Source organism: Actinoplanes italicus (assembly GCF_003001815.1).
Classification (GTDB): Bacteria; Actinomycetota; Actinomycetes; order Mycobacteriales; family Micromonosporaceae; genus Actinoplanes; species Actinoplanes italicus.
The window spans coordinates 336,910-390,551 of the sequence record NZ_PVMZ01000003.1 but is presented as its reverse complement, the minus strand read 5'-3'; the positions used below and the strand labels follow the sequence as shown (position 1 = coordinate 390,551).

The 53,642-nt window shown below is 70.9% G+C and carries 67 protein-coding genes (2 of these 67 only partly in view); 16 read left to right on the top strand and 51 right to left on the bottom strand.

The window, feature by feature from the left end; all coding sequences use genetic code 11:
* The 44 genes from CLV67_RS09655 to CLV67_RS09440 form a co-directional block, all read right to left on the bottom strand.
* On the bottom strand, window positions 1–458 hold the 5' end (the start) of the coding sequence (locus CLV67_RS09655) for a phage major capsid protein (RefSeq protein ID WP_106316828.1). 493 nt of this gene lie to the left of the window's left edge; 458 of the gene's 951 nt are visible here — the first part of the coding sequence; the start codon lies at window positions 456–458; its stop codon lies beyond the left edge, outside the window.
* Between the two features lie 58 nt (window positions 459–516).
* Window positions 517–1,023: a hypothetical protein gene (locus CLV67_RS09650; protein ID WP_106316827.1), complete on the bottom strand. Its 507-nt coding sequence runs from the start codon at window positions 1,021–1,023 to the stop codon at window positions 517–519.
* A 45-nt stretch (window positions 1,024–1,068) separates the two neighbouring features.
* Window positions 1,069–1,962 (bottom strand): VG15 protein, encoded by an 894-nt coding sequence (locus tag CLV67_RS09645; RefSeq protein ID WP_106316826.1) that lies wholly within the window; start codon window positions 1,960–1,962, stop codon window positions 1,069–1,071.
* A 3-nt stretch (window positions 1,963–1,965) separates the two neighbouring features.
* Window positions 1,966–3,363, bottom strand: coding sequence for a phage portal protein (locus CLV67_RS09640; protein WP_106316825.1), 1,398 nt, complete (start codon window positions 3,361–3,363; stop codon window positions 1,966–1,968).
* Between the two features lie 15 nt (window positions 3,364–3,378).
* Window positions 3,379–5,067: a hypothetical protein gene (locus tag CLV67_RS09635; protein ID WP_203737053.1), complete on the bottom strand. Its 1,689-nt coding sequence runs from the start codon at window positions 5,065–5,067 to the stop codon at window positions 3,379–3,381.
* Complete coding sequence (locus tag CLV67_RS09630) at window positions 5,054–5,599, bottom strand: hypothetical protein (protein ID WP_106317143.1); 546 nt, start codon at window positions 5,597–5,599, stop codon at window positions 5,054–5,056. Before CLV67_RS09630 ends, CLV67_RS09635 begins: the two co-directional genes overlap by 14 nt.
* Window positions 5,600–5,754: 155 nt before the next feature.
* Window positions 5,755–6,063 carry a hypothetical protein gene (locus CLV67_RS09625; RefSeq protein WP_106316824.1) on the bottom strand — a complete coding sequence of 103 codons (309 nt, stop codon included), beginning with the start codon at window positions 6,061–6,063 and terminating at the stop codon, window positions 5,755–5,757.
* 542 nt (window positions 6,064–6,605) lie between these two features.
* The gene (locus CLV67_RS09615; protein WP_106316823.1) at window positions 6,606–7,130 is read right to left on the bottom strand and encodes a DUF6221 family protein; all 525 of its coding nucleotides are present in this window, start codon (window positions 7,128–7,130) and stop codon (window positions 6,606–6,608) included.
* The gene (locus CLV67_RS09610; RefSeq protein WP_106316822.1) at window positions 7,123–7,416 is read right to left on the bottom strand and encodes a hypothetical protein; all 294 of its coding nucleotides are present in this window, start codon (window positions 7,414–7,416) and stop codon (window positions 7,123–7,125) included. Before CLV67_RS09610 ends, CLV67_RS09615 begins: the two co-directional genes overlap by 8 nt.
* 4 nt (window positions 7,417–7,420) lie before the next feature.
* Entirely contained in the window at window positions 7,421–8,356 is a 936-nt protein-coding gene (locus tag CLV67_RS09605) for a hypothetical protein (protein ID WP_106316821.1), read from the bottom strand.
* A complete protein-coding gene (locus tag CLV67_RS09600) occupies window positions 8,353–8,736 on the bottom strand; it encodes a hypothetical protein (protein WP_106316820.1) in 384 nt (127 codons plus the stop codon). The genes CLV67_RS09605 and CLV67_RS09600 overlap by 4 nt, the downstream gene beginning before the upstream one ends.
* Entirely contained in the window at window positions 8,736–8,978 is a 243-nt protein-coding gene (locus tag CLV67_RS09595) for a hypothetical protein (protein ID WP_106316819.1), read from the bottom strand. The genes CLV67_RS09600 and CLV67_RS09595 overlap by 1 nt, the downstream gene beginning before the upstream one ends.
* Entirely contained in the window at window positions 8,978–9,163 is a 186-nt protein-coding gene (locus CLV67_RS09590) for a hypothetical protein (protein WP_106316818.1), read from the bottom strand. The genes CLV67_RS09595 and CLV67_RS09590 overlap by 1 nt, the downstream gene beginning before the upstream one ends.
* Entirely contained in the window at window positions 9,160–9,642 is a 483-nt protein-coding gene (locus CLV67_RS09585; protein WP_106316817.1) for a hypothetical protein, read from the bottom strand. The genes CLV67_RS09590 and CLV67_RS09585 overlap by 4 nt, the downstream gene beginning before the upstream one ends.
* Window positions 9,639–9,857: a helix-turn-helix domain-containing protein gene (locus CLV67_RS09580; RefSeq protein ID WP_170153798.1), complete on the bottom strand. Its 219-nt coding sequence runs from the start codon at window positions 9,855–9,857 to the stop codon at window positions 9,639–9,641. The genes CLV67_RS09585 and CLV67_RS09580 overlap by 4 nt, the downstream gene beginning before the upstream one ends.
* Window positions 9,854–10,138 (bottom strand): WhiB family transcriptional regulator, encoded by a 285-nt coding sequence (locus CLV67_RS09575; RefSeq protein ID WP_106316815.1) that lies wholly within the window; start codon window positions 10,136–10,138, stop codon window positions 9,854–9,856. The genes CLV67_RS09580 and CLV67_RS09575 overlap by 4 nt, the downstream gene beginning before the upstream one ends.
* A complete protein-coding gene (locus CLV67_RS09570; RefSeq protein WP_106316814.1) occupies window positions 10,138–10,734 on the bottom strand; it encodes a hypothetical protein in 597 nt (198 codons plus the stop codon). Before CLV67_RS09570 ends, CLV67_RS09575 begins: the two co-directional genes overlap by 1 nt.
* Window positions 10,731–11,633 (bottom strand): hypothetical protein, encoded by a 903-nt coding sequence (locus CLV67_RS09565; RefSeq protein ID WP_106316813.1) that lies wholly within the window; start codon window positions 11,631–11,633, stop codon window positions 10,731–10,733. The genes CLV67_RS09570 and CLV67_RS09565 overlap by 4 nt, the downstream gene beginning before the upstream one ends.
* A gap of 330 nt (window positions 11,634–11,963) precedes the next feature.
* Complete coding sequence (locus CLV67_RS09560; protein WP_106316812.1) at window positions 11,964–12,662, bottom strand: hypothetical protein; 699 nt, start codon at window positions 12,660–12,662, stop codon at window positions 11,964–11,966.
* A complete protein-coding gene (locus CLV67_RS09555; protein ID WP_106316811.1) occupies window positions 12,659–12,943 on the bottom strand; it encodes a hypothetical protein in 285 nt (94 codons plus the stop codon). Before CLV67_RS09555 ends, CLV67_RS09560 begins: the two co-directional genes overlap by 4 nt.
* Window positions 12,940–13,122, bottom strand: coding sequence for a hypothetical protein (locus CLV67_RS09550; RefSeq protein ID WP_106316810.1), 183 nt, complete (start codon window positions 13,120–13,122; stop codon window positions 12,940–12,942). The genes CLV67_RS09555 and CLV67_RS09550 overlap by 4 nt, the downstream gene beginning before the upstream one ends.
* Window positions 13,119–13,868, bottom strand: coding sequence for a DNA cytosine methyltransferase (locus CLV67_RS09545; protein ID WP_106317139.1), 750 nt, complete (start codon window positions 13,866–13,868; stop codon window positions 13,119–13,121). The genes CLV67_RS09550 and CLV67_RS09545 overlap by 4 nt, the downstream gene beginning before the upstream one ends.
* Window positions 13,868–14,218, bottom strand: a complete 351-nt coding sequence (locus CLV67_RS09540) for a hypothetical protein (protein ID WP_106316809.1) — start codon at window positions 14,216–14,218, stop codon at window positions 13,868–13,870. Before CLV67_RS09540 ends, CLV67_RS09545 begins: the two co-directional genes overlap by 1 nt.
* Entirely contained in the window at window positions 14,218–14,625 is a 408-nt protein-coding gene (locus CLV67_RS09535) for a hypothetical protein (protein ID WP_106316808.1), read from the bottom strand. Before CLV67_RS09535 ends, CLV67_RS09540 begins: the two co-directional genes overlap by 1 nt.
* A 57-nt stretch (window positions 14,626–14,682) precedes the next feature.
* Complete coding sequence (locus tag CLV67_RS09530; RefSeq protein WP_146169037.1) at window positions 14,683–14,955, bottom strand: hypothetical protein; 273 nt, start codon at window positions 14,953–14,955, stop codon at window positions 14,683–14,685.
* Window positions 14,952–15,236 carry a hypothetical protein gene (locus CLV67_RS09525; protein WP_106316806.1) on the bottom strand — a complete coding sequence of 95 codons (285 nt, stop codon included), beginning with the start codon at window positions 15,234–15,236 and terminating at the stop codon, window positions 14,952–14,954. The genes CLV67_RS09530 and CLV67_RS09525 overlap by 4 nt, the downstream gene beginning before the upstream one ends.
* Window positions 15,233–15,631: a RusA family crossover junction endodeoxyribonuclease gene (locus CLV67_RS09520; protein WP_146169036.1), complete on the bottom strand. Its 399-nt coding sequence runs from the start codon at window positions 15,629–15,631 to the stop codon at window positions 15,233–15,235. The genes CLV67_RS09525 and CLV67_RS09520 overlap by 4 nt, the downstream gene beginning before the upstream one ends.
* Entirely contained in the window at window positions 15,628–15,894 is a 267-nt protein-coding gene (locus CLV67_RS09515; RefSeq protein WP_106316804.1) for a helix-turn-helix domain-containing protein, read from the bottom strand. The genes CLV67_RS09520 and CLV67_RS09515 overlap by 4 nt, the downstream gene beginning before the upstream one ends.
* Window positions 15,891–16,703 carry a RecT family recombinase gene (locus CLV67_RS09510; RefSeq protein WP_106316803.1) on the bottom strand — a complete coding sequence of 271 codons (813 nt, stop codon included), beginning with the start codon at window positions 16,701–16,703 and terminating at the stop codon, window positions 15,891–15,893. The genes CLV67_RS09515 and CLV67_RS09510 overlap by 4 nt, the downstream gene beginning before the upstream one ends.
* A complete protein-coding gene (locus CLV67_RS09505; RefSeq protein ID WP_106316802.1) occupies window positions 16,696–16,881 on the bottom strand; it encodes a hypothetical protein in 186 nt (61 codons plus the stop codon). The genes CLV67_RS09510 and CLV67_RS09505 overlap by 8 nt, the downstream gene beginning before the upstream one ends.
* Window positions 16,874–17,914: a lambda-exonuclease family protein gene (locus CLV67_RS09500; RefSeq protein ID WP_106316801.1), complete on the bottom strand. Its 1,041-nt coding sequence runs from the start codon at window positions 17,912–17,914 to the stop codon at window positions 16,874–16,876. The genes CLV67_RS09505 and CLV67_RS09500 overlap by 8 nt, the downstream gene beginning before the upstream one ends.
* Window positions 17,911–18,378 carry a hypothetical protein gene (locus tag CLV67_RS09495; protein ID WP_106316800.1) on the bottom strand — a complete coding sequence of 156 codons (468 nt, stop codon included), beginning with the start codon at window positions 18,376–18,378 and terminating at the stop codon, window positions 17,911–17,913. Before CLV67_RS09495 ends, CLV67_RS09500 begins: the two co-directional genes overlap by 4 nt.
* The gene (locus CLV67_RS09490) at window positions 18,375–18,599 is read right to left on the bottom strand and encodes a hypothetical protein (RefSeq protein ID WP_106316799.1); all 225 of its coding nucleotides are present in this window, start codon (window positions 18,597–18,599) and stop codon (window positions 18,375–18,377) included. The genes CLV67_RS09495 and CLV67_RS09490 overlap by 4 nt, the downstream gene beginning before the upstream one ends.
* Window positions 18,596–18,793 carry a hypothetical protein gene (locus tag CLV67_RS09485; protein WP_106316798.1) on the bottom strand — a complete coding sequence of 66 codons (198 nt, stop codon included), beginning with the start codon at window positions 18,791–18,793 and terminating at the stop codon, window positions 18,596–18,598. The genes CLV67_RS09490 and CLV67_RS09485 overlap by 4 nt, the downstream gene beginning before the upstream one ends.
* On the bottom strand, window positions 18,790–19,092 hold the full coding sequence (locus tag CLV67_RS09480; protein WP_106316797.1) for a hypothetical protein: 303 nt from the start codon (window positions 19,090–19,092) through the stop codon (window positions 18,790–18,792). The genes CLV67_RS09485 and CLV67_RS09480 overlap by 4 nt, the downstream gene beginning before the upstream one ends.
* The gene (locus CLV67_RS09475) at window positions 19,089–19,457 is read right to left on the bottom strand and encodes a hypothetical protein (RefSeq protein ID WP_106316796.1); all 369 of its coding nucleotides are present in this window, start codon (window positions 19,455–19,457) and stop codon (window positions 19,089–19,091) included. The genes CLV67_RS09480 and CLV67_RS09475 overlap by 4 nt, the downstream gene beginning before the upstream one ends.
* Entirely contained in the window at window positions 19,454–19,747 is a 294-nt protein-coding gene (locus tag CLV67_RS09470) for a hypothetical protein (protein WP_106316795.1), read from the bottom strand. The genes CLV67_RS09475 and CLV67_RS09470 overlap by 4 nt, the downstream gene beginning before the upstream one ends.
* Entirely contained in the window at window positions 19,744–20,115 is a 372-nt protein-coding gene (locus CLV67_RS09465; RefSeq protein ID WP_106316794.1) for a hypothetical protein, read from the bottom strand. Before CLV67_RS09465 ends, CLV67_RS09470 begins: the two co-directional genes overlap by 4 nt.
* On the bottom strand, window positions 20,112–20,324 hold the full coding sequence (locus tag CLV67_RS09460) for a hypothetical protein (protein WP_106316793.1): 213 nt from the start codon (window positions 20,322–20,324) through the stop codon (window positions 20,112–20,114). The genes CLV67_RS09465 and CLV67_RS09460 overlap by 4 nt, the downstream gene beginning before the upstream one ends.
* Window positions 20,324–20,677, bottom strand: a complete 354-nt coding sequence (locus tag CLV67_RS09455; protein WP_106316792.1) for a hypothetical protein — start codon at window positions 20,675–20,677, stop codon at window positions 20,324–20,326. Before CLV67_RS09455 ends, CLV67_RS09460 begins: the two co-directional genes overlap by 1 nt.
* Window positions 20,674–21,138, bottom strand: a complete 465-nt coding sequence (locus CLV67_RS09450) for a hypothetical protein (protein WP_106316791.1) — start codon at window positions 21,136–21,138, stop codon at window positions 20,674–20,676. The genes CLV67_RS09455 and CLV67_RS09450 overlap by 4 nt, the downstream gene beginning before the upstream one ends.
* A 71-nt stretch (window positions 21,139–21,209) precedes the next feature.
* Window positions 21,210–21,353 (bottom strand): hypothetical protein, encoded by a 144-nt coding sequence (locus tag CLV67_RS51775; protein ID WP_170153797.1) that lies wholly within the window; start codon window positions 21,351–21,353, stop codon window positions 21,210–21,212.
* Complete coding sequence (locus CLV67_RS09445; protein ID WP_106316790.1) at window positions 21,353–22,129, bottom strand: phage antirepressor N-terminal domain-containing protein; 777 nt, start codon at window positions 22,127–22,129, stop codon at window positions 21,353–21,355. The genes CLV67_RS51775 and CLV67_RS09445 overlap by 1 nt, the downstream gene beginning before the upstream one ends.
* Window positions 22,126–22,398 carry a helix-turn-helix domain-containing protein gene (locus CLV67_RS09440; protein ID WP_106316789.1) on the bottom strand — a complete coding sequence of 91 codons (273 nt, stop codon included), beginning with the start codon at window positions 22,396–22,398 and terminating at the stop codon, window positions 22,126–22,128. The genes CLV67_RS09445 and CLV67_RS09440 overlap by 4 nt, the downstream gene beginning before the upstream one ends.
* 122 nt (window positions 22,399–22,520) lie before the next feature.
* Between CLV67_RS09440 and CLV67_RS09435 the strand changes: the two genes are divergently transcribed.
* Window positions 22,521–22,796, top strand: coding sequence for a helix-turn-helix domain-containing protein (locus CLV67_RS09435; RefSeq protein ID WP_146169035.1), 276 nt, complete (start codon window positions 22,521–22,523; stop codon window positions 22,794–22,796).
* Between the two features lie 83 nt (window positions 22,797–22,879).
* On the top strand, window positions 22,880–24,415 hold the full coding sequence (locus tag CLV67_RS09430) for a leucyl aminopeptidase (RefSeq protein ID WP_106316787.1): 1,536 nt from the start codon (window positions 22,880–22,882) through the stop codon (window positions 24,413–24,415).
* Between the two features lie 21 nt (window positions 24,416–24,436).
* On the opposite strand, the gene CLV67_RS09425 is transcribed toward CLV67_RS09430, so the two are convergent.
* Window positions 24,437–24,757, bottom strand: coding sequence for a hypothetical protein (locus tag CLV67_RS09425; protein ID WP_106316786.1), 321 nt, complete (start codon window positions 24,755–24,757; stop codon window positions 24,437–24,439).
* A 164-nt stretch (window positions 24,758–24,921) separates the two neighbouring features.
* Between CLV67_RS09425 and lpdA the strand changes: the two genes are divergently transcribed.
* From lpdA to CLV67_RS09390, 7 genes are all read left to right on the top strand, one after another.
* Window positions 24,922–26,313 (top strand): dihydrolipoyl dehydrogenase, encoded by a 1,392-nt coding sequence (lpdA, locus tag CLV67_RS09420; protein ID WP_106317137.1) that lies wholly within the window; start codon window positions 24,922–24,924, stop codon window positions 26,311–26,313.
* Between the two features lie 37 nt (window positions 26,314–26,350).
* Complete coding sequence (gene sucB / locus CLV67_RS09415; protein WP_106316785.1) at window positions 26,351–28,183, top strand: 2-oxoglutarate dehydrogenase, E2 component, dihydrolipoamide succinyltransferase; 1,833 nt, start codon at window positions 26,351–26,353, stop codon at window positions 28,181–28,183.
* A gap of 90 nt (window positions 28,184–28,273) precedes the next feature.
* Window positions 28,274–29,191 carry a TIGR01777 family oxidoreductase gene (locus CLV67_RS09410; protein ID WP_106316784.1) on the top strand — a complete coding sequence of 306 codons (918 nt, stop codon included), beginning with the start codon at window positions 28,274–28,276 and terminating at the stop codon, window positions 29,189–29,191.
* A gap of 32 nt (window positions 29,192–29,223) precedes the next feature.
* On the top strand, window positions 29,224–31,095 hold the full coding sequence (locus CLV67_RS09405) for a DUF6311 domain-containing protein (RefSeq protein WP_106316783.1): 1,872 nt from the start codon (window positions 29,224–29,226) through the stop codon (window positions 31,093–31,095).
* 26 nt (window positions 31,096–31,121) lie between these two features.
* Window positions 31,122–33,047, top strand: coding sequence for a DUF2029 domain-containing protein (locus tag CLV67_RS09400; protein WP_239166267.1), 1,926 nt, complete (start codon window positions 31,122–31,124; stop codon window positions 33,045–33,047).
* A 10-nt stretch (window positions 33,048–33,057) separates the two neighbouring features.
* Window positions 33,058–33,687 (top strand): lipoyl(octanoyl) transferase LipB, encoded by a 630-nt coding sequence (lipB, locus tag CLV67_RS09395; protein WP_106316782.1) that lies wholly within the window; start codon window positions 33,058–33,060, stop codon window positions 33,685–33,687.
* Window positions 33,687–33,851, top strand: a complete 165-nt coding sequence (locus tag CLV67_RS09390; protein WP_106316781.1) for a peptide ABC transporter substrate-binding protein — start codon at window positions 33,687–33,689, stop codon at window positions 33,849–33,851. The genes lipB and CLV67_RS09390 overlap by 1 nt, the downstream gene beginning before the upstream one ends.
* Window positions 33,852–34,070: 219 nt before the next feature.
* Here the strand turns inward: CLV67_RS09390 and CLV67_RS09385 are convergent, their stop codons facing one another.
* Window positions 34,071–35,219: an outer membrane protein assembly factor BamB family protein gene (locus CLV67_RS09385; RefSeq protein ID WP_146169034.1), complete on the bottom strand. Its 1,149-nt coding sequence runs from the start codon at window positions 35,217–35,219 to the stop codon at window positions 34,071–34,073.
* A gap of 36 nt (window positions 35,220–35,255) precedes the next feature.
* Window positions 35,256–36,509 carry an aspartate--tRNA(Asn) ligase gene (aspS, locus tag CLV67_RS09380; protein WP_106316779.1) on the bottom strand — a complete coding sequence of 418 codons (1,254 nt, stop codon included), beginning with the start codon at window positions 36,507–36,509 and terminating at the stop codon, window positions 35,256–35,258.
* A gap of 381 nt (window positions 36,510–36,890) precedes the next feature.
* Here aspS and lipA point away from each other — a divergent pair, with 381 nt between their 5' ends.
* On the top strand, window positions 36,891–37,787 hold the full coding sequence (gene lipA, locus CLV67_RS09375; RefSeq protein ID WP_106316778.1) for a lipoyl synthase: 897 nt from the start codon (window positions 36,891–36,893) through the stop codon (window positions 37,785–37,787).
* Between the two features lie 224 nt (window positions 37,788–38,011).
* Here the strand turns inward: lipA and CLV67_RS09370 are convergent, their stop codons facing one another.
* The 3 genes from CLV67_RS09370 to CLV67_RS51770 form a co-directional block, all read right to left on the bottom strand.
* Window positions 38,012–38,221 carry a hypothetical protein gene (locus tag CLV67_RS09370; RefSeq protein WP_146169033.1) on the bottom strand — a complete coding sequence of 70 codons (210 nt, stop codon included), beginning with the start codon at window positions 38,219–38,221 and terminating at the stop codon, window positions 38,012–38,014.
* Between the two features lie 440 nt (window positions 38,222–38,661).
* The gene (locus CLV67_RS09365; RefSeq protein ID WP_239166266.1) at window positions 38,662–41,877 is read right to left on the bottom strand and encodes a helix-turn-helix transcriptional regulator; all 3,216 of its coding nucleotides are present in this window, start codon (window positions 41,875–41,877) and stop codon (window positions 38,662–38,664) included.
* Window positions 41,878–41,892: 15 nt separating this feature from the next.
* Entirely contained in the window at window positions 41,893–42,069 is a 177-nt protein-coding gene (locus CLV67_RS51770; RefSeq protein WP_170153796.1) for a hypothetical protein, read from the bottom strand.
* A 137-nt stretch (window positions 42,070–42,206) separates the two neighbouring features.
* Between CLV67_RS51770 and CLV67_RS09360 the strand changes: the two genes are divergently transcribed.
* From CLV67_RS09360 to CLV67_RS09345, 4 genes are all read left to right on the top strand, one after another.
* Entirely contained in the window at window positions 42,207–42,899 is a 693-nt protein-coding gene (locus tag CLV67_RS09360) for a DUF4191 domain-containing protein (protein WP_106316776.1), read from the top strand.
* Between the two features lie 155 nt (window positions 42,900–43,054).
* Window positions 43,055–44,713, top strand: a complete 1,659-nt coding sequence (locus CLV67_RS09355) for a right-handed parallel beta-helix repeat-containing protein (RefSeq protein ID WP_106316775.1) — start codon at window positions 43,055–43,057, stop codon at window positions 44,711–44,713.
* A 31-nt stretch (window positions 44,714–44,744) separates the two neighbouring features.
* Entirely contained in the window at window positions 44,745–46,085 is a 1,341-nt protein-coding gene (locus CLV67_RS09350) for a type VII secretion protein EccE (RefSeq protein ID WP_106316774.1), read from the top strand.
* Window positions 46,082–47,116, top strand: coding sequence for a hypothetical protein (locus tag CLV67_RS09345; protein WP_203737052.1), 1,035 nt, complete (start codon window positions 46,082–46,084; stop codon window positions 47,114–47,116). Before CLV67_RS09350 ends, CLV67_RS09345 begins: the two co-directional genes overlap by 4 nt.
* A 184-nt stretch (window positions 47,117–47,300) precedes the next feature.
* Here CLV67_RS09345 and eccCa read toward each other — a convergent pair whose 3' ends face one another.
* Window positions 47,301–51,251: a type VII secretion protein EccCa gene (gene eccCa, locus CLV67_RS09340; RefSeq protein WP_106316773.1), complete on the bottom strand. Its 3,951-nt coding sequence runs from the start codon at window positions 51,249–51,251 to the stop codon at window positions 47,301–47,303.
* Between the two features lie 75 nt (window positions 51,252–51,326).
* Between eccCa and eccD the strand changes: the two genes are divergently transcribed.
* Complete coding sequence (eccD, locus tag CLV67_RS09335; protein WP_106316772.1) at window positions 51,327–52,736, top strand: type VII secretion integral membrane protein EccD; 1,410 nt, start codon at window positions 51,327–51,329, stop codon at window positions 52,734–52,736.
* A gap of 7 nt (window positions 52,737–52,743) precedes the next feature.
* Window positions 52,744–53,642, top strand: partial view of a type VII secretion protein EccB gene (gene eccB, locus CLV67_RS09330; protein WP_106316771.1) — the 5' portion only. It continues 454 nt past the right edge of the window; 899 of the gene's 1,353 nt are visible here — the first part of the coding sequence; its start codon is at window positions 52,744–52,746; its stop codon lies off the right edge, out of view.

The following is a 53,642-nucleotide window of genomic DNA, read 5'->3' as shown; positions in this document are numbered from 1 at the left end:
GTGCCGACAGTGACGGCATTGCCCGCGGCTGCCGCAGCAGCGGCAATGTTGGTCGGCCACGTGCCGGGGGCGTTGGTGCCGAAGAACACCGCCGAGTCGAAGCAGCGGTAGAACGCCTCGACGAGGTACGGCATCATCTCGTCCCAGATGTCCAGCTCGACGTCGGCGACGACGTTGTCCGGCACCGGGACGATCGCGGCGATCTCCTCGATGTTGAGGTACTTGTTCGCCCAGTTGACCTCGGTCGTCTGCTTCAGACCGGTGTCGCCGTTGACGAAGTACGCGACCGGCAGCGCGGACAGGACCGGGAACCGGACCTGGCTGCGGCCGACCGGCACCTTCCGGAACAGGCGCAGGGTCGCCGAGTCCTCGGTGGCCCGGCGAATCATGTCCCGAGAAACTTCCTCGGGGATCAGCGCGCCAGCATCGGTGCGGCTGACGAGGTTGTTGTACGCCACGTGAACCTCCTGGTTCGGATGTGGAGCAGCGGTCCCCGCGGCGTGCCGGGTGCTGCGTTCAGCTCAGGCCGGCGGCGCGCCGGATGAGTGAGTTCATGTCGGTGGGTGATGCGGCCGGGGTGCGGGCGCCACCGTCGAAGTCGGCCGGCTTGCCACCGCCGAGCCGCTTGATGCGGGCCTCGATGGCTTTCAGGTCCGGCTCGCCCTCGTCGGTGACGAACTTGGTGAGGTCGACGTCCTCGAGGTAGGCGTCGAGGGCCTGCCTGTCGATCTGGCCTGCGGCCGCGGCTCGGAACTCTGCCCTGACCAGTCGAGGCGCTGCAGCGCGGGCAGCTTCGGCAAGGCCTGCCGCTTTTGCCTCAGCTACGGCACGTTCCTGATCGCTCATGGCGGCCTTGCGAAGGTTGGCCAGCTCGCGCTCGGCGACCTTGCGTGCCCGGCGTTCTTCGGTGAGCGCGCGCCGGCCTGCGTCGCCGAGGTCGTCGGCAGGTTCGGCGGCAGGGGCGGTGCTGTCCTGGTCGGCGCCCGTCGCGGTGTCGTCGTCCAGCGTGGTGTCGTCAGCCATCGCGGCTGTACTCCTTGCAGATCGCCCGCCCTCGCGGCGGGGACGTCAGAAGATGTAGCGATGCAGCCGTAGGAGCCGGATCGCATCGTCGCGGTCGCGGGCTTCGCGGAGGATCTGCTCGGGCATCAGCCGGCGGCGCTGGCGGCCTGCGGCCTCACGCGTGTACTGGCGGCCGTCGGCGGTGTACATGCCGCGCCGGGCGTTGACCACCTGGGCCAGGTCCGCCCCGGCCCTGGCCGCCGCCGCCCCGTCCTTGCCGAGCAGGTCGTCCTGCTCGGTGCGGGAGAGGCTGCGGAAGTAGGCGTCCGGGTCGGTGCTGACGTCTCCGGGCACGTCTTCGGCGTAGGGCACGTGCCGGCAGTCGCACCTCGGATGCCGACGGAAGCCTGCATTCCACTGGTACCGGCGCCCGGCGAGGATCAGGCAGCGCGAGCACGTCTTCCCGACGATCATCCGCACGTAGCCGGTCACCTGAGGACGGGCCGCGATAGCCGTACCTACCGCCACGCGGCCGGCGTCGGCGACCTGCGTTCGGGCGATCAGGTCGAGCGTGAACCGGCCCGTCGCGAGCGCACTGGCCGGGGTGGCGCCGTTCTTGATCTGCCCCAGCGAGGTCAACGCCGGTTGCAGCAGCAGCGAGGCCAGGGGCCTGCCGTCGCTCGCGATACCGGCGAACGCTCCCGGCAAGATGCGCCCGGCGGCTTCCGCAGCAACGCCAGACGCGGCGAGCACGTCATCGACGTACAGCCCTGCTGACGCGGCCGCGGTCGCCTGCGAGGTGCCGAGAATCGTCAGCGCCTGAGGCAGCAGGCCACCCCAGGATGCGGCAATCCGGTCCCGGTCGACGTGCCGCCACAGCTTGCCCAGCTCGACTGCGGTCCGGCGTGCGAGTGCCACCTGCCGTTCGGCGTGCCCGGCGGCGATCTCCTCGACCGCCACGACCTACTCCTCGAGGGCGGGGGCGTCGCCGGGGATCCCGCGCCCGGCCGCCTGGGTGAGCTGCCCGAGCGGGTCGCGGGCGGCCTGCTCGTCAAGCTGCTTCTTCCAGCGGGCGATCTCCACCTCGGTGGCGCCCCAGCGCTCCCACAGGGCTTCGCTGGGCACGCCGAGGGTGGCCATTTTGGTCAGCGAGTCGACCAGCTCGCCCTCGGTGCGGAACTCCGGGTTGCGCCACTTCGTCTCGATGATCTCCGGACCCGTCGCCAGGCGCTTCGCCCGCCTGGCCAGGCTCATGGTGTCCTCGAATCCCTCACCGGAGGACCGGTTGCGCTGCCGAACCTTCGACACCAGGCCGGACTCCGACGCCTTCAGCGTCTCGCCGTTGACGTTGGACATCTCGCCGAGCAGGTACTGCGCCGGCGTGCGGGTACGGCTCGCGATGTCCTTGACGTCCTCGCGCTTCGCCGCCGAATACGGGTCCAGCGGCGCGGCATCCCACTGACCGAACGCGGTCTCTGCCGCGTCGGAGGTGACGATCCGGTTCCGGCCGATGTCGATGCGGGTCGGGTTGCCGTCGACATCCTCGGACGGGAAGCCCTTGGCCCACTTCTGCGGGAACGCCCCGAAGTCCTGGGTCATCAGCCGGTCGGCCAGCGTCTTGTTGATGCGGTCCTGGACCACAATGACGTCGGCCAGTTCGGACACGCCGCCGGTCAGCATCCGCGGGTTGTTCGCGACCTCGACCAGCGGGACCTCACCGAGCGGGTTCCGGGCCGGCCACGACTCGCCGGCCACCCGGCGCGGCTCCCACCGCGGATCCACGGTCGGACCAGCTGGCGGCTTCGGCGCCTCGTACTTGTAAATCTTGTCGGGCAGGTAGAGCGTGGCCATCTGCTTGCCGGTCCAGTCGTCCTGCCACACCTTCAGCCCGGCCGCACGCCGCCGGCGGCCCGAGCCGGGCTCGTAGGCAACGGTGGCCTGCGTGGGGTGCTCCGGGTAGATCAGCGGCTGTCCATCGCCATCCGGCGGGGCGACGAGCAGGAAGCTGCAGCCGCCGATCGCCGCCTCGAGCAGGATCTGGTCGGAGCAGGCGTCCAGGTTGTTGGCCTGCCAGATCTCCCACGTGGGCATGTCGGCGGCCAGCTCGGCACCGATGCGGAAGCCCTCGACGATCTGCCGCTCCACCATGGCGTCGACGACCAGGCCCATGTAGTTGCTGTTCGACAGCGACAGCAGCCGCGCGAACTCCTCCTGGGCCTGGTCGGGCAGCCACGGCAGCCGTGGCGGCCGGCCCCGGTAGTACGCGTCGTACAGGTCGAACCGCTTGCGCTGCTCCTGAAGCTGCCCGTACAGGTGCTTGACCCACCACAGCGGGCTGCCGACGGGATCGGGCTGCGTCACGTGCCCCCCTCGTCGTCAGTAGCCGCGGACACGGCCGGTCACGCGGGTCAGGGTCTTGCGTGGGGGAACCCACGCGTTGGCGGCGGTCACGTCTCCGGCGGCCTCATGGCACAGGATCGAGGTGATGCAGGCGTCGATCTTGCGGCCGTCTTCCGGCTTCGTAAGCACGTACTGCGGGTTGTCCTTGGTGCCGCCGGCCCGGGTCTCTTTATGGGTGGCCTCGACGTGCTCCGTGGTGAGCGCGCAACCGTCGTGCGTGAACGTCGAGTCGGACTTGAAGATGTCGGTCTTCAGGCGTTCTGCCGCGGCCTGCATCTGCGTCGGCCGCTGCGTGTACCAGCGCAGAACGACCTTCTCGCCGTACTGCTTCGCCCAGTTGTCGACCTCGGTCGCCCAGTACGGCGGGTCGGCGTACAGGCGCACCACCTGGAAGCGGCGCATCAGCTCGGCCATCGCGTCGTCGACCTCGAGGCGCGGGGCTTGGCCGTTCCAGTCGGCCGGGTTCCAGATCGTCGGCAGCTTCAGCGGCCCGTACGTCGGGGTGAACTGGTAGCCGTCTTCGGTCTCTGCCCGGATCGCCGTCCAGTCGTCGAGGTCGGAGCCGTCGAACCCGAGCACGATCGCGGTCCCGTCGGGCACCTCACGCGGCTTGGCGCGGGCCTTCCAGGGCTGGATTTCGTCGAGCCAGGTGCCGGCGCCGGCCTTCATGCCGTTGCCGAAGAACCGCTCCGCCTGGGTGACCTCGCCCTTCTCGATCAGCTCGGCAGCGAAGCCCTCGATCGCGTCGAGGTTGATGTGCCCGGACCCGGCGTAGACGACCTGGTGGATCTTCCGGCGTTCGGCCTTGTTCCGGTAGCTGAGGTGCTTCGGCGGCGCCCGGTAGAACTTGAAGATGTCTTCGGCCTTCGAGTTCCACGTCGTCTGGGCCTGGGACTTCTGCGTCGGGTCGAACGCGTTCGTCGTCTCCTGCGATCGGCCCTGCATGCCGGCGAGACCACGGTTCTGGGTGTCGCCGACGTTGGTCATCTTGTTCTGCTTGGTCCAGATGCCGGTCTCGTCCTGCGGCGCGTACGTGATCGGATTACCGAGCCGCGACTGAGCCGAGCTGGTGACCACGTCGATCCGGTTCAGCTCCGGGTCGTCGTCGTCCATCGTGCCGAGGATCCGGGTGAAGTCTTCGCCGACCTTCATCTGGTCGGACAGCGGACCCATCTTGATCATCGCCTTGAGCGGGCGGTAGATGTTGTCCGTCTGCTCCTGCGACGTCGCCGTGATCTGGATCAGCGGCGTCGGCCAGCGCATCGCCATCGGCTCGCCCGGCGCATATTCGTACTCCCAGCCGCACCCGCACCCGTGATCCGAACACGCCCACCCGTCGCCCTCGCCTGCCCAGCCGGCGAACAAGGCCGGGCCGACCGCCTCGATCGCCACACCGGTGGCCGACCACGGGCCCTTGCCGGTCTTCTGCGGGGCGATGATCAGCGAACGCCGGTTGTGGAACGCGGTCGACAGCAGCGGCTGCTCAGGGATCCACAGCGCGTCCTCGCGGACCCGGTAGTGGTTGAGCGTGCACCACTCCTGCCACGGGTACATCTCGAACGGAGCGCCGCGGCGGAACCCGTCCGGGACGACACAGTGCGCACGGACCCAGTCGACGGTGATGAACAGGGTGGGCCAGGAGACGACGAACTCAGGCGTCTCCACCGACGGCCTTGAGCCAGCGGTCACGGGCACCTGGAGCGGCCGGAACCGTCGGCGCGGTCTTCTCGGTGCGCTTCTCGGCCACCTGGTTCGCGGCGATCTTCCAGCCGTTCTCCTTCAGCCCGGCCGGCGTCAGCCCGACCTGGTCGGCGAACCGGTGCAAGCTGTTCTTGTCCGCGGCGGTGGCATCGCCGGACTCGCAGACGGCGGCCGTTCGGACCCACAGCGCCACGGTTTGCCAGCGCCACGGCTCGGTCGCCCAGGCCGCGGCCTGCGGGGTCTGCCACGCCCAGGCCCACAGGGCCAGCTCGCGCTCATGCCGGGCCTCGGTGGCCTCCGCGTCGAAGTCCTTGTGACGCCGCTTGTCCTCGAAGTAGATGTCGTAGACGTTGACCTTCGGCAGCGGGAACTCGGGCGCCTCGCCGTCGTAGCCCTCGGCCGGCAGGGCGGTCAGGGAGTGGCCGATCCGCGCCGACTTCAGTGAGGTCGGGTCCTTCTGCGGGCCGGACCGGTTTCGTGCTCCACCAGATGGCATTTCGATCTCCTCAGCCGCCTCGCGCGGCATCGGTTGGCCATCACATCGCGTGACGGTCCGTAGTCGTTCTGGAAGCCTGAACCTTGCTGACCAGGGAGAGCCCTCCCCGGCGGTCCTCCGGCCTAGCCCTGGAGGGGGTCACCCCCCACCCTTCGTCACTCAGCGTGAGCATGGGCGGGTCGTGCCGGGTGGTCTCGCTTCGTGTAGAAGCGGTGCGTCGGGTTGTAGTGCAGATACCGCTCGGTGCCTGACTCGTGCTGCTCGCCTTGTCGTCGCGCTTCGGCGATGTCCACGATGCGCATGCCGCAGGTGCACGTCAGGTCCACGTCAGCCTCCGTGTGCTGCGTGGTGTCCGTCGCCGGGATGGGGGTCAGCGTGACGGGCAGGGCGCACGCGTTGGTGACCTTGGCTAGGTCCTCGGCCATCTGGTTGATGCGCGCTTGGATGGCGTCGAGGTAGCTCATGCTCAGCCTCCGTGTGCTGCTCGTCCGCCTGCTGCTCGGTTGCAGGTGGCGTGCTCGGGTCCGGTCCAGCTCTTGCGGTCTGGTGTGTGGCCGAGGTCCCACGGTTGGCCGGGGAGGATGAGGCGGGCGGGCATGGTGCACACCTGGGCGTGGCAGTGAACGGTGCATGCCTCGACCTTGGGCTTCCACCAGGTACGCAGCCTGTCGTGCTCTGCGGTGTAGCCACGCTGCTGCCGTGTCCCGCGCTGCTGCTCTCGCTCGCTGCGGTGGATGCCGCATCGGCCCGTGGTCACGAGTTCGGGGCAGCCTGGCTGTGTGCACACGCGCATGGCTGGCATGCCGCCTCCTCGGTGGGCACGGGAGCGCAACTCCCCAGCCGCGCTCCCGTTTCCCCGCCCGACCGTCCGCCACGGTGGCCTGGAACGACGAAAGCCCCACCCGGTTGGGGTGAGGCTCGTCGTGGTGTTCACCGGAGGCACTGCTCCGACGTTGATCACATGTTGGATTCAAACGCCGCCATTGTCAACCGCCGCTGACGCGTGTCACTCCGCAGGTCGCCACTCTTCGCGGTAGTCGGGATGGCCGGCGTAGGGCTGGGCGAGCGCCTTAAGCATCTTGACGCTGGTGCGGCTGGGGTCGTCCCAAGACCAGCGCCCGTTGCCCCATTCGCCGTCGATCTGGTCCTCGTCGCCTCGGACGTCTTCGTGCAGTTCGATCAGCTTCCGCTTGGCCTCCACCTCGGTCAGGACGCGGGCCGGATCCCAGCGGGCGATGTGCATGGCGTCGAGAGTCCGGACTTCCTCGGACCGCACTACGAAGTGCGGGAGGTCGCCCAGTCCGCTGCCGACCGGATACTCCTCAACGCTACGCAGGTCGGCACGCCCGTAGTCGTTCAAGCACTCTTCCGCGACGGGATCGAGTGTGAGGACCTGGTCTTGATCCGGTTCGACCCACTGCCAGTGCTCGCCCGACGGCGTCCAGCCGTCGTGCTTACGTCGTGACGCCTCCCGCGCCACCTGCTCGTCCTCGTCCAGCCGGGCCCGCAGGAACACGATCAGGTCATCCACGACGCTCGCCGCCTTCGAGCCGTGGTGTGCGCAGCAGTTCGCTGGCGCCTTGGAATCGACTGACGACCTGACCTTCCGTGTGCTCACATTCGACGAACAGCGCCTCGCCGGTGTAGGTGTTCTCGTCGGTGGTGATGACGATCGGGTGCCGTTCGCCGGGGTAGTGCTCGGCGTCGATCCGGCCTTCCCAGCTGAAGCGTTCCCAATCGCCGCCGTTCACGCGCAACGATCCGCTGCGCTCGGGTCCGCCGTTGACGGAGATGAGGATTGTGGGGGCGGTGGGCATCTGGTCATGCTCCCATCTCGGCGGCCTCACGGGCCGCTCGCCTGTTCGCCGCGTCGAGCGCCAGCTGCCGAACGTCGCCGACGTAGTGCAACCGGGGCCCTCGCCGTGCGGTCTCGTCTCGCCACTGCTGGTCGGTCGCACCGTCGGTCCGCTCAGCCCATGGCGTCACGTGTTCGCCCTGCCGCCAGTAGGTGCGCAGCTTGGCGGGCCGCAGCACCCTGCCGCTTTCGGACCGGAACTCGGTGGCCCAGGTGCGGATCGTCTTGACGGGTACGCCCAGGGCGTGGGCGATGTCGCGTGCTGGTGCGGCGAGGTCGGCGGTGAGTCCATCGAGCCATTCGCGCCGGTCGCGTTCGGCGTATTCGGTCTTGCAGGTGCGGCAGCGTCCGACGTCCGCGCCGACCCGGATGTACACGTCGCCGTCGCACTCGGTGGACGCGGGCATGCCCGGTTCCCACGGCTCAGGGGTGAGCTCGACCGCCCCACACGGCCCGAGGTACTTCCGCTCGGGTGGCCCGGCGGTGATGTCGCGCATGGCCCGTACGCAGTCCTCGATGTCGCCGTACAGCTTGCCGACCTCGGCCCGGTGCCGCGCCCATTCCAGGTACTCGGCGAGGAACCACACGGCCAGCACGATGGGATCGCCTTCGCCGGGCACCGTCACGCCGCGCTCCTCGGCGATGTCCCGGGCCGAGGTGGTGAGCGCGTTCTGCACGGCGTCGAGGCGGGCTCCGGCGCCGAGGTTGAGCGGCATGGACGGGCCGGGCACGCCTGCCCCGTCTGAGCCGCCGGCGGTGTGCCGGTGGGCGATGGCGCGGGCCGGGTCGAGCAGTTCCAGGATGCCGTCGAGGTGCCGTCGGGCCCGGTCCCGGCAGCCTGGGTCCGCGTACCCGTCGGGCGTTGGTCGGTCGCAGATCACGCACTCGTTCTGGCTGGTCACGCGCCCTCCTCGATGCCGAGCTCGTAGCGGAGGCGTCCCAGCCGGATCGGCTCCCAGCAGCGAGGCAACCGGCTCAGGGCGGCGCTCATCGCCTCGGATGGGCCTTGCATCCAGGCAAGCGCGGCGACCTTCAGGAGCGAGGCGTCGATCCACTTGTCCAGGCGGGGGTGATGGTCGTGCTGCGATCCCGGGCAGCAGACCTCGACCAGCGGGTACGAGTAGCGGCCGACCAGCAACGGGCAGTGGGCGTGGGCGCGGAGGGCTTCGTGTGCGCCTCGATCGAGGATGGCGGCGAGGGCGATCTCGGGCCGGGTGGCGTCGATGTCGATCACGATGGCCGGGTCGTGTGCCATGCACAGCAGGCGGTAGTCGCTGCTCATCACGCCTCCTTCGGGCATTCGGGGCCGCAGATCCACTCGCTGCGGGGCGTCTGATCGATCGCGGTCACGTCGATGCACGTCGGGTGCGGCGGTTCAGCGTCGAACTGCACGCCGGCGAGTTGCCGAACTGCGATCGGGTGCCAGCGGTCGAACTCGCTCAAGACCCGGGCGAGGGAGTCGGGTCTGACCGGATTGGCAACGGGCCAGTCGCCGGTAATGCGCCATCCGAAGTCGGTCGCCATCACGCCTCCTGCGTCTCGGGTCGGGTCCAGCCGGCGGCTTCGATCTCGTCGTCGGCGGCGTGGGTGAAGACGTGGACGAGGGGCTGTCCGGGTTCGGGTTGGTGCCAAATGCCGCGGTAGGCGCCGGTCCAGACGGTGATGGCCTGGCGGGCGTCGACCAGGGCGACGTGAACGACGGGGATCACGCGTCCGCCTGCCTGCGTCGCGGCTGGACGTCGCAGGTCCGGCAGGTCTTGTCGTCCTCTGCCCAGCAGTGCGGGTTGAAGCATCCGGGGCAGTCCTCAGGCGTGCATCGCCAAGCCTGCGTGGAACGGCAGGCCTCAGGAGCCCCATGAGCGATCTCTAGACCCCTTGACCCCAGTCGGATAACGGCTGAGGGGGTTTCGGCCGCCTCCGTGGCACTCAGGCCGGTTTCCGGGCCGCTCTGGCCCAGCGGCACGAGTGCCAGTTGGTATCCGAGGGCGGCGAGCACCGGGCCGAGCGACGTCGGGTTCGGCGCGTAGTCGCCGTTCTCCCAGCCCCACAGCTGCGAGTTGACGGCGCTGGCGTCGCGGCCGGTGGCTTCGGCGATGCTGCGGGCGAGTTCGCGCCGGCCGATCTGAAGCTGGGCCCGGACCTGGCCGAGGGCGGCGCCGAGGCCTGCGGGGTCGTCGATGCGGATCATGTGTCCTCCCGGGGGATCAGCGCTAGGTCGTAGCCGAGGGCGTGGGCGAGCTTCACCAGCGAGCTGATGTCCGGCGTGCGCAGGCCGCGTTCCCAGTAGCTGAGCTGGGAGCTGTGCAGTCCGGCGTCGGTGGCGAGGTCCCGCTGGCTGATGCGCAGCAGCTGCCGGAGTTCGCCGAGGGCGGGGCCGATGGCGTCGGGGTTGATGCGGATCATGCGTTCACCTGCCGGGTGGCCTGTTTGCGGTCCTTGGCGGTGGTGGCGCCCCAGACGCCGTGCTGCTGCTGGGTGGTGAGCGCCCAGTCGGCGCATTCGTCGACGAACGGGCAGGTACGGCAGAGGGCCTGGGCTTGCAGGAGCTGGATGTTGTTGCGGCTGTGCCACAGGTCGGGGTCGTTGTCGGGGTTCTTGCAGGGCAGGCCGGGTTCTTGGATGAACGGCGGGTGCGCGGACCGGAGGGCGGTGAGCCGGGTGGCGAGCCGGGCGACGGTGGGCATCAGGACACCTCCCGCATGCGCTTCGGCCGTAGCCGACCGGCGGAGGCCAGGATCTCGACGGCGCTGGCCTCGCGTTTCGCGTCGTCCTCCCACCAGGCTCCGGCCGCTTCGCGCTTCGAGGCCTGCCAGGTGACAACGGGGGCCATGCCGGGCACGAAGTCCGGGTTGGGCTGGGCGTCCTGCTGCCGCTGGAAGGCCTGGTGTTCGCGCCGCCAGTGCTCGTGCCGGGGGGCGAGTGCCTCGGTGCTGCTTTCGGGGAGCACGTCGCGGACCTGGTGCACGAAGTCGCGGATCTCGGCGGATCGGTCGGTGAGCGGGCCGGCGGTGGCGGCGTAGGCCTCGAGGGCGTAGCGCTGCTCGTCAGAGCGTTCGCGTTCCCGCCGGTCGGCGCGCAGCTTGAGGGCTCGGCGGCGGATGTGGGCGGGCATCAGGTACTCGGTGCTCTCGCGGTGGTGCTGGGCGATGGCGTCGAGGCAATCGCCGAGCTCCAGGTCGCCGAGGACTTCGTGCCAGGCGAGCAGGTTGGCCTGGCCGATGGTGCGGTTGTCGAATCCGGCGGCCTTGCCGAGGACGGCGCCGATCTCTTCGAGGTTCATGATCCGATTGCCTTCCGGTCGGCTTCGGCTTGCATTTGGCGCCCGAGTTCGAGGGCGGCGTTGACGCGCTGGTCGGTGATGGATGGCCGGTGGTCGTCGATGGCGACGACGTTGCGGGGCCTCGCGTTCATGACCTGGTTGACGAAGCTGGGCAGGGTGCGCGGGTTGGAGCCCTTGGCCTGCCAGATGCGGATGCCGTGCTCGATGTCGCCGGGGGCGGTGCCGTCGCCGAGCATTTCGAGGACGAGCCGGCCGACGTCGTTGATCACCTGCCGGGGTGGACGCCGGTGGCAGGACTGGATCCAGGTGGCGACGATGCCCTCGGCTTGGCCGGGGTCTCCGAGGTCGCGATCGCTCGGCGGCTCGGGTGGGCGGCGGGGGGTCGGGGGGTCTTCCCTTCCCTGTTCCCTGTTCCCTGTTCCTTTCCTTTCCGCCAGTGAGCCCTCAGTGAGGCGTGCGTGAGCCGTCACTGATTCACTTGCTGGTGACTTGCGCTCAGGCTCGCTACCAGGCGTTTCCGCAGGCTGCGAACTTGCGCTGCTCCTGCTTGGCGGCGGTTCGGGGCTCTCCGGGGGCGGCGGAAGCTTGCTTTTCGTCGGCCGGTTGATCCGCTGGTGCTCATCCCATGTGCGCACACATAGGTATGAGCGCTCACCGACCTTGTAGCGAAGGATCAGTGAGGACTCAGTGAGTTCTTTCAGGTCCCGCTCGACGTCACTGGAGATGCGGTCGTCGAGGGGCCAGACGGCGGCCTTGATGAGCCGGGGGTCGTCGACGCAGCGGCCCTGGTCGTCAACGTGGGTCCACAGCCCGATGAACGTCAGCCGGGCCTCGACGGACAGGCCGGCGACCGTGAGCGAGGTGAAGAACTCGGGCTTCACGGTGCGGATGCGGGCCACTACCGGCCACCTCCTGGAGTGGTGCGGTACGGCACAGCGGTGTCGGGGTGCGGAATAGCGCACAGCCATGGCATCATCACGCCAGGGCTCCTTCCGGTTCGGGTGAGAATCGGTGTTGCCTCAGGCCGGTCGGGTGTTACCAGCACCCGATTCGGCCGTCTCAATTCTCCCAGGTCACGGGGCATGTCGATCTGCGCCGCGCCCATTCCCGGTGTATTGCTGATCACTGTTTCCCTCGCGTCTTTATCCACAGCCTGTGTGCAATTCCTGTGGGTGACGGAAATGCGCCCCAGCGTTAATTCCGGAACGCATTTCCGGGCAGTCATTTGCTCATGACGGTCCGCCCCGCGACCACTGCCGCATGTAGACGCGGTTCGCCTCGGCGCATGCCTGGTCGACCGGCTCGCCGCGCCGCTTGTGGCGCGACCACGCTGCAGGTGTCCCGCACGGCTTCAGACCCGCCTTGTCGACCGGGCTGTGGGTGCGGTGCCAGAACGGTGGTGGCGTCTCGTGTTCGTGCCACAGCGCCCGGAAAGCGGCCCGCGCCCGGCTGACCCGTTGCCGGGCCAGCCTGACCGTCACGCCCAGGGCGACGGCCGCGCCGTCGATGTCACCGGCGGCGGCGAGCGCCAGCAGGGTCTGCTGGTGGATGTCGGCGAGTTGCGGCCAGATCTGGAATGCCGCGTACCGGTCGATGACGGCGCCGCTGAAGTCGTGCGTGACCGTGTTGGACCAGTACTGGGCGAACCGGTCGGAGGCGCCGGTCGGCCCGTTGTAGCCGCCGCTGCTGGATGCGCCGTGGTGGCGTCGGTCAGTGGCCCCGGCATGCCGGACGGCGTTGAGGCCCGCGTACCAGAGATCCCGGCCGGTGGGCGGCTGCTCGACGGTGAACAGGTGTTCGACGATCGCCGACCATGCCTCGTCGTAGCGGTCGTCGTAGCCGGCCGCCGACGGGGATGCGGTGATGGCGGCGCTCTTCGCGAGGCCGTTGAGGTCGTGCAGCGTGTAGCCGTGCAGCACGTCGGTCACGCCGCCTCCCCGATTAGGTCGAACAGCGGGATCTCGACGACACGCGGCGCGGGCGGCGCGGCGACGTGTCCCTGATCGCGGCAGGTCCGGGCGATCAGGTCGCGGTGGAAACGGATGGTGGCCCGCCACTCCTCGAACCTGCCGTGCTGCCGATCGCGGATGCCGGCCGGGCTGGCGTCGTATGGGGCGCCGGAGCCGAATGAGAAGCCCGCAGTCCGGGGTAGCCGATAGTCGAGCCACGTTGCCCGCTCGGCCTGGCACGACTGGCACACCGGGATCACCGGGACTCCTCTCCTGCCGCAGCGCTCGCGGCATCCGGCACCGGTTCGGGCAGGGTGTGGTTGGCGTCGCCGGGCCGGCCCATCCGTCCGCAGTCACGGCAGGGGCGGGCGGGCGGCTTGCGCCGGTCCAGCGGGTCAGGCGGCAGGTCCGGGTCGGCGACGAAGACGTGCGGCTTCACGAGGCACCAGCCAGGGCGTGGTCGGCGATCAGGCGGCCGACGAGTTCTCCGACCTGGGCGACGACGGCGTTTCCACCGGCCGCAACCATCCGGGCGGCAAACCCATCAGCCATTCCGTCAGGGCGACACTGGGCCTCCAGCGCCCGCTCGCCTGGACGAGACCAACCAGCCGGCTCCCCGTCCCCGGCCCGTACCGGCCCATCAGGGTGTTGATGCCGCCCCATCCCTTGCGCCCCATCGACGCGGTGGGGGTGGGCCACCAGGAACAGCCGCTCTCGTGTGTGTGGCGCACCCACGGCGCACGCGGATAGCACCGTCCAGTCCGCATCGAACCCGTCCTCGGCCAGGTCACCGAGCATCCATCCGAAGGCGTCGGCGTCAGCAAGGAGAGCTGCGACGTTCTCCACGAGGACGTACTCCGGTCGTACTGCGCGAACGACAGCACGGAACCAGGGCCATCCCCAGCGAGCGTCGCCGGTGCCGCCACGGAGTCCGGCGGTCGAGAAGGGCTGGCAGGGGTATCCGCCGGCAACCAGTCGAACAGCGGGTCTTGGGTGAGATGCCCACCAGGCCGGGGCCGTGCGGACGTCGTCATGCTTCGGAACCTCCGGCCAGTGGCGGTCGAGGACGGTGCGGCAGGTGTCGTCGAGTTCGACCTGCCCGACACAGGTCCAGCCCGCGCGGTCCAGGCCGAGGTCGAGTCCACCGATGCCGGAGAAGAGGGACAGGTAGGTGAGGTCACCCATCACGAGCCGCCCTCGCCGCCGGGCTTGCGGTAGGACTCGTTGCCGACCGCCCTGCCGACCCGGCAGGTGTAGATGTCGCAGGGTTCGGCGAGCGGGCAGGGCTGCTGTCCGCCGAGTTCGCTGGGCGCCCCGCACCACGGCCGTTCGGCGCCCGGCTTGTCGGCCGGGTCCGTGCAGTGGCGTAGGCGTTCGTCGAGCAGCCAGTTGCGCATCTCAGGCGATCGGACCTGGGCCAGGTGGTCGTCGATCTGGGCGACCATGCTGGCCGGGTCGGTGCGGAGGATCCCGGCGGGCTGGTCGGTGGCGGGCAGGGCCGGGCGGCGGGTGAGGCGCTTCAGGAAGTCGAACATCAGGCCACCGCCGTGCGGCTCGGGCTGGTGAAGTGCCGGGCGTCGTACCGCTCGTCGAGGTCGGCCGGGTTGATGCCCAGCCGGTCGAGGACGTAGCAGATGTACTGCTCCCACTCGCCGTTCAGGGCGCCGCCCTCCGGCGTGTACTCCCACAGCAGGGTCGGCAGCTGGTCGGCAGGCGCGTCGAGGCCGAGCACGGCGGAAACCGAGGTGTGACCGATCAGCGCCAGGTAGCCGATCTCCGGCCGGTCGTCGCCGGTCTTGACCTCGTGGGTGACCTGGTAGAACGCGGCGAATGCGGCCAGAGCCTGGGCGGCGAAGCAGCGCTTCCAGTCGTCGCGGGTGCCGTTCTCGTCGGGCGTGGGGGCAATCTCGTGGGCCCGGTTCAGGAAGTCGATCGGGGTCATCAGGGTCTCCCGTATGTGGTGCGGGCCGCCGGAGTGTCACGGCGGCCCGCGAGCGATCTACTGGGGTGGGGGTGCCAACCGGTCCGGGTCGACGGCGAGGTAGTCGGCGCACCAGGCAGCAGCAGGGCTGCCGGTGCGGTCGGCGACGTCGCGCAGTACGGCGATCGCCGTTTCGTAGCCCTTGCGGGCTGAGCAGGGCTGTTCGCGTTCGATCAGGTCCAGCACGGCGGTGAGCCCACGATCGACGTCCGGGCCGAACATCCACGGCGCCGGAGGCCACCCAGCGGCATCCGCGAAGGCGCGGCGCATCTCATCGGTCAGTCCGATCACGACGCGCACCCCTCGCAGAAGCCGTCACCGCACTGCGAGGGCTCTCCGCAGGTGAAGCAGGCCGTCAGCGGGCCGCCGCACTTCCGGCAGACCCACTTGACCTTCACGGTCTGCTCGACCAGCGGGCGATCCCATGGCGGCCGGGGCTCGATGCGGTAGTCGCGCTCGACCAGGGCGAGCACGTCCTTGATGGCCGCTTCCATCCACGGGTCCAGGCCACCGACGGTGATCCCCATCCGGGACTTCACCGCGGCCCGCATCTCGTCGGTCAGCTCGATCATCGGTCGCCCTCCCTGGCGAGATCGGCAACGGTCAGTACGACCTCCCCGTAGCCGACCTTCAGCGCCGGGCCACGACGCAGATCCGGGCCCACCAGATGGCTGTCCGAGTCATCCGGCAACAGCCCGTAATCCACCAAGCCATCGACCAGCGCCTTCAACGTCGGGTAGTAGTTGTGGGCGTCGCGGCGCCGGTTGTCCGGGAACCGCAGCACCGCAACCAGATGCGCGTACTGCAGCCTCGGCAGGCAGGCCCGCTTGGCGTGCACCAGCCCGGCGTCACGCCAAGCCCGGCGGTCCGGGGTCTGCCGCCGGAGGTCGCGACGTTGATTCGCAGACAGCCACGGCGCTGGCGCGGGGATCGCCACCGTCCACGGGCCTGCGGTCGGCGCGCTCACTCGGCACCGCCTGTCAGCGTCTCCAGTGCCACGCCCGGGTCGAGCATCCGGGCCAGGTCCACACCCAGCACCGCGCAGATCGCCCGGCCCTCACCGACCGACACCTTCCGGCGGCGGCGCTCGATGTCGACGACGAACCGCACGTGCCGGCCGAGCTCGGCGGCGAGACGGGTCGACGACCAGCCGCGGGCGTGCCGGACCGGACGCAGCCGCTCAGCGAACAGGCGGTCCGTCGCGTCGGTGTTCGCGAGGGTGGCGTTCACTGGGCACCGCCGGGAACCTCGGCGGGCTCCGGCCAGTCCTCGGCCACCTCGCCCTCGATCGCGTCGCGCTGCCCCACCTGCGGCGGCACGTACGTCACGGGGGCAGCAGCGGCGGCAGGCTGAGGAGCCGACATCCGGGCTATCTCGCGCCGGTACTCGGTGCTCGACGGAACCCACTTCTCCAGCTCGTGCACCGCGCACTTCAGCCACATCGAGCGCTCCCACTTCTTCCACGGGGAGTCGGAGCGATTGTTCGACGGGTTCATGTCCCGGTGGGCGAGCACCTCCTCGCGGCCCATCTCGACCGGCCGGGACATGCCGCCGTCGAGCATCACCGCGTATGCCCACACGCCGAGCAGGGGCCCGCGCTGCTCCGGCGACGCGAACCGCTCGTAGCGGTGGATCGGGTGCGGCATGCCCTCCTCGTACTCGTAGAAGTCGTTCTCCCTGACCACCTCGGCCCGCACCGACTGGACGGCGCCGGCCCGGTAGATGCGCTCGATGACGCCCCGGTAGCCCTCCCAGCCCTCGATCGCGCCCTTGATGGGGACGAAGTAGTAGGCGGGGGTGCCGGGTTCGTGGCCGAGCCGGGCGCAGTCGAGCATCGCCGTCATCAGGGAGCCGGGGTTGTTCATGGCCGTGCGCATGAGGTTCTGGTCTCGGCGCAGCACGCCCTGCGCGAGGCGGACGAACGTGGCGGGCGGCAGGTGCGACGGCAGCACCGCAGCGAAGTCATTGCGATAGTCGGCGACCAGCGCGGTGGGCGACTGGTCCCGCTGGGCGACGGCGTTGGCGATGGTCTCAGGCACGATCGGCCTCCAGGAGTTCTTTGGCCCGGGCGTGCGGGCATCGGCGGTCTAGGTCGGTCCAGCCGTGCGCCTTGCAGTGACCGTGATGGTCGAAGTCGCACGGGTCCGGGTCGGTGAGGTCGCTGATCAGCTCTCGGATCAGAGCGAGGGCATCGGCGGCCGGTCGCAGCTCACGCATAGCTGCCTGCTCTTCCGGGGTTGAGTCGATCGGTGGTCGGGTAGCCGTCGTCGATCGCGAGCAGCTCGTCCTCGTCGGTCGAGGTGCGCTCGAAGACGCTTCGGGAGGCGACGAGCTTCTTGCCGCACATGGCCCGGTTGAACTCGGAGCCCAGCGCCGCGCGGATCTCCGCCTCGCACTCGGCGACCCGGGTCTTCGCCTCGTCCCGGTCGGCGCGGGCCTGCCGGTACCGCTCAGCCAGGTCGACGAACACCTGAACGTCGCCCTCGCCGACGGCCGGGTGCAGCCGGGACAGGGCCGACAGGGTTGCGTCGTGGCCATCCAGGTCCGGGATGTCGCCCTCGGCGAGCCGCCGGTGGAAGTCCTGCCCGGCGCCGCGCATCATCCGCAGGTCTTCCTCGGCCCGCTCGTCGATGTGCACGGTGTACGAGCGGAACCCGCCCGGCCCGAGGGCGGCGATGTAGACGGTGGAGGCGCCGAGAACGTCGGCCTGCCACAGCACCTGGGCCCGGTAGTAGACCGGGATGTCGTCGGTGCCGGGCTCGCCCCAGCCCTCCCATGTCGCCGACGCCACCCACTTAACCTCGAGCAATGCGACCAGCGGCCCGATGCCGGGCTTGTCGAGATCGCAGTCGGGGCAGATGGCGAAGGCGTCGACGCCGTCAACCAGGCCGCTCCCGTCGCACTCCGCGCACGGCAGGTAGAGCAGTCGATCCGGGGTGGCGAGCTGCCACGGCCGGTCCGGGTGTGCGTACAGCCCGGCCGGGGCCGCGACGAGGTTCTCGAGCGGGTCGTGCGAGGCCATCCACCAGTCGGCGATCGCCGACTCGAGGTGCCGGCCGTTCGACATGTGCTCGTTGTCGCCGGTGGTCCAGGCGTTGACCTTCTGCCAGTACAGCGAGAACGGCGACGCCCACCGGGACAGGCCCATCACTGCGGCGATCTCCGACGCGGTCACGCCCTCACGGCGTAGCTGATGCCACCGCTCGTCGTGCGGACCGGTGCCCGGCGGGAGCAGCTCGATCGCCGTCATGACGCCACCTCGGCCTCATGCGGGTTGCCGTCGAACCGGAGCCGGACGTCGTGCACCCACCGGTCGTCAGCACCAGCCTCGGCGGGCCACCACTGAGCGAGCCGGCCGCACTTCACGCACCGCCCGTACCGCTCGTCGGCGGCGTAGGCGATGTCGGCGGGGATCAGCTCCAGAGCGGCGAGGACACGCAGCACCTGCCCGGCGTCGTCGATGCTGTCCATCCCGGCGAACAGGTTGGTCCCGTCAGCCCGGTCCGGGTAGCGAACGCCGAGATCGGGACCGCTGCGGCCGCTGCGAAGACGCCACAGGCCCACCGTGAGGCCGTCCTCGCGCTCCCAGGTCAGCTCAACGGCCGGAGCCCCACGCCGGTTGTCGAGCACGGTGCGCGGCGCGGTGACGCCCTCCCGTCGCCGGGCGTCGAGCATCGCGCGGCCCACGGCGCGCCAGTGCGGGAACGTCTTCACCGGGCCACCTCCCGCGAGCGGTGCATGCGGAGGGCGAGCGCGGCCACGATGACGGGCAGCGCGTGCGGTTCCATGCGGACGGAGATTTCGTGCGCGAAGTCGATGTTTGCCTCGACGTCGTCCAGGCCGTCGTAGTCGGCGGCGGAGGCCAGCATCTTGTCGACGAGCTCGGCCAGGCCCTGGTCGAACAGGGAGCGGAAGGCGGGGGGAAGCTCGCTCACGACCGCACCTCCAGGACTGCGACGACGAACGTCACCGGGAGGGCGAGCAGGCCGGACAGGACCGCGTAGGCGATGAGCCCGGACACGGCAGCACGGATCGGATTGGCACCCCTAGCCAGGCCGTAGACCATGCCGAGGGCGGCGGAGGCAACGGCGAAGGCGAGCAGGGAGGCGAGGATTTCGGCGATGGTCATCGGGCACCGTCCTGCTCGCCGACGTACCGGGCGTAGACCTTGGACGAGGTGCCACCAGCCGGACCTACGCAACGCGCCTCGAAGGAGCCCGCCGGGGCGAACGGGTAGGGCTTGCCGTTGCGGATGTCGTTGGTGATCCGCCCGGCATTGCCGGTGGTGATGCCTTCGACGAGCAGAGCCCAGTCGCCGCGCCGCGCACGCATGGCGTCAGCGGCCGCCTGAAACTTCGATGGCCGCTTCTCGCGCGGTCCGGTGTTGCCGTGCGGCGGGGGGTTCTCCCAGCGGATGACGTCGCTCACCGGGATCCCTCCCAGCGCACCGCGCGGGTGATCGTGAAGAACTGCTGCATGACCCGCAGGTGCTGGTCGCGCGAGCAGGGGCACAACGCCCGCACGCACACCCGGTCCTGCTCGTCCAGGCGGGCCACGACCGGCAGGCCCTCACGCCGCAGCCGGTCCGCGATCCACTGCAGCCGCAGCGACAGGGCGGGCTCGCAGCCGGCGGCAGCGAACGCGGCGGTGATCTGCGCGCCGCGACGGGTGCGGGTGGTGCCGGTGGCGAGGACCGGGCCGGTGTAGCCGTCGGTGACCTCCCACGCCCAGCGCAGCAGGCCGAGCCGGAACGGGTGGGTGGCCGGGAACCGGGTGTACGTCGGGGCGGTCACTTCGCACGCTCCGACTTGACGATGTCGAGCGACGGCATCAGCGCCCAGATCAGGACCGCCCACCAGTAGCCGAGCGTCGGGATCTGCGGCATCCAGTGGTGGTGGATCGCCCCGACGGCCAGCATGAACAGCCAGCCCCGGAGCAGGGCGACCATGAAGCCGGTGAGCAGGACTTCGACCAGCCTGCTGAAGAACTTGCCGAGGGCGGCCCGCCGCGAGCGGCGGGCCTTGTCGCGGCGGATGATGCCGATGAGTTCGGCGCCGAGGGCGCGCTGGTCGGTGGCGTTCATCGGGCACCTCCCCGGCGGCCGAAGCCGAGCGCCTGGAGCAGGCGGGCGAACAGACCGGGCTGGCCGGCGCGGCGGTGACGGCCACCGGTCGGCTCACCGAGCCGGTACTGGTTGAACCGCTGCTGCAGCTCGTCGATCACCTCCAGGACCTCGGTCCTGTCCGGGTCGACACCGATCAGCGGCTGCTCAGCCGACGGGCTCAGCACCGCGAACGACACGCGCTCCATGCCGGGCTGGTCCGACCGCAGCCGGGTCACGTTGATCGGCCGGGTCGGGGCGTCGACGCCGCGGTGCACGGACATGACGCGGCCCTCCTTGTCCAACTCGATGACCCGCTGGTGGCGGGTCGTGGCGTACGTGCTGGTCACTGGTGGGCTCCCGTCGGAGTGGGGAGGGCAGGGGTGGTCACGTTGTCGATGCACAAGTCGCAGGTCACGTCCTGGAACCGGAACGTCGCGGTCTCCGCGTCCGGCAGCTCGCCGAGCCGGTCACCGCACGACAGGTCGCGGCGCAGCGTCGACGGCTGGTGGTGGATCGGAGCCGGCCGAAGCGCGGCCTCACCGCGGTAGACGGCCATCAGGAGGTCTCCGCCGCGCGCCGGACCGGGCAGTCGAACAGGTGCGGCCGGTCGGCGTCCTGCGCCTCGCACTCCGGCGAGCACGCCGGGTCGCCCTGCGCGTCGGCGGGGAGCACGATCCGCTCGTGTTCGATCCAGCGCGGGATCCACTGCTCGGCCTGCGGCTCGCCGGCGATGTAGTCGAACGCCCACCGGTCGCCGTACTTGCTGGCGAACATCGCCGCCCGGCATGCCTCGTACGACGGGCCGACGATCGTCACGTAGTGGTCGAGCAGGTGCTTGCCGGTGGTCGGGTCCGTCTGACCGTGGCCGAACGAGAAGTAGACAATGACCTGGGCGATGGGCTGCGTCATCGGGCCACCTGCTCGGCGTTATCGGCGGTGACCCGCTCCGGCGACCCGTACGGCGGGCGCACCGGGCCGTGTGGAACCACCAGCGCGCGCTTCTCCGCGATCACCAGGTCGAGGGCGGCGAGACCGGTACGGATCTCCGCGATGCGCTGCTCGTCGGTCAGCGCCTTGTCGGTGACGACGCCCTCGACGAGGCCGGCGAACGACGCGTAGAGGGAGTTGTCCGGCATGGGGCGGAAGTACTTGGCGGCGCAGGTGTTGACCTGCTCGTCGGATGCGACCTGCCGTGCCGCGCGCCGCGAAAGACGCCTGTCGGCGAGCGGGTCGGCCGGGTCGCACCAGAACTGCGGCGTGCGGGCAGTCATCGGCTCGCCGTCCCAGATGTGGGCCGGGTGGTCGTCCGTCCTGGCGCAGTTCAGTGCCGGGGTTGCCGGCGGGCGATGGTGGATGATGGGCTGAGTCACTGGACTGCCTTTCGTCGTTGGGAGTGCTGTCCGGTGCAGCGCCGTCCGGGGTCGAGACCGGGCGGCGCTTCTTACTCGGGGCCGAACGCCTCGGTGAGCTGGCGTTCGAACTCGGCCGGGTCGTGGCCGGCGCAGGTGAAACCGGTCCAGGTGCCGCGCGGCGGGACCCGGTGCGGGCCGTGCGGGCGGGGGTCGGTGCAGCGCTGCGGGTACATCAGCGGTTGCCGGATCGGGTGGCCGAGGACATCGCCTCCCAGGCCTTCACGAACAGCGGCCGGTCCCGCTCCGTGTAGGCGAAGACCGAGCGCAGCGCCCCGTCGACGAACCGGTCGACCTTGTCCGGCATCCGGCCGTGCTCGCCGACGTACAGGCCCTTCACCCGCATGCCGAGCCGGGGCGACACCGACCGGAGCTCCGCCTGCGAGAGGCCCTTGTCCTGCAGGAACTCGCCGACCGTCAGCGGCCGGGCCATCGGGTCGAGCTCCGGTTCCTCACCCAGGGCGCGAGCCGCGACGTGCCGGGCCTTCGCCTCCAGCCACGAGGCGTCGACGATGCCGCGGGCTGCGGCGAGGACGGCCATCTGTGCCTGCGCCTGGGTGGCGATGGCGGTCAACTGGTCCTCGGTGGCACGCGGGTTGATCGCGCCGCCCTGCGTCCAGTACGACTCGATCGCGTCGGCGACCTCGGCCTGATACGCGATCAGCAGCTGCCGCGCCTCTTCGCGCACCCGCCGCTCGTCGATCGTGGCGAGCAGCATCAGGAAGGTTCGAACGTTGACCACGACGTGCTCGCGGGACTGGATGTCCCCCGGAAGCTGCATGGGCATGGTGCCCACGCAGGCCCACGACTTGGCCTTGAGCTTCTGGAGCTGGCGGGAGTAGTCAACGCCGAGACTCTCGATGACCGGCTTCAGGAAGATGCTCGGCTTGCCGTCGACATCTACGGCCAGAACCTCGCCGCCGTGGAACGGGATGCGGACGAGGTCGGTCATGCCGCACGCACCTCGTCAGCAGGCGCGGCAACGCCCTGAAAGAAGGCGCTGGTGGGCACCTCGAGCGCCTCGGCGACCAGGACCAACTCCCGGGCCTCAAATCCGATCCGCCCGACGAGACGCCTGCTGACCTGCGGCTGCGAGAGGCCGAGCACGTCGGCGAGCCAGTTCTGACCCCGACGCCGGCGTCCCATTTCGGCGCGAACGTTGTCGCCGATCCTGGCGCGAACGGGGTCGATGTCCCCGCCGTTGCGGACGTTGTCTGTCATGAGAATGAGGATGTATCAAATAGCGATACGCTGTCAACTCATACGTTTGGGCTATCCCTGCTCAGCGCGATGCCATGCCACGATGGTTGACGATATGGGCGCAAACCATGAGACTGTGCGTCATGACGACAACACCGGAACGGCGTACCGCGACGCTGACCGAGCTTGTCGCCCAGGAGATCGACTCGGTCCGTGGGCGCAAACGGATGTCACAGGCTCAGCTGGCGCGGGCGATGGGAAAGACCCCGATGTGGGTCTCGCTGCGACTTCGCGGCCTGCAGGCGATCGACATGAATGACCTAGCCCTATTTGCCCAGGCCCTCGACGTCGGCGTGCATGACCTACTGCCGCCCAGGGAGATCGCTGCCGCTGCTTCTCGTGACGCTAACCAGGTTTAGAGTCGCGGGGACAACACCGATTTCCCAATAGCCGGGAGCGCGCCTACCGGCGCTGTTTCGGCCCAGACGTCCGGAGAGACCGAGTGACCCAGCCCAGCCTCAGCCTGGTCGACACAGACCCGGCCGAATCGGCGGTCGATGCCATCGTCATCGGCCTGCACAGCCAGCCCGACGAGGACGGCACCCTCTTGCCTGCCGCCGGCGCCGAGAGCATCGCCGCGGCCTTCGACGGCAAGCTGACCTCGACGCTGGCTCTGCTCGGCGCCACCGGGGCGGCCGGCGAGGTGACCAAGCTGGCCACCCTCGGTACGATCGCCGCCCCGCTGCTGGTGGCGGTAGGCCTCGGTGCCGAGCCGGACGGCCCCGCCCCCGACCTGGAGACCCTGCGCCGGGGTGCCGGCGCGGCGGTCCGCGCCCTGGCCGGCAGCGCCTCCGTGGTGCTGGCCCTGCCCGTGCCGGACGACTCGGACGCCCCGCCGGCGCTGCGCGCCGTGCTGGAGGGCGCCCTGCTCGGCGGCTACCGGTTCGCCGGTTACAAGACGAAGCCGCAGAAGGGCCGCCGGGAGCCGGTCGCCGAACTGCGCCTGCACGTGCCGGACGCCGCCGACGAGGCGGCGGCCGCCGAGCTGCGCCGCGCCGAGGTCGTGGCGAAGTCGGTGCGCCTGACCCGGGACTGGGTGAACACCCCGCCGAACGCGCTGCGCCCGGCCGACCTGGCCGATCAGGTGGCGGCGGCCGCGACCGAGGCCGGCCTCGGTGTCGAGGTCCTCGACTTCGAGCAGCTCAAGGACGGCGGGTACGGCGGCATCGTGGCGGTCGGCCAGGGTTCCGAGGCGCCGCCGCGGCTGGTGAAGCTCACCTACACGCCGGACGGGGTGGAGAACCCGAAGCGGGTCGCGCTGGTCGGCAAGGGCATCACCTTCGACACCGGCGGCGTGAGCATCAAGCCGGCCGCCGGCATGTGGGAGATGAAGTCGGACATGGCCGGCGCCGCCGCGGTGGCCGCCACGCTGATCGCGATCGCCCAGCTCAAGCCGGGTGTGGCCGTCTCCGGTTACCTGGCGATCGCCGAGAACATGCCGTCCGGTTCGGCGTACCGGCCGGGCGACGTGATCACCATGTACGGCGGCAAGCGGGTCGAGGTGTTCAACACCGACGCCGAGGGCCGGATGGTGCTGGCCGACGCGATCGCCCGGGCCTGCGAGGACGGCACCGACTACCTGTTCGAGACGTCGACGCTGACCGGTGGGCAGGTCATCGCGCTGGGCAAGCGGATCTCCGGCCTGATGGGTTCGGACTCCGCGACCGCGCTGGTCGAGGCGGCCGGCAAGGCGGTCGGCGAGCCGGCCTGGCGGATGCCGCTGCCGGACGACGTGCGCAAGGGCATGGAGTCGGAGATCGCCGACATCTGCCAGACCAACGCCAACATGGACCGGGCCGGGCACATGCTGCAGGGCGGTGTCTTCCTGCGCGAGTTCGTGGCCGAGGGCGTGGAGTGGGCGCACATCGACATCGCGGGCCCCAGTTACCACACCGGTGAGGCGAACGGTTACTGGACGAAGGGCGGCACGGGCGTCCCGGTGCGGACCTTCCTCAAGCTGATCGACGACCTGTCCTGACGGACGGGGGCGCCGTCCGGCTCAGACCGGGCGGCGCCGCTGGCGCTCGTTGTAGTCACGCATCCGCTGTGGATAACCGAGCAGTTTCACGTCGTAGATCGGCATGCTCAGCTGGTGCGCGAATTTCCACGCGACGTCCGGTGATCCGATCCGCCGACGGGTCCATTCACCGTCGTGTGCCACAAGCAACAGCGTGGTCTCGGTCACTGTCGTCTGTGGCTCGATGAACGCCTCGACTCCCTGCTTCGTCCGGAAGAATTGCGTAAGATGCTCGAGATCGGCCTGGTTGACCTGCCGGCCGCCGGGCCCGCTGGTCCGGGAACGCCGCCGAAACCAAGCCACTGCTCCTCCTCGCGTCAGATCCCGCAAGGGTACGTCGGACCGACGTGTCGTGGGGCACCTGGCTGCATTGACCGGGTCGAGAAGTGACAAGATGTCGGTGACGGGACTGTGACCGTTTCCATTGTGTGACCCACACCGGAGACGATGCGACCACTGGAGTCAACGTGAGCCAGCCCAACGGCGGAACCTTCGACATCGTCATTCTCGGCGCCGGCAGTGGTGGCTATGCGGCCGCCCTGCGTGCCGCTCAGTTCGACCTCAAGGTCGCGCTGATCGACAAGGCCGAGCTCGGCGGCACCTGCCTGCACCGCGGGTGCATCCCCACGAAGGCCCTCCTGCACGCCGCGGAGATCGCCGACCAGACGCGCGAGAGCGAGCAGTTCGGCGTGAAGGCCGACCTCGTCGGCATCGACATGGCGGGCGTCAACGCGTACAAGGACGGGGTGGTCGGCCGCCTGTACAAGGGCCTGACCGGACTGCTCGGGCACAACAAGAACATCACGATCGTCCAGGGCGAGGGCAAGCTCGTCAGCAAGGACACCGTCGAGGTGGACGGCCAGCGCTACACCGGCCGCAACGTCATCCTCGCCACCGGTTCCTACTCGCGCTCGCTGCCCGGCCTCGAGGTCGACGGCACGCGGGTGCTGACCAGCGAGCACGCTCTCAAGCTGGACCGGGTGCCGCAGTCGGCGATCGTGCTGGGCGGCGGCGTCATCGGCGTCGAGTTCGCCAGCGTGTGGAAGTCGTTCGGCGCCGACGTGACCATCATCGAGGCCCTCCCCCGCCTGGTCGCCGCGGAGGACGAGGAGATCTCGAAGCAGGTCGAGCGCGCCTTCCGCAAGCGGAAGATCAACTTCAAGGTGGGCAAGCCGTTCGAGAAGGTCGAGAAGACCGAGAACGGCGTCAAGGTCACCATCGCCGGTGGCGAGACCCTCGAGGCCGAGGTGCTGCTGGTCGCGGTCGGCCGCGGCCCGACGACCGCCAACCTGGGTTACGAGCAGCAGGGCATCACCCTCGACCGGGGCTTCGTGATCGTCGACGAGCGCCTGCGCACCGGTGTCGGCAACATCTACGCCGTCGGCGACATCGTGCCCGGCCTGCAGCTCGCGCACCGCGGCTTCCAGCAGGGCATCTTCGTGGCCGAGGAGATCGCCGGCAAGAACCCGGCGGTCATCGACGAGGCGGGCATCCCGCGGGTCACCTACTCCGACCCCGAGGTCGCGTCGGTCGGCATCACCGAGGCCAAGGCCAAGGAGCAGTACGGCGCGGACAAGGTCTCGACGTACAACTACAACCTCGGCGGCAACGGCAAGAGCCAGATCCTCAAGACCGCGGGCTTCATCAAGCTGGTCCGGGTCAACGACGGGCCGGTCGTCGGTGTCCACATGGTCGGCGCCCGGGTCGGCGAGCTCGTCGGCGAGGCCCAGCTGATCACCAACTGGGAGGCCTTCCCCGAGGAGGTCGCCCAGCTCGTACACGCCCACCCGACGCAGAACGAGGCGCTGGGCGAGGCCTTCCTCGCGCTCGCGGGCAAGCCGCTGCACGCGCACAGCTGATCCGATCGTTCTTTCGCTTTAGGGAGTTTGGGAAAAGATGCCGACATCGGTAACCATGCCGCGGCTTGGTGAGAGCGTCACCGAGGGAACCGTGACGCGCTGGCTCAAGCAGGAGGGCGAGCGCGTCGAGGCGGACGAGCCGCTGCTCGAGGTCTCCACCGACAAGGTCGACACGGAGATCCCGTCGCCCGCCGCGGGCATCCTCTCGCGGATCGTGGTCGGCGAGGACGAGACCGCGGAGGTCGGCAGCGAGCTGGCCGTCATCGCGGGCGACGGCGAGGACGCCGGTGCGGCCGCGCCGGCCCCCGCCCAGGAAGCCGAGGCTCAGGCCGAGCCCGAGCCGCCCGCCCCCACCGAGCCGTCGACCGAGAAGCCGGTCGAGGCGGAGGCTCCGGCCCCGCAGGCCGCGTCCGCGCCGTCGGGTGGCGGCGAGGGCACCGAGGTGAAGCTGCCGGCGCTCGGCGAGAGCGTCACCGAGGGCACCATCACCCGCTGGCTCAAGGCCGTCGGCGACACCGTCGAAGCGGACGAGCCGCTGGTCGAGGTCTCCACCGACAAGGTCGACACGGAGCTGCCGTCTCCGGTCGCCGGCACCCTGCTGGAGATCAAGATCGGCGAGGACGAGACCGCCGAGGTCGGCGCCGTGCTGGCGATCGTCGGCACGCCGGGCAGCGCCCCGGCCGCCGCTCCGGCCCCCGCGCCCGAGCCGGAGAAGCCCGCCGCCGCCCCCGCGCCGCAGCAGGCAGCGGCGCCGAAGGTCGAGTCGGCCCCGGCTCCGGACGTGTCCGGCGAGTCCTACGCATCCCCCGCGCCCGCCGCGGAGACCGCGAAGCCGGCCGCCCAGCCCGCCGCGGCGCAGCCCGCCCCGGCCGCGCCGTCCGCTTCGGCGGCTCCGTCTGCCGAAGCCGCGAAGTCGAACGGGTCCGGCGACGCCGGTTACGTGACCCCGCTGGTCCGCAAGCTGGCCGCCGAGAAGGGCGTGGACCTGTCCTCGCTCACCGGCACCGGCGTGGGTGGCCGCATCCGCAAGCAGGACGTCATCGACGCGGCGGAGAAGGCCGCGGCCGCGACGAAGGCTCCGGCAGCCCAGGCCGAGAGGGCTGCCGCGCCGACCGAGAAGGCGGCGCCCAAGGCGGAGCCGAGCCCGCTGCGCGGACGCACCGAGAAGCTGACCCGGATCCGCGCGACCATCGCCCGCCGCATGGTGGAGTCGCTGCAGGTCTCCGCGCAGCTGACCACGGTGGTCGAGGTCGACGTGACCAAGATCGCCAACCTGCGGAACAAGGCGAAGGCCGACTTCCAGGCCAAGCACGGCGTGAAGCTGACCTTCCTGCCGTTCTTCGCCCTGGCCACGGTCGAGGCGCTGCAGCAGCACCCGGTGGTCAACTCCTCGATCGACGTCGAGGCGGGCACGGTCACCTACCACGGCGCCGAGCACCTGGGCATCGCGGTGGACGCGCCGAAGGGCCTGGTCGTCCCGGTCATCAAGGACGCCGGAGACCTCAACCTGGCCGGTCTGTCCAAGCGGATCGCGGACCTGGCGGACCGCACCCGCAACAACAAGATCGGGCCGGACGAGATCGGTGGCGGCACCTTCACGCTGACCAACACCGGCAGCCGGGGCGCGCTGTTCGACACGCCGATCATCAACCAGCCGCAGGTCGGCATCCTCGGTCTCGGCGCGGTCGTCAAGCGCCCGGTGATCGTGAACGACCCGGAGCTGGGCGAGATCATCGTGCCGCGGTCGATGGTCTACCTGGCGCTCTCCTACGACCACCGGATCGTGGACGGCGCCGACGCGGCCCGCTTCCTGGGCACGCTCAAGGAGCGCCTGGAGGCCGGGCACTTCGAGGCCGACCTGGGCCTGTAAGGCCAGTGGCAACGAACCGGGGGGCGCGCCGTCACGGCGTACCCCCCGGGTTTGTTTTGGATCGCCTCTTCTTCGGGAAAGATTCAGGTCATGCGCATCGTCATGGCCGGCGCGTCCGGATTCCTGGGCTCCCGGCTCACCGAACGGCTGCGGCAGAGCGGCCACGACATCGTCCGGCTCGTCCGGCGGCCCTCCGAGCAGCCCGACGAGGCCTCCTGGGACCCAGCCCAGGGACGGCTGGACGCCGTGGTGCTGGCCGGGGCGGACGCCGTGATCAACCTGGCCGGCGCCAACGTCGGCGACCGCCGCTGGACGACGGCGTACAAGCGGGTGCTGCGTTCCAGCCGGCTCAACACCACCGACACGCTGGCCCGGACGATCAGCAAGCTGCCGGCCGGTGATCGGCCGGGCACCTTCCTGCAGGGTTCCGGCGTCGGCTGGTACGGCGACACCGGTGACCAGGCCGTGACCGAGGACGCGTCGGCCGGCAACACCTTCCTTGCCGACCTGTGCCGGGTCTGGGAGGCCGCGGCCCGCCCTGCCGAGGACGCCGGCACCCGGGTGGTGCTGCTGCGCACGGCTCCGACCATCGACGCCGGTGGTGCGCTGCTCAAGCCGCTGCTGCTGCCGTTCAAGCTCGGCGCGGGCGCCCGGATCGGCGGCGGGCGGCAGTGGATGGCCTGGATCGCGCTGGCCGACTGGCTGGCCGCGGCCGAGTTCCTGCTGGGCCGCGAGGACGTCGCCGGCCCTGTCAACATGGTGTCGCCGAATCCGGTGACCAACGCCGAGTTCACCCGTGACCTGGCCAAGGCGGTGCGCCGGCCGGCCCTGCTCTCGGTGCCCGGCCCGGTGCTGGACGTGGCGCTCGGCGAGCTTGCGGGGGAGGCGCAGCGCAGTCAGCGGGTGCTGCCGGGGGTGTTGTCGAGTACCGGGTTCGCGTGGGCGTACCCGGAGATGAGTTCCGCCCTGGCGGTGGCTCTGCGTCCCGAACCGGCGATGACCGGCTAGGGCATCAGGCTTTCTTGCTAACCTGCGCCTTGATGTCAGTCGCCGCTCCCGCCCCAGCCGCCTCCGCCGATCCGCCCGCCGAGTCACCGGCACCGTCGCGTGCCCGTGACTGGCGTGCCCATGCGACCGTCGCCCTGCTCGCGCTGGCGCTCGCCGTCTACGTGACGAGCGGTCTCTGGCGCGACCCGTTCCGGCACGGTCTCTCCGACAACCTCGGTGACCAGGCGTTCTTCGAGTGGCTGCTGGGGTACGGCGTCTACACCCTGGGCAACGGCGCGGACCCGTTCTTCACGGATCTGCTGAACGTGCCGTGGGGGGTGAACCTGGCGGCGAACACCTCGATCTCGGTTTACACGATCCTGTTCGCCCCGTTGACCCATCTGGCCGGCCCACAGGTCAGCTATGTGACGATCCTCACACTGAATCTGGCCGGGTCGGCATTCGCCTGGTATCTGTTCCTGAGCCGCTGGCTGGTCCGCAGCCCGCTCGCCGCCGGGCTGGGCGGCATGTTCTGCGGCTTCGCGCCCGGCTTCATCTCGCACGCCAACGGCCACCTGAACTGGACGGCCGGCTGGGTGGCCCCGATCGTCGTGTGGCAGGTGCTGCGGCTGCGCCAGCGCGGGCACTGGCTGCGCAACGGCCTCGTCCTCGGCGTCATGCTCGGCGCGTTCTTCACGATCGCCGCCGAGGGGCTGTTCTACACGGCCCTGGCCAGCGGCATGTTCGTCATCGTCTGGTCGTGCGCCGGCGCGGTGCGCGCCGAGGTCAAGGCGGCGTGGGCCACCGTGCTGAAAGCCCTCGGCGTGGCCGCCGTGGTGGCCGGGGCGCTGCTGGCCTATCCGCTCTACATGCACTTCTCCGGGCCGCAGACGTTCTCCGGCACCGGCTACAACCAGCGGTACTTCGCCGAGGACGCGGCCGCCTACCTGTCGTTCCCCAGCCGGTCGCTGGCGGCGCTGTTCGGGCTCGGTTCCACCCTCGGCCCCAACCGCACCGAGGAGACGTCCTTCTTCGGCGTCCCGCTCATCGTGCTGGTCGCGGTGTCGCTGGTGCTGGTGTGGCGCAACGCGGCCCCCGGCCGCCGTGCCACCCTGCGCGCGATCATGGTGGTCGGCGGCACGTTCCTGGTGCTGTCCCTCGGGCCCCGGCTCAACTGGATGGACGGCGAGCTGCCGGTCCCGCTGCCGTACGCGCTGCTGGCCCGCCTGCCGCTGTTCGACGCGGCGCTGCCGCTGCGGCTGGCGCTGGTCGTGGCCGCCGTCTTCGGCGTCACGCTGGCCCTGATCACCCAGGAGCTGCTGGACCGCAGGATCTCGCCGAGCGTGCACACCGGGCTCACCGCGGCGATCGTGGCGGCGCTGCTGCCGATCTTCCCGTTGCCGGTCCGCGTCCAGGAGCGGGCGCCCGAGCCCGCCTTCATCGCCAACGGCACCTGGCAGAAGTACGTGTCCGACAACGGTGTGATCTCGGCCCTGCCGTTCGCGCTCAACGTGCACGCCGACGGGCAGCGCTGGCAGGCGTACACGATGGCCCGGGGTGGCCCGCAGTTCAGGATCCCGGACGGCTACTTCCTCGGCCCGATGATCAACGGCGAGGAGGGCAAGGAGGGGCTGGGCCAGATCGGCGCGCCGCCGCGCTCGACCGACTGGCTGTTCACCCGCGCCGCTCTCTACGGCTACGTCACCGAGCTCAGCGACGCCGACCGCGCGCAGGCCAGGGCCGACTTCGCCTACTGGAAGCTGGAGGCCCTCTTCCTGCCCGAGCAGATCACCGGCTCCGATCACATGACCCTGTTCCGTAATTCGGTGCTGGTCACCGCGACCGATCTGCTCGGTCCGCCCGAACAGGTGGACGATGTCCTGGTGTGGCGTATCCGTCCCGGCGTGGACCCGATCGACCGATGAGTTCGGGGCTGGATAACCTCCGCGACGTGACGATCGCCGCGCCCGCCCCCGACACGGACCTCGATCTGGAACTGGACGATCCGCCCGCGCCCGCCGAGCCGGAGCCGGAGCCGTCCTTCTGGCGACGCTCCTGGCTCGCTCACCTGGCCATGGCGGTCGTCTCACTGGCCGCCGCCGTCGGAGTCTGCTGGGGGCTGTGGAGCGCGCCGTACAACCACGTGGTCGCCGACAACGTCAGCGACCAGGGCCAGTTCGAGTGGATGCTGTCGTACGGCGTCTATCTTCTGCAGAACCTCACGGACCCGTTCTTCACCGATCTGCTGAACGCGCCGCGCGGTGTGAACCTGGCGATGAACACGTCGAGCACGTTCTACGCCGTGGTGTTCGCCCCGCTGACCCACCTGGCCGGGCCGCAGGTCTCGTTCGTCACGATCCTCACGCTCAACCTCGCCGGCTCCGCCTTCGTGTGGTACCTGTTCCTGCGCCGCTGGCTGGTCCGCAGTGGCCTCGCCGCGGCGGTCGGCGGCCTGCTCTTCGGGTTCTGCCCGGGTCTCGTCTCGCACGCCAACGGCCACCTCAACTGGACCTCCGGCTGGATGGTCGGGATCGTCGCGTGGCGGGTGCTGAAACTGCCGGAGCGCGACCACTGGCTGCGCAATGGCATCGTGCTCGGCCTGCTGTGCACGATGGGCTTCTCGGTCGCCGCCGAGGCGCTGTTCTTCGCCGCACTCGCCAGCGGCATCTTCCTGCTCGTCTGGCTGCTGTCCCGGCCGGGGCTGCGACGGGCCAGGACCGCCCTCAAGCCGGTTCTGCTGTCGCTGGGCGTCACGGCCGTGATCGCCGGTGTTCTGCTGGCCCGGCCGCTCTACATGCACTTCAACGGGCCGCTGAAGTTCTCCGGCACCGGCTTCGGCATGCGCGTCTTCTCCGAGGACCTGGTCGCCTACGTGGCGTTCCCGCTGCGCTCGGTGGCCGGGCTGGCCGGCTGGGGCGCCGACCTGGCACCGAACGCGACCGAGGCCACGTCATTCTTCGGCATCCCGCTGATCCTGCTCTTCGTGGCAGCGGTCGTACTGCTCTGGCGGCGGTCGTCGCCGGAACGCCGCATCACGCTGCGCGCGCTGACCGTCGTCGGCGTGATCTTCTTCCTGCTCTCGCTCGGCCCCCGGCTGCGGTTCCTCGGCGAACAACAACCCCACATCCCCATGCCGTACGCCCTGCTCGTCGACGTGCCTCTGTTCGACTCGGCGCTCCCGGTCCGCTACTCGCTCGTCGTGGTCCTGGTGTTCGCGCTGGTCATCGCCCTGCTGGCGGACGAGGTGGTGCGCCGGCGGGACAGCCTGATCCGCAGCGCCTCCGGCCGGCTCGTGTTCGGCCTCGCCATCGTCGCCGCGCTCGTGCCGATCGCTCCGCTGCCGCTGCGCACGCTGGAGCGGGCGCCGGAACCGGTCTTCATCTCCAGCGGCCACTGGGAGGACTATGTCTCCGACCACGGGGTGATCACGTCGCTGCCGCTCTCCATCGACGTCGCCGTGGACAGCATGCGCTGGCAGGCGTACACGATGGCGCGCGGCGGGGACAAGCAGTTCCGGATCCCGGCCGGCTACTTCCTCGGCCCGCAGGACTACGAGGAGACCGGGCGGCACCTGGTCGGCCGGGTCGGTGCGCCGGACCGCCCCACCGACAAGGTGTTCTACCGGGCCGCCCGCTGGGGTCAGACGCCGAAGATGACGAATGTGGAGCGGCTCAACGCGCGGATCGACTTCGAGTACTGGCAGCTCGAGGCGATCTTCCTCCCCGCAAGCCTGACCGGGCCCAAGGGTCCTCTCAACCGAGATGCCCTGGTACGGGTGACGACTGATCTGCTGGGCGAGCCGGAGCAGGTGGACGACGTACTGGTGTGGCGCATCCGTCCGGGAGTGGATCCGGTCGACCAGTGGGAAGAGAAGTAGGCTTGCGGCCGTGACCTCTTCCGTTCTCACCGTCCTGAGGCCCGGCCTGGTCGACTACCTGGAGGCCTGGGAGGAGCAGAAGCGTCTGCACGAGGGCGTCGTCGCCGGCGCCCAGCCCGACACGGTGCTGCTGCTGGAGCACCCCAGCGTCTTCACCGCCGGCAAGCGCACCGAGCCGGCCGACCGCCCCTTCGACGGCACCCCGGTGGTCGACGTCGACCGCGGCGGCAGGATCACCTGGCACGGTCCGGGACAGCTCGTCGGCTATCCCATCCTGCGCCTGCCCGACCCGGTCGACGTGGTCGCCTACGTCCGGCGGACCGAGCAGATGCTGATCGACGTGTGCGCCGAGTTCGGCGTGACGGCCGAGCGCATCGAGGGCCGCAGCGGCGCCTGGGTCCGGGCCACCGACGGCGGGCTGGACCGCAAGATCGCCCAGATCGGCATCCGGGTGTCGCGCGGGGTCACACTGCACGGCTTCGCACTCAACTGCGACTGCGACCTGTCGAATTTCGACCGTTTCGTCCCGTGCGGCATCCGGGACGCCGCGGTCACCTCCCTCAGCGCCGAGCTCGGGCGGCCGGTCCCGATCAGCGAGGTCATGCCGGTCGTCGATCGCCACCTCGCGACGCTGCTCTGATGGCGCTCTATCGCGACCCGCGCGACAAGCGGGTCTTCGTTCCCCGGCCGGGTGGCGGGGTGGTGCTCAATTTCGGTCACCCGATCGCCTGGGCCATTCTCGTGTGCACGACGATCATCCCGTTCGTGATCGTCACGGTGGTCACCGTCGCGGTTCTGCTCTAGTCCCTTCAGGGCCAGGATGCGAGCCGTATCCCGGGCGATGCCGGGCCCAGCCCGCGTGCCGACCTACGGCTCGATCGGCGCCACAAGTCACCACGCGGTTTTGTGGGGGTTGAGGGTGGGCAACGGCTTCAGCCCGAAAGGGGCGCTGGCGGCCGCGCCCAGGCAGCCCCGTCGCTCACGTGGCCCCGGCACCTCCTGGTGGCCGTACCATAACGATCTTCAAGGCAACCGCCAGACCGCGACCTGACCGCCCTCCTGCTGACAGGCGAGGTGTTCGCCGGTGCGGCGGCAGGCGCCCGGCTGAACGCCCGGCTGGCGTGCGCGGATCTGCCCGGTTCTCATGTCGACCAGGCTGACGGTGCCCCGGCCAGGGCGCAGCAGCAGGTCACCGGCGGGCAGGCCGAGGCCGAGATTCGCCTGAGCCGTCCCGGTCTCCGTGTCGATCCGCACCACGTGGCCCTCCCGGGTGCGGACGAGCCCGTCCTCGCCGCCGATCCAGTCGTGGTTGTCCCAGGCGATGGTGCCGGTCTCCGGGTCGATCGCGAAGAGGCCGGCACCGCCGGAGACGCAGATCCGGGTGCCGCACGCCACCGCGTCCGAGGGCAGCGGCAGGGTCATGGTCCAGAGCGGGCGGCCCGGCAGCCGGATGCCGGTCAGGTTGATCCGGCCGAGCAGGTAGGCGGATTCGCCGACGGCGCCGACGATCGACACCGGGCTGCCCCAGACCTTGTCACGGGCGGTACGGCCGATCAGTTTCCCGCTGCTGAGCGTGAGCGTGGCGAACTCGGACCACGTCAGGACGAGCAGCCGGTCGTCCGGCGCGACGGCCGCTCCCACGAAAGTCTCGGACGGCCGCTGCCAGGCGACCCGCTTCGCCGCCGGGTCGTAGAGGGTGAGCCGCCGGGTCGGCTGGTGCCAGAGCAGGACCCGGTCACCGACCGGCGCGGCGGTCGTGAAGGTGCCCGGCTCGACCAGGTCCGCACCGGTCCGCGAGTCGAGGACCACCGCCTTCTGCGAACTGTCCCGAGTGGCCAGGACCAGCGCCGACCCGGCCTCGGTGAGCACCGGCACCTCGGCCCACCACTCGACGTCGCGCTGCCAGAGGGCCTTGCCGGTCGCCAGCGACCAGGCGATCACGTCGAACCGGCCGGTCGTCCGGGAGTGCGTGCTGTACAGCGTGTCAGCGGTCAGCAGCCACGGTCCGGACGCGGTCGCGGTCGCGGCGACCTGCCGCAGCTCCCCGATCCGCGGCACCGGCGCGGCTCCGGTGAGGATCAGCGCCAGCGCCATGGCCAGCAGCGCACCCGGCCACGAGTGCGATCGGGGCGCCGGAACGGGCGGTGGGGCGACCCGGTCGAGATCGATCATCACGACAGCATTCAACCCCACCGCCCTGAACGGTTCCTAGGGCGCGATCCGATGGAGGTCGCGGGGGAACGCGGTGGTCTCCCGCACGTTCGCCACCCCGGTCAGCCGCGCCACGAACCGTTCCAGGCCGATCGCCCAGCCACCGTGCGGCGGCATGCCGTACCGGAAACCGTCGAGATATCCGGCGTACGGCTCGAGCGGCTGCCCGTGCCGCTGCAGGGCCGCCACGTAGTCCTCGTATCGGTGCAGTCGCTGCCCGCCGGTGACGATCTCGAGCCCGCGGAACAGCAGGTCGAAGCCGTTGGACCAGGTCGGGTCGGCCGGGTCCGGATGCGTGTAGAACGGCCGCTTGCGCATCGGATAGCCGGTCACGAAGAGGAACTCCGACCCGTGCTCCCTCAGCGCCCACTCCCCCAGCGCCCGTTCGTGGGCCGGGGCCAGGTCGGGCTCGTCCTCCGGCGCGCCCGCGATCCGCAGCGCCTCACTGAAGTGCACCGCCGGAATCTCGCTTCTTACGGCGTCTTCCAGAATGCCGATCTCGCCGAGCATCCCTTTGAGCGTCAGCGTCAGCGCGGCCATCACGTCCCGGTGGTCGGTGATGAAACCCATCTCCGCGTCCAGCGACGTGTACTGCGCCAGGTGCCGGGCGGTGTCACTGGGCTCGGCCCGGAACACCGGCCCCACCTCGAAGACCCGCTCGAAGACGCCGACCATCAGCTGCTTGTAGAACTGCGGCGACTGCGCCAGGTAGCCGGGCCGCCCGAAATAGTCGAGCTTGAAAACATTCGCCCCCGACTCGGTCGCCGACTCGACGATCTTCGGCGTGTGGATCTCGACGAACCGCTGCGCCTCCAGCGCCGCCCGGAAACCCTTCGCCGCGGCCGCCGCGATCCGCAGGTTCGCGACGCGGCTCGGATGCCGCAGGGCCAGAGCCGCGTGGTCCAGCTGGGCGGGAAGGCCGGCGTTCAGCGTGGGTCGATGCAGTTCAAATGGCAGCTGTACGGCCACCCGGCTCAGTTCCTTGACGACCGGTGCGGTCAGCTCGACCCCGCGGGGCGCCTGCTCGTTCGCGGTGACCAGCGCGGTCACCTCGACGACGCTCTCCTCGGTCAGCTGTTCCAGCTGCTCGCGGGTCGCGGGGTCGGTGACGACGACCTGGCTGAGCCCGGCGGCGTCCCGGACGATCAGGAAGGCGACCGACTTGAGCAGCCGGCGTCGATGGATCCAGCCGGCGATCGTGACGGTTTCGTCGACGTGCCCGGCCAGTTCGGTGGAGAGGATGCGTTGCACGGCGGGTTACCTCCTCGGGATGCTGCAACGCGGCCCCAGGGAGGTGCGGGCGAGCGGGATCCTCGCGGTACCACCGCACCTTCGCGCCCGTTCGTCACGGGCGCCTCTTTGTCGTGCTGCGGCTCCGGGTTGTCTTCACGCTCCGGCGCGCGGGCCACCCTTCACAGCTGCCGGGTGGCTCTCTCGGCCGGCGGATCGAAGCGTTACTCGGTCCCATCATCGCCGTGCCGGGAACGCTAACAGTCACCGATGCGGCATTCTCCTGAATTACGGGTGACGGCACTCACAGGAATGGTCACGTGAGCCTCGTCGCCCCTGCGGTGTGCCCGGCCCCGGCGGGCGTATCTTCGGGTTGTGACTATTGCTCCCGAGGGCCGCCGCATGCTGCGCATCGAAGCGCGCAACGCCGAGACTCCCATCGAGCGGAAGCCGCCGTGGATCAAGGTCAAGGCCAAGATGGGCCCTGAGTACACCGAGATGCGCGGCCTCGTGCAGAAGGAAGGCCTGCACACGGTCTGCCAGGAGGCCGGGTGCCCCAACATCTACGAGTGCTGGGAAGACCGCGAGGCCACCTTCCTCATCGGCGGTGACCAGTGCACCCGCCGCTGCGACTTCTGCCAGATCGACACCGGCAAGCCGGCCGAGTTCGACGCCGACGAGCCCCGCCGCGTCGGCGAGTCCGTCGCCACCATGGGCCTGCGCTACGCCACCGTCACCGGCGTCGCCCGTGACGACCTGCCCGACGGCGGCGCCTGGCTCTACGCCGAGACGGTCCGCCAGATCCACAAACTCCAGCCCGGCTGCGGAGTCGAGCTGCTGATCCCCGACTTCAACGCCGACCCGGCCCAGCTGGCCGAGGTGTTCGGCTCCCGCCCCGAGGTGCTCGCCCACAACCTGGAGACGGTTCCGCGCATCTTCAAGCGCATCCGGCCCGGATTCCGCTACGAGCGCTCCCTCGACGTGATCACCCAGGCCCGCGCCGCCGGCCTCGTCACCAAGAGCAACCTGATCCTCGGCATGGGCGAGGATCGCGCCGAGGTGACCGACGCCCTCCGCGACCTGCACGCGGCCGGTTGCGAGCTGATCACCATTACGCAGTATCTTCGCCCGACTCCGCGGCACCACCCGGTCGAGCGCTGGGTCAAGCCGGAGGAGTTCGTCGAGCTCCGCGAGGAGGCCGAGCAGATCGGCTTCTCAGGCGTGATGAGCGGCCCGCTGGTCCGTTCGTCCTACCGCGCCGGCCGTCTCTACCGTCAGGCGCTCGAAGCCCGCGGCTGACTCCCGCGGCCTGGCCCTCCGTGGCCTGGCCTCCGCGGCCTGGCCTCCGCGGCCTGGCCTCCGCGCTTTGGCTCCCCGCGGCCTGGCCTCCGCGCCTTGGCTCCCCGCGGCCGCGGTTGCGACGACGCCGCCCGCGCGCACCGGCCCTGCTGCGGCCGCGGTCGCGACCGTGATGCAGCGAGCCCCGCACCGAATCGGTGCGGGGCTCTCTCACTGCGGGACGATCATTTCTTCTTCTTGCCGGCCTTCTTGCCCTTGCTGGACTTGTCGGGCTTCTTGGAATCCCTGTCGGAAGCCCACTTGGCCTCGGCAACCTCAGGGATCAGAACAGGCGAGAGCAACTTGAGGAAGATCATGGCGAGCGGCGCCAGCCAGGCCCACCACGGCAGTAGTGAGTCCGGCCCGAACAGCATGCCCACCACGTCGTAACTCACCTCGACTGCGGTATCCATCATCTGCCTCCGGGGGACGAAGCTCAGGCTGAACTCGGCGGTCTTCCTGGCTTTGATTCGGCCCCCAATATCGGACCCCCACACCCCGCCATTAGCGTTTCCGGCCCGGGCACCTGACCCGGCCACCTGCGTGGTGACCTACGGTTTGAATCGCCCCGGACGTCACCGCGCAAGGGCCACGCCATCGCAGCGTGGTGACCTACGCCCCGCACGAGGCCAGACATCACCACGCAACACAGCAACCCCTGCGGCGTGGTGACCTACGCCCAGGACCAGACCAGACATCACCACGCAACACAACAACCCCTGCGGCGCGGTGACCTACGCCCAGGACCAGACCAGACATCACCACGCGAGACGGCAACCCTGCGGCGTGGTGACCTGCGGCTTGGATCGGATCGGGCATCGGCGGGCGGGCTGTGTCAGGTGTTGAGGAGGCCCAGGCGGTGGGCTACGGCGGCGGCCTCGACCCGGTTGGTCACCTCCAGCTTGGCGATGATCCGGGAAACGTGGACGCTCGCGGTCTTCGGGGAGATGAACAGGGCTTGAGCGATGCGACTGTTGCTCTGACCCTCGGCGACCAGGCGGAGCACCTCACGTTCGCGGGCCGTCAGCAGCTCGGTGAGTGCGGCCGGGACCGTGGCACTCCTGACGCCCAGCCTGCGGGCCAGGACCTCGGCCGCCTCCGCCAGCGGGCGGGCTCTGAGTGCGGCCGCGATCGCGCCGGCCTCGGTGAGTGCGGCGGTTGCGGCCGGGCGGTCGGCGGCGATCGTCTCGGCGAGGCCCAGCAACGCGCACCCCAGCTGGTAGGGCTGTCCGTCGACCCGCCAGTGGTCGACCGCCGAGCGCCAGCGCTCAGCGCCGCCATCGAGGAGGGCGGCTACCTGTGCGGCATAGGCCTGGTCCGCGGGATGGCGCCGCGGCAGGCGGTCAGCGAGTTCGCGGATCGTCTCCGCCAGCCCCACAGCGCCGACTTCCCCGGGCCGACGCACGACGGTCACCTCTCCAGCCCCACGCACCGCGGCGTCTTCTCCGGACCGGCCCACGACGGTCGCCTCTCCGGCCCCACGCACCGCGGCGTCTTCTCCGGACCGGCCCACCACGGCGGCCTCTCCCTGCCGACCGACCGCAGCAACACCTTCAGCCCGACCCCCTGCGGCGACTTCTCCAGACCGACCCACCGCACCGTCGCTTGAGGCGGACCGACCCACCGCACCGCCGTCAGAGCCGGACCGGCCCACCGCACCGGTGCCCGAGGCGGACGGCTCTGCAGGGCCGGGATGGGCCGAGGCGGAAGGGCGGGAGGGCGAAGACCAGCCAGGACGAATCAGGGTGCGGGACGCAGCGGCCAGGATCGGCCAGCTGTAGCGCGGACGTTCCAGGATCCCGTGGTCCCGCACGGCGGCCTCGGCGGCGGCAAGGGCCGCGGGACCGTCACCGGCGGTCAGGGCGGCGACGATGCGCAACTCCAGCAGGGAGAGGCGGCTCTCGTGGGTGAGGAACGGCTTGGCCAGGAAGGCGACGGCCTGCTTGACCAGGGCCGCGGCCCCGTCGTCGTGGCCTCGGGCCAGGCGGATGCGGGCTCGGAGGCGTAGCCAGGGCAGGGCCAGGGTTCCGGGTGGGTCCTGGCGGGCGGCCTGGGCCAGCAGAGCGTCCGCCTCGTCCCAGCGGCCCAGGGCCATCAGGGCCTCGGCGTGGTTGGCCAGCAGGTAGACGCCGGTGGTGCGGCTGACGCCGACGCGGTCGGCGTGTGGGACGCCCTCGGCGGCGGCCTCGGCGGAGTCGGCGTAGGCGCCCAGCTCGTACAGCGAGTCGGAGAGGTTGACCAGGGCGCCGGCCAGGTTGGGAATGTCACCGGAAGCGCGGGCGCGGTCGACGGAGCGGCGCATGGCGGGCACGCTCTCGGCGGCGGGGAGGCGGCCACTGCACACCTTGCCGTAGGTGACCTCGACCGCGACCTGGGCCGCCTCGTCGCCGAGCTGGGCCGCGGCGGCCAGGACGGACTGGGCGATCCGGTCGGCCTCGTCGGGGTCGGTGGCGGCCAGCACGTAGACGACGTCGGCGACGAGTTTCAGCGACTCGCTGTCACCGGGTGCCGTGGACAGCAGGCGGTGTGCCTCGCGGGCCTCGGCGGCGCCGTCGCTCTTGCCCGCGTTGCGCAGCAGTTTGGCGCGGCGGACGAGCAGGCGGGCTGCCCGCAGCGGCTCGGCCTCGAAGTCGAGGTCGGCGAGGGTGGCGCGGGTGAGGGTCATGGCCCGCTGATGCTCGCCGGAGTCGATGGCGGCCAGCGCCGCCTCCTCGAGCAGGTCGAGGTGGCCGACGCCGAGCAGGGCGGCCGGGTCGGGCACCTGCTCCCACAGCTCGAGCATGCGGTCGAGGAGGCGGGCGCGTTCGGCGAAGGCGTAGCGGCGGCCGGCGGCGTCGGCGGCCGCGTGGGCGGCGACGAGGGCGCGGGCGTGGTCGCGGGCGGAGAACCAGTGGTGGGCGATCTCGGCGGGGGCGCGGTCGGCGTCGACGAGATGCGGCTCGGACTCGATGGCCTGCGCGTAGCGGGCGTGCAGGCGGGAGCGCTCGCCGGGCAGCAGGTCGTCGTGGACGGCCTCGCGGACCAGGGCGTGCCGGAACTCGTAGTCGCCGTCCGGGTCGATCACGACGAGCTGGGCGGCGACGGCGGCGCGGAGCCCGGACTCCAGGGTGGTCTCGTCGACGCCGGCGACCCGGGCGAGCAGCTCGTGGCCGAACCGGATGCCGCCGACCGCGGCCACCCGCAGCACCCGCTGGGCGGTGTCGGGCAGCTGGTCGGCGCGGGAGAGCAGCAGGTCGCGCAGGGTCTCGGGGATGTCGCCGCAGCGGGGGTCGGCGGAGGCGGCGAACTGTTCGATGAAGAACGGGATGCCCTGGGCACGCCGGCTGATCGCGTCGACGGTCGGCGGGTCGGGCTCGGTGCCGAGGAGGTGGCCGAGCAGCTCGGCGGTGGCGTCGCGGTCGAGCCGGTCGAGGTCGTGGCGCTGGACGCCGCGGACCCGTTCGAGCTCGGCCAGGAACGGCCGCAGCGGGTGGCCGCGGTGCAGCTCGTCGGTGCGGTAGGTGGCGATCAGCAGCAGGCCGGGCACGCGTGCCGAGCGGACCAGGAAGGCGATCAGGTCGCGGGTGGACCGGTCGGCCCAGTGCAGGTCCTCCACCACGAGGACGACGGGACGCTCCGCGGCGAGCCGGGCGAAGAGCGACCCGACCAGCTCGAACAGGTGGCCCCGGCGGGTCTCGCCGAGGTCGGGTGGCAGGCCCAGCTCGGGCAGCAGCCGGGCGAACTCGGCCTCACGCCCGCCGAAGACCTCACGGCCCTCACGCCGGGACAGCTCGCGCAGCGCGGCCGCGAACGGTGCGAAGGGCAGGCCCTCCTCGCCGAGCTCGAGGCACTGGCCGAGGAGGACCCGCGCGTCGGCGGACCGGCAGAACTCCTCGACGAGGCGGGTCTTGCCGACCCCGGCCTCACCGCCGACGAGGAGTGCGGCCGGCTCGTCGCCGCGTGCCCGTTTGAGCGCGTCGTGCAGCGTGGCCAGGTCGGGCGCGCGCCCGACCAGGACCGCACTGTGCGCGCTCACCGTCATGAGGTCGAGCATGCCACGCGCGTACGACATGATTTTCTGTCGATTTCAGGATGCGAGAGACCGGCGCCGGGTGACCCATCGCACCCGCCAGCGTCGGCGGCGTGGTGGCCGTTCGGCCTCGTCCTGATGGACGGCCCGGTGGTTCTCGGCGTCCTGAAGCATGTGGTCGATACGGAAACGGGCGAGCTGGAAGTGGGTGCCGGGGTCGCTGAAAGGAATCATGGGGAAGACTCTTCGCCCGAAGGCGGCCCGGCCACATGGGGCTGCCGCCTCATCCGTCACGGCCGCCCCACCTTACGCGCGCGGCTGAGGGGCACCAGGACGCCGTAAGGTACCTGAGTCCCACTACACTTCGCGGCATGGCAAAACCCCAGGAGAAGGTGTCGTTCGGCGTACGCCTGAAGCAGATCGGCCAGGTGTTCGCGTTCACCGCCAAGCAGGACAAGTGGTTCGTCCCGCTGGTGATCGGCGCGATCGCGATCCCGCTCGCGATCACCGTGACGATCGTGCTCCTGACGGGCGCCTGGCCGTGGATCCCGGTCGGCATCCTGTTCACGCTGCTGGCCGTGCTCATCGTGCTCAACCTGCGCTCGAACACGGCGATGATGAACGTGGCGGAGGGCCAGCCCGGCGCCGCCGCGTCGCTGATGGAGAACATGCGCGGTGACTGGCGGGTCCGCCCGGCCGCGAGCTCCACCACGCAGTTCGACATGGTGCACGTGGTGATCGGCAAGCCCGGCGTGATCCTGCTCGGCGAGGGCGACCCGCAGCGGGTGCGCGGCCTGCTCAGCCAGGAGAAGAAGCGCCTGGTCAAGGTGATCGGCAATGCCCCGATCTACGATTACGTGATCGGCACCGAGGAGGGCCAGCTGTCGGTGCGCAAGCTGCGCTCGACGATGCTGCGCCTGCCCAAGAACCTGACCGGCAAGGACGTCAACTCGCTCGACAAGCGTCTCGGCGCGCTGATGTCGCGGCCGCAGATGCCGAAGGGCGCGATCCCCAAGAGCATGCGGCCGAGCAAGGGCGCGTTCCGCCAGCAGCGCCCCCGCTGATCAAAACCCTTCCTGGGGTACGGGGTAAGCAGCCGGCAAAATCAAATGTCTCCATGATCGGCCCGGGGCGCTAGCCTCGGGTCTACGCCGCTTTCCGGTGGTCCACGCCGGACAGTGACGCAGACTCGCACCCTGGGCTCGAAGGAGTTCCGCTCGTGGTCAGCACCCTGGCGGTTCCCGGCACCTTCCCGACTCTGCGCGACGCCCTCGAGGTGGCACCCGACGGCGCCGTCGTCGAGGTGGCTCCCGGCACCTATCGGGAACGCGTCGACCTGGCCCGCCGCCGTCTCACGCTGCGCGCCTCCGGCGAGCCGGGTTCGGCGATCGTGGACGCGTCCGGCCTGGACGGCCCGGCCCTGTCGGTGACCTCCGGCGACGTGGAGGTGGACGGGCTGGCGTGGACGTCCGACGAGTATCCGGCCGTGGTGATCAGCGGCGGGCGGGTGCGGTTGCGCCGCTGCGAGCTGTCCGCGGGTTACGGCGCGGCCCTGCAGGCCGAGGGCGGGGCGCTGGTGGAGGCCGTCGAGGTCCGCGTCGTCACGGGCCAGCACGGTTTCGTCTTCTCCGACGCGGGCGGCACGGTGGAGTCGTGCGAGATCCGCGGGGTCTCCGACGACGGGGTGATCGTGCGGCTGGGCGCCGACCCGGTGATCCGCGGTACGAAGGTCAGCGACTGCGGCTACCGCGGCATCTACGTCTACCAGTCCGGACGCCCGGTGATCGAGCGCTGTGACGTCTCCGGCACGGGTGACGCGGGCATCGTGGTGGCCTACGCGAGCGCGCCGCGGATCGTCGACACGTGGGTGCACCAGACGTCCGGTTCGGGGATCGTGATCGGCTCGGGCTGCACGGCCGTGGTCGAGCAGTGCCGGGTCGAGGAGACCGCCGATCCGCCGGTACGAGTCGATCCCGGCGCCAAGGCGACGGTGACCCTGAGCGACGGTGGCGGTCTCCCCCAGGCCGGTGTGATGGCGGCCGGCGCCGCCCAGGACGCGGCCGAGGTCGAGCGTCTGCTCACCGAGCTCGACTCGATGATCGGCCTGGCCGGGGTGAAGAACGAGGTCCGGGCCTTGATAGACGAGATCCAGGTGAACGAGTGGCGGCGCGGCGCGGGCCTGTCGGTCGGCGCCGTGAGTCACCACCTGATCTTCACGGGCGCCCCGGGGACGGGTAAGACCACGGTCGCCCGCATCTACGGACAGTTGCTGAAGGCGCTGGGCGTGCTGCCGAACGGGCAGTTCCGTGAGGTGTCCCGGCGCGACCTGGTCGGGCAGTACATCGGACACACCGCGGAGAAGACGACCTCGGTCTTCGAGGAGGCGATGGGCGGGGTGCTGTTCATCGACGAGGCGTACACGCTGGCCCGGGCCGGTGGCGCGGCCGCCGACTTCGGCCAGGAGGCGATCGACACCCTGGTGAAGCTGATGGAGGACCACCGGGACCAGGTCGCCGTGATCGTCGCCGGGTACACCCGGGAGATGCTCGACTTCCTGGACGCCAACTCCGGTCTGGCCTCACGGTTCGCCAAGACCCTGGAGTTCGAGAACTACGGGCCCGACGAACTGGTGCGGATCGCCGACCGGATCGCGCGGCACGACGACTACGTCTTCGCCGACGGCCTGCCGGAGGCGCTGTGGGAGCACTTCGGGCAGCTGGAGCGCGACCGCAACTTCGGCAACGCCCGTGAGGCCCGCAAGCTGCTGGAGGGCATGCGCAAGGCGCAGTCCGGCCGGTTGCGCGCGATGGGGCGGATGCCCAGCCGTGACGACCTTCGGACACTGATGCTCGCCGATCTGCGGGTGGCGATTCGCTGATCTAGCGTCGACGTGACGGGGAGGTGGCCGGATGCACCGTGGTGACGGACGAACGTACGGCAACGCCACAGCGGCCGCTGCGCCACTGCGGCCGCCCGGCGCGCCGGTCCGGGGTGGCCCCGCTCCCCCGCCGCAGCCGCCGCCGAGGATGCCGGCGCAGCGTCCGGCTCAGGCTCCGCAGTTCCGGGCGCCCGAGGTCACGGTCCGGGCCGTACCGCGCAAGGGGCATCTCGGCCCGTTCAGCCTGGCGCAGATCCTGGCCGCCGAGGCGGCGCTGTTCGCCCTGGTCGCCGCGATCACGCGCTCGCCGGTGGCGCTGGTGGCCGCGATGGCCGGCTCGGCGGTGCTCCTGCTGGTCTTCTTCACCCGCCGGCAGCACCGCTGGTGGCTGGAGCATCGCCAGGTGGCCCGCGATCACCGCCGGCGCCGGGCGGCGCGTCTCGATCCCCGGTCCGGGCCGGTGCTGGCGGCGCTGCGCACCATCGCGCCAGGGCTGGTGATCGAGGACGTCAGCGCCGTCGACCGGGCGGGGGCCCCGGAGGACCCGGTCGGCGTGGCCCGGGACGAGGCCGGCTGGTTCGCGGTCGTCGCGCTCGATCCGGCGGCCGCGCCGCTTCCCCTGGAGACGCTGCTCGGCGTGCTCTCCGGCACGGGCCAGCCCGGCCTCGTGATGGAGCTGGTCACGCACACTGTTCCGGCGCCCAGCCCGGACGTGCCGGCCGCGTCGCCGTCCGGAGCCTCCTACCGCCAGCTCGTCGAGACGGTCAGCCCGGCCCCGGTCCCGGCGTATCGGGAATCGACGATCAGTGTGCGCATCGACGCGCAGGCGCTGGCCGAGGCGGTGCTCGACCACACCACCGACCCGGAGGACGCGGCCCGGCTCGTCGCCGGGCTGGCCCGGAAGGTGGCGACCGGCCTGCGACGGCTCGGGGTCACCGGCCGCCCGCTCGACTCGGAGCAGGTGACGGCGCTGCTGGCCCGCTCCTGCGACGTCGAGTCGTGGGCGCCGGCCGAGGGGCCGGGCGTGGACGAGGCGTGGACGCACTGGCGGTCGGCGCGGCTGATCCATCGGACGTACTGGCTGAAGACCTGGCCGGGGTCGGCGACCGAGATCGGGTCGCTGTTCGGGTGGGCGGCGACCGCACCGGCGGCGCAGACCAGTGTCGCGCTGGTGCTCGACGTGACCGGTGGCGACGAGGTGGCGATGCGGGCGTTCATCCGCCTGGCGACCCGGCCGGACGCCGACCTGCGGGCGCTCGACCGGGTGCTGCAGGAGGGTGTGCGCCGGGTCGGCGGCGAGTTGCAGCCGCTCGACGGGGAACACGGACCGGCGGCGTACGCGACCGCCCCCACCGGAGGTGGCGCGGGATGAGCGGGCCGTACCCCGACGACAACGCCGCCTACCGGCAGCAGCCGGTGCCCCGGCCGCGCGAGCCGGGGCAGGTGACTTCCGGACGTGCGGCCGTTCCGGTGCCCGCACCGGCCGATCCGTTCGCGCAGGGCCGGCCTCAGGCCGACCCGCTCGCTCAGGGTCAGCGCCCGGCCGATCCGTTCGCGCAGGGCCGGCGTCAGGCGGAGCCGCTGTCGCAGGGTCAGGCCGCGCCGGTGGTCACTTCGGCGCCGCTGGCCCGGCCGGGCACCTTTCTGCCGGATCAGCCGGGCGGACCGCCACCGGGACCCGGCGACGAGGAGCGGCCCCGCGACCGGACCGGTCCGTCCGGGCGGACCAGCAGGCTGCGGATCGGCTGGCACGCGGTCCCGCGGGCCGGGTTGCGCCGGATGACGGCCGGGCAGCCGGCGCCGGCCGGGCTCCTGATCGGCCGCGACCAGCAGCAGGCGCCGGTGCCGTTGCGGCTGTTCGCGCCCGAGCCGGTACGCGTGACGCTGGTCGGCGGGGTGTGGGCGGCTCAGCTGATGCTGTTCCGGGCGTTCGCGGCGGGTGCGCGGGTGGTCGTGGTGACGACCGAGCCGCACGCGTGGACCGGCTTCGGCGAGCGGGCCACCGGGCAGCAGCATCGGCTCACCGTGGTGGCGGCGGAGCCGGGCGGGCCGTATTCGGGGACCGCCCAGACGCCCCTGCTGACCGTTCACGACCTGGGGCTGTCCGGGCCGATGACGAGTCCGCCGCTCGGGCCGTGGCACAGCCAGCTGACCGTCCTGCGGCAGCTGGACCGGGCCGGGGTGCCGGCGCTGCAGGAGGCGTCGCTGGTGGTGATGCAACGGCTGGGCGGGGACGAGGCGACCCTGGCCGCGGCGGCGCTGAAACTGCGGCCGCACAGCGGGCAGCTCCTGCAGTCGATGAACGACGACATGATGGTGCTGATCGGGGACGGCGACGACCGTTACCTGTTCCTGAACCAGACCGGCATCGAGCAGCAGTACATCGGCCTGCCCCGCCGCTAGATCAACCCCCGGCTGTGCCGTACCGCTGTCTCAGCGGGCTTGAGACAGCGGTGGGGCACAGCCGGTGACCACCGCATAAGCCCGGCGGTCGCGTCGAGGCCGGGAGTATCGCGGGCGTCGCGCTGTAGGCACGGGACACGATCGATGCGATCGTGGCGGGCGTAGACCGTACGATATGAGGGTTTTATCTGACCGGAGGCGACCAGGCCAGCTGGACCAGACGGGCGCCGTGCCGGCGGGTGATCATCCACGCGCGGCCGGGCGGGAGCGGCTGGGGTTTGACGTTGCCGAAGAGCGGGCCCTCCTCGCGCGACCCGGACATCATGATCCCCGGTGAGGCGAGCTCCCGGATCCGGCCGATCACCGGGTCGAACAGCGCCCGCCCCGCGCCGCCGATCCGCCGGGTGATCACCACGTGCAGACCGATGTCGCGGGCCTGTGGCAGGAACTCCAGCAGCGGTGTCAGCGGGTTCGGGCTGGCCGACGCGATCAGATCGAAGTCGTCGACCAGGACGTAGAGTTCCGGGCCCTTCCACCAGCTGCGGTTGCTGAGCATCTCGGGGGTGACGTCGGGGCCGGGCAGGCGTTCCCGCATCGCCACCGCCACCTGGTTGATCAGATCGGCGGTGACCTGGTGCGACGTGCCATACCCGATGGTGTTCTCGGCCGGGATGCACCCGAGCAGGCTGCGCCGCAGGTCGACGAGGAGCAGCCGGGCCTGCGCGGGAGTGTGCGACGCCACGATCGACTTCGCGAGGCTGCGCAGGAACGAGCTCTTGCCGCTCTCCACGTCGCCGAAGAGCAGCGCGTGCGGCTCGGCGTCGAAGTCCAGCGAGACCGGCTGCAGGTCGGCCTCGGCGATGCCGATCGGCACGGTCCCGCCACGGGCCGGGGGCAGCGCCTCGAACGGCAGCTCGGCCGGCAGCAGCCGGACCGGGGGCGCCGGGGTCGCCGTCCAGTGCTCGCCCGCGTGCCGGACCAGCTCGGCGACCGCCTCGGCCAGATCGTCGACGCGCTGCTCACGGTCGATGCGGGGCAGCGCCGCGAGGAAGTGGTAGCCGTCCGGGGTGAGGCCTCGGCCGGGCGCGTCCTCGGGCACGTTCACCGCCTCCCGCCGGTTGATCACCGAGTCGCTGGCCTCGCCGAGCCGCAGCTCGATGCGGGTGCCGAAGGCGTCGCGGATCTGCGGGCGCACGTCCATCCACCGGTTCGTGGCGGCCAGCACGTGGATGCCGAAGCCGAGGCCGCGGTTGGCCAGCTCGTGCACGGTCTGCTCGAGGTCCTCGAACTCGGACCGCATCGTCGCCCAGCCGTCCACGACCAGGAAGACGTCACCGAACGCGTCCTCGGCGAACCGGCCCTGCGTCTTGGCACGCCGGTACGCCGCGGCGCCCTCCACGTTCTCGGTGGCGAACATCTCCTCCCGGGCGCGCATGAGTCCGTGCAGCTCGGCGATGGTACGCCGGACCTTGTCCACGTCACGCCGGGTCGCCACCCCGCCCACGTGCGGCAGGTCGGCGAGCGCGCTGAGCGGGCCACCACCGAAGTCCAGGCCGTAGAACTGCGCCTCCCGCGGGGTGTGGGTGAGCGCCAGACTGATGATCAGCGTGCGCAGCAGGTTCGACTTGCCGGACTGGGCCGCCCCGACGATCATCACGTTGCCGGCGGCTCCGGACAGGTCCAGCCACATCGGATCGCGGCGCTGGTCGTACGGCTTGTCGATGAGCCCGCCCAGCGCGTGCAGCGACCCGAACCGGTCCTCCGCGTCGACGGTCAGCCCCCGCTCCGGCAGCGTGATCGCCGGAGGCAGCATCTGGCCCAGCGTGGACGCCTTGTCCAGCGGCGGCAGCCACACCTCGTGGGCCGGCGCGCCCTTGCCCTCCATCTGCCGGACCAGCACCTCGATCAGGGTGTCGCCGGTCGCGGTCTCCTCCTCGGGCTGTTCCTCGGTGTCCGGCAGCTCCTCGCGCAGCGGGGCGACGTAGAAAGTGGAGAAGTCGCGGATCGGGTTGCCGCCGCGGCCGCCGACGCCGGGCAGGTCGCCGTTCTGGTGGACGGCGCCGGACACGTAGGCGGCCTTCAGCCGGATCAGGCCCTCGGTGCCCGTCCGCAGGTAGCCGTGCCCAGGCGATCGGGGCAGCTCATAGGCGTCCGGCACGCCGAGCACGGCCCTCGACTCCATCGACGAGAAGGTGCGCAGACCGATGCGGTACGACAGATGCGACTCCAGTCCACGCAGACGCCCCTCCTCGAGTTTCTGGGAGGCCAGCAGCAGATGGATGCCGAGCGACCGGCCCACGCGTCCGATCTGGACGAACATGTCGATGAAGTCCGGCCGGGCACTCAGCAGCTCGGAGAACTCGTCGACGATGAACAGCAGGCTGGGCAGCGGGGCCAGCGGCACACCCGCCGACCGGGCCCGCTCGTAGTCACGCTGGGACGCGTAGTTGCCGGCCTTGCGCAGCAGCTCCTGCCGCCGGGTCAGCTCGCCCTGGATGGCGCCGAGCATCCGGTCGACCAGTGGTAGCTCGTCCTCCAGGTTGGTGATCATCGCCGCGGTGTGCGGCAGCCGGTCGAGCGACGCGAACGTGGCGCCGCCCTTGAAGTCGACGAGCAGCAGGTTGAGGATCTCCGGGCTGTGCGTCATGGCCAGGGCCAGCACCAGCGTGCGCAGCAGCTCCGACTTGCCGGAGCCGGTCGCGCCGACCAGCAGGCCGTGCGGGCCCATGCCGTCCTGCGCCGACTCCTTCAGATCCAGCTCGACCGGCCGCCCGTCGGCGCCGACACCGATCGGCACCCGCAGGCGGTCGCGGTTGGGCCGGCTGGCCCACAGTTCGTTCAGATCGATCTGGTACGGGTCGGACTGCTCCAGCAACTCGGCCAGCCCGGTGTCCTGCGAGATGGCCGGCGCGTCGGAGTCGGAGAGGGCCGACAGCCGCAGTGGGGCCAGCTCGCGGGCCAGCACCTCGGCCTCGGCGAGGCTCAGCACGTCGGCCCGGCCGACCTCGGTGGGACCGTCCATCGTGGTGCCGGTGACCGTGCCGTCGGCGGCGATCTCCAGCACCACCGAGCTGTCGTCGAGCAGCCGCGGCGGCGGCACCGACAGGTCGACGATGGTGACCCCGGCGACGCCGCCCTCGGTCATCAGATGGTCGGAACCGGCCGTCGAACCGCCGTCGATGATCACCATGACGTGCGGCCCGCCGCCGGGCGCACCGGCCGGGTCGAAGCGGGGCCGGTTGACCAGCACGTCGTCGAGCATCGCCTCGAGCGCCGGCACGCTCGGGGCGACCAGGCGCACCTGTCCGATCGCATCCGTCTTGCCGGGATGCTGGGTGTGCGGCAGCCATTTCACCCACTCCCACCGGGCCCGCTCGTGGTCCGGCACGCAGATGCCGACCCGCAGGTCGTCGGGGGCGTGGAAGGTGACCATCTGAGCCAGCAACGCCCGGCTGAAGTCGTGCGCCGCGCGGTCGGCGCCGCGCACGTAGATGTGCGAGAAGTCGCGCAGCGCCACCGACACCGGCAGGTCCGGGACCACCGAGTACGTGTTGAGGAACCGGCGCAGCGCCATCGTGCACAGTGGCTCCAGCTCGTCGACCGGGCGGGTCTGCGGCGGGACGAGCCGGGTGGCGACCTCCTGCGGGCCGACCGCGATCCGGACCACGGTGAAGTCGGCGTCACCGCGCCGCCGCTCCCACAACCGGCCGCTGTCGGTGAACGTCCAGAGGGTCTCCGGGTCGGGATTGCGGTAGTAGAGCGCCTCACGCTGCTGCCGGATCGTGTTGCGCACCTGCGCGCGCAGCTGGGACAGATGACGAAGGTACTGCCGTCGCGCCTCGATCATCTCGCGCTTGCCGGGCCCCGTGGTGTTCGCGGCCATCATCGCCATCATGCCGAGCATGGAGATGCCGTACATCGCACCGGCCACATAGGTGATCGGGCCGCCCCGCTGGGCACCCATCATCAGGCCCATGGCGGCGGCGCCCGCGCCCATCGGCAGGATCATCAGCATCCTGGTCCAGCCCTTGCCCGCGGGTGGCGGGATCTCGGGCGGCGGTTCGAGCGGAACCTCGCCGGACGGCATGGCGGGCGCGGGCCGGCGCGGCGGTCGCCTGATGATCGTCACTGTCACTCTGGGCTCCCCGTATGTGACGTAGCGACAACATCCTATCCGTCTCGGGGGACCGATCCTGCTACGTTGTCCACTGTGAGCGCACCCGCAGCAAGCGGGCCCTCCCTGGCCCGGGTGACCATCGCGGCCCCGACCCGCCGCCTCGATCTCGCCCTGCCCGACAACATGCTCGTCGCCGAGCTGCTGCCGCACCTGCTCCGGCACGCCGAGGGCGCTCTCGGTGAACCGGCCGAACGCTACGGCGGATGGGTGCTGCGCCGAGCGACGGGCACCACCCTCGAACCCGGCAAGAACCTGGCCTCCCAGGGCGTACGCGACGGCGAGCTCCTGCATCTCGACCCGGCCCGGGAGGACTGGCCCGAGCTGGCGTACGACGACGTCGTCGAGGTGATCGCCAGCGGCTCCCGGCGGGCCGGACGCTCGTGGAACCCGTCCGCGACCCGCCGTACCGGCCTGGCCGTCACCGCTGCCGCCCTGCTCCTGGGACTGGCCGGGCTCGCCGCCACCGGCCCCGGCTGGGTGGTGCCCGGTGTGATCGCGCTGGTCGTCTCGCTGGCCTGCGCGGTGCTCGGCATCCTGCTGTCCCGCGCGTTCAAGGACGCGAACGCGGGCGCCGTGGTCGCGGCGAGCGGCCTGCCGTACGCGTTCTTCGGCGGCGCCTGGCTGCTCACCCGGCCGGGTGACGGCTTCCTCGACGTCGGCGCCCCCGGCCTGGTCCTCGGCTCGTCCGCGCTGCTGGTGATCAGCGTGCTGTGCCATGCCGGGGTGGCCGGGCTGACCCGGTTCTTCGTGGCCGGCATCGCGGCGGCCCTGACCGGCCTGCTCGCCGCGAGCCTGTCGCTGTCCGGGATGTCCGGCGAGGGTGCCGCAGCGGTCGCGCTGACCGCCGCGATCGGCCTGCTCCCCGCCTATCCGGTGCTGGCCGGCTGGCTCGGCCGGCTACCGTTCCCGGACCTGCCGAACCGGGCCGAGGACATCCTCAAGGACGTGCAGATGCCCCGCCGGGCGGACGTGTTCGCGGCCGTCGTGCGCGCGTCCGAGGTACTCACCGGGTTCATCCTGTCCGCGGCGGTCTGCAGCATCGTGGCGATGACCTGGCTCGCACTGTCCACCCCGGACACCGCCGCCGTGCTCCTGATGATCGCCGCGATCGCCGCCCTGCTGCTGCGCGCACGCCTGCTGCCGACCCCGCAGCAGCGTGTCCCGCTGCTGGTCGCCGGGCTGCTGGGGCTGGGCGGGCTGGGCGTCGGACCGGTCGTGACCGGCGCCGTCTCCGGGGTGGTCCTGGTCGTCGTCGCCGCGGGGGTGGTCGCGGTCGCCCTGCCGTCGGCGCTCATCTACAGCCGGCGGGCTCCATCGCCGTACCTCGGCCGCGCCGCCGACATCCTCGACATCATCGCGATCATGGCGCTGATCCCGCTGGCGTGCGCGGTGATCGGCGTCTTCGACGACATCCGGGGCCTGTTCGCCTCCATCGGCGGATGAGCACGCGATGATCTCCCGCCGCGACCAGTTGCAGTCGTACCAGTTCATGAACCAGCGGGTGATCTCGGCGTTCGTGATGCGCGAGACCGACCCGGCCCAGTCCCCGCTGCGCCGCGGCATCGGCGCGCTGTTCGGCGGTCTGATGGTGGCGATCCTGGTGGCCGCCGGGTTCGGCATCTACGGCGTGCTCACCCGTACCGGCGCCAATCAGTGGCAGCAGGACGGCTCCGTGGTCGTCGAACGCGAGACCGGCGCCAGCTTCGTCTACCTGCGAAGCCGCCTCAACCCGGCACTCAACTTCGCGTCCGCGAAACTCGCCGCGGGCCGGCCCAACCCACCCGTCTACCGGATCGCCGCCAAGTCACTGGCCGGCACCCCGCGCGGCGTCACCATCGGCATCGCCGGCGCGCCCGCCTCCCTACCGGAGCCCGCCCGCCAGACCGGCCTGCCCTGGGCGATGTGCGCGATCACCGCCGACCGTCCCACCTCGGTCCTGGTCGTCGGCGCGCCCGGCCCCACCGGCACGGCGCTCGGCAACCGCGGCCTGCTGGTCACCGACAACCCCGGCGGCGAGATCACCCACCTGGTCTGGCAGGGCCGCAAGTTCCGGATCCCGGAACGCGACACCTCGGTCGCCCTGTTCGGCCCCAACCAGACCCCCATCCGCATCGGCACCGCCTGGCTCAACGCGCTCCCATCCGGCGCCGACATCGTCCCGTTCGACATCCGCAACCTGGGCGACGGATCCGACGCCGCTCCCGGCCTCGACATCGGCGACATCGTCTTCACCGAGACCGGCGGCGGACGCCAGTTCAACCTGATCCTGAACGACGGCCGCGCCCCGATAACCGCCCTGCAGCAGGTGGTCCTGAGCGCCGCCGAGGGCTTCGGCGAACCCCGCAAGAT

Excerpts from the sequence above, each read along its gene's own strand:
- CLV67_RS09650 (WP_106316827.1), bottom strand. The coding sequence starts at position 1,023 with ATGGCTGACGACACCACGCTGGACGACGACACCGCGACGGGCGCCGAC.
- CLV67_RS09630 (WP_106317143.1), bottom strand. The coding sequence starts at position 5,599 with ATGCCATCTGGTGGAGCACGAAACCGGTCCGGCCCGCAGAAGGACCCG.
- CLV67_RS09625 (WP_106316824.1), bottom strand. The coding sequence starts at position 6,063 with ATGAGCTACCTCGACGCCATCCAAGCGCGCATCAACCAGATGGCCGAG.
- CLV67_RS09610 (WP_106316822.1), bottom strand. The coding sequence starts at position 7,416 with ATGCCCACCGCCCCCACAATCCTCATCTCCGTCAACGGCGGACCCGAG.
- CLV67_RS09600 (WP_106316820.1), bottom strand. The coding sequence starts at position 8,736 with ATGAGCAGCGACTACCGCCTGCTGTGCATGGCACACGACCCGGCCATC.
- CLV67_RS09595 (WP_106316819.1), bottom strand. The coding sequence starts at position 8,978 with ATGGCGACCGACTTCGGATGGCGCATTACCGGCGACTGGCCCGTTGCC.
- CLV67_RS09585 (WP_106316817.1), bottom strand. The coding sequence starts at position 9,642 with ATGATCCGCATCGACGACCCCGCAGGCCTCGGCGCCGCCCTCGGCCAG.
- CLV67_RS09580 (WP_170153798.1), bottom strand. The coding sequence starts at position 9,857 with ATGATCCGCATCAACCCCGACGCCATCGGCCCCGCCCTCGGCGAACTC.
- CLV67_RS09575 (WP_106316815.1), bottom strand. The coding sequence starts at position 10,138 with ATGCCCACCGTCGCCCGGCTCGCCACCCGGCTCACCGCCCTCCGGTCC.
- CLV67_RS09570 (WP_106316814.1), bottom strand. The coding sequence starts at position 10,734 with ATGAACCTCGAAGAGATCGGCGCCGTCCTCGGCAAGGCCGCCGGATTC.
- CLV67_RS09545 (WP_106317139.1), bottom strand. The coding sequence starts at position 13,868 with ATGGGTGACCTCACCTACCTGTCCCTCTTCTCCGGCATCGGTGGACTC.
- CLV67_RS09540 (WP_106316809.1), bottom strand. The coding sequence starts at position 14,218 with ATGTTCGACTTCCTGAAGCGCCTCACCCGCCGCCCGGCCCTGCCCGCC.
- CLV67_RS09535 (WP_106316808.1), bottom strand. The coding sequence starts at position 14,625 with ATGACCCCGATCGACTTCCTGAACCGGGCCCACGAGATTGCCCCCACG.
- CLV67_RS09525 (WP_106316806.1), bottom strand. The coding sequence starts at position 15,236 with ATGATCGAGCTGACCGACGAGATGCGGGCCGCGGTGAAGTCCCGGATG.
- CLV67_RS09505 (WP_106316802.1), bottom strand. The coding sequence starts at position 16,881 with ATGCGTGAGCTGCGACCGGCCGCCGATGCCCTCGCTCTGATCCGAGAG.
- CLV67_RS09500 (WP_106316801.1), bottom strand. The coding sequence starts at position 17,914 with ATGACGGCGATCGAGCTGCTCCCGCCGGGCACCGGTCCGCACGACGAG.
- CLV67_RS09485 (WP_106316798.1), bottom strand. The coding sequence starts at position 18,793 with ATGACCATCGCCGAAATCCTCGCCTCCCTGCTCGCCTTCGCCGTTGCC.
- CLV67_RS09470 (WP_106316795.1), bottom strand. The coding sequence starts at position 19,747 with ATGAACGCCACCGACCAGCGCGCCCTCGGCGCCGAACTCATCGGCATC.
- CLV67_RS09460 (WP_106316793.1), bottom strand. The coding sequence starts at position 20,324 with ATGGCCGTCTACCGCGGTGAGGCCGCGCTTCGGCCGGCTCCGATCCAC.
- CLV67_RS09455 (WP_106316792.1), bottom strand. The coding sequence starts at position 20,677 with ATGACGCAGCCCATCGCCCAGGTCATTGTCTACTTCTCGTTCGGCCAC.
- CLV67_RS51775 (WP_170153797.1), bottom strand. The coding sequence starts at position 21,353 with ATGTACCCGCAGCGCTGCACCGACCCCCGCCCGCACGGCCCGCACCGG.
- CLV67_RS09445 (WP_106316790.1), bottom strand. The coding sequence starts at position 22,129 with ATGACCGACCTCGTCCGCATCCCGTTCCACGGCGGCGAGGTTCTGGCC.
- CLV67_RS09440 (WP_106316789.1), bottom strand. The coding sequence starts at position 22,398 with ATGACAGACAACGTCCGCAACGGCGGGGACATCGACCCCGTTCGCGCC.
- CLV67_RS09435 (WP_146169035.1), top strand. The coding sequence starts at position 22,521 with ATGACGACAACACCGGAACGGCGTACCGCGACGCTGACCGAGCTTGTC.
- sucB (WP_106316785.1), top strand. The coding sequence starts at position 26,351 with ATGCCGACATCGGTAACCATGCCGCGGCTTGGTGAGAGCGTCACCGAG.
- CLV67_RS09410 (WP_106316784.1), top strand. The coding sequence starts at position 28,274 with ATGCGCATCGTCATGGCCGGCGCGTCCGGATTCCTGGGCTCCCGGCTC.
- CLV67_RS09405 (WP_106316783.1), top strand. The coding sequence starts at position 29,224 with ATGTCAGTCGCCGCTCCCGCCCCAGCCGCCTCCGCCGATCCGCCCGCC.
- CLV67_RS09390 (WP_106316781.1), top strand. The coding sequence starts at position 33,687 with ATGGCGCTCTATCGCGACCCGCGCGACAAGCGGGTCTTCGTTCCCCGG.
- CLV67_RS09385 (WP_146169034.1), bottom strand. The coding sequence starts at position 35,219 with ATGATCGATCTCGACCGGGTCGCCCCACCGCCCGTTCCGGCGCCCCGA.
- lipA (WP_106316778.1), top strand. The coding sequence starts at position 36,891 with ATGCTGCGCATCGAAGCGCGCAACGCCGAGACTCCCATCGAGCGGAAG.
- CLV67_RS09365 (WP_239166266.1), bottom strand. The coding sequence starts at position 41,877 with ATGTCGTACGCGCGTGGCATGCTCGACCTCATGACGGTGAGCGCGCAC.
- CLV67_RS51770 (WP_170153796.1), bottom strand. The coding sequence starts at position 42,069 with ATGATTCCTTTCAGCGACCCCGGCACCCACTTCCAGCTCGCCCGTTTC.
- CLV67_RS09360 (WP_106316776.1), top strand. The coding sequence starts at position 42,207 with ATGGCAAAACCCCAGGAGAAGGTGTCGTTCGGCGTACGCCTGAAGCAG.
- CLV67_RS09350 (WP_106316774.1), top strand. The coding sequence starts at position 44,745 with ATGCACCGTGGTGACGGACGAACGTACGGCAACGCCACAGCGGCCGCT.
- CLV67_RS09345 (WP_203737052.1), top strand. The coding sequence starts at position 46,082 with ATGAGCGGGCCGTACCCCGACGACAACGCCGCCTACCGGCAGCAGCCG.